Annotated in this window: 56 protein-coding genes and 1 tRNA gene (2 of these 57 cut by a window edge); 30 read left to right on the top strand and 27 right to left on the bottom strand. The window is 65.3% G+C overall.

Features of this window, described 5'->3' with window-relative positions; all coding sequences use genetic code 11:
• Together Q7514_RS11900 and Q7514_RS11905 are read right to left on the bottom strand one after the other, a co-directional pair.
• Nucleotides 1-2,894: the 5' portion of an arabinosyltransferase domain-containing protein gene (locus Q7514_RS11900; RefSeq protein ID WP_330133448.1), read on the bottom strand. 418 nt of this gene lie to the left of the window's left edge; the window shows 2,894 of its 3,312 coding nt (coding positions 1-2,894); the start codon lies at nt 2,892-2,894; its stop codon lies off the left edge, out of view.
• Between the two features lie 44 nt (nt 2,895-2,938).
• Nucleotides 2,939-6,250: an arabinosyltransferase domain-containing protein gene (locus Q7514_RS11905; RefSeq protein WP_330133449.1), complete on the bottom strand. Its 3,312-nt coding sequence runs from the start codon at nt 6,248-6,250 to the stop codon at nt 2,939-2,941.
• An 82-nt stretch (nt 6,251-6,332) separates the two neighbouring features.
• Here Q7514_RS11905 and Q7514_RS11910 point away from each other — a divergent pair, with 82 nt between their 5' ends.
• Complete coding sequence (locus tag Q7514_RS11910; protein ID WP_330133450.1) at nt 6,333-9,110, top strand: FAD-binding and (Fe-S)-binding domain-containing protein; 2,778 nt, start codon at nt 6,333-6,335, stop codon at nt 9,108-9,110.
• Here Q7514_RS11910 and Q7514_RS11915 read toward each other — a convergent pair.
• Complete coding sequence (locus Q7514_RS11915) at nt 9,074-9,583, bottom strand: helix-turn-helix transcriptional regulator (RefSeq protein WP_330133451.1); 510 nt, start codon at nt 9,581-9,583, stop codon at nt 9,074-9,076. The two genes, Q7514_RS11910 and Q7514_RS11915, sit on opposite strands and share 37 nt — an antisense overlap.
• 371 nt (nt 9,584-9,954) lie before the next feature.
• Here Q7514_RS11915 and Q7514_RS11920 point away from each other — a divergent pair, with 371 nt between their 5' ends.
• Nucleotides 9,955-10,353 (top strand): hypothetical protein, encoded by a 399-nt coding sequence (locus Q7514_RS11920; protein ID WP_330133452.1) that lies wholly within the window; start codon nt 9,955-9,957, stop codon nt 10,351-10,353.
• 78 nt (nt 10,354-10,431) lie between these two features.
• On the opposite strand, the gene Q7514_RS11925 is transcribed toward Q7514_RS11920, so the two are convergent.
• The 4 genes from Q7514_RS11925 to Q7514_RS11940 all read right to left on the bottom strand — a co-directional run bounded on the left by Q7514_RS11925 (nt 10,432) and on the right by Q7514_RS11940 (nt 12,852).
• On the bottom strand, nt 10,432-10,938 hold the full coding sequence (locus Q7514_RS11925) for a hypothetical protein (RefSeq protein ID WP_330133453.1): 507 nt from the start codon (nt 10,936-10,938) through the stop codon (nt 10,432-10,434).
• 161 nt (nt 10,939-11,099) lie between these two features.
• Nucleotides 11,100-12,260 carry a hypothetical protein gene (locus Q7514_RS11930; RefSeq protein WP_330133454.1) on the bottom strand — a complete coding sequence of 387 codons (1,161 nt, stop codon included), beginning with the start codon at nt 12,258-12,260 and terminating at the stop codon, nt 11,100-11,102.
• On the bottom strand, nt 12,257-12,532 hold the full coding sequence (locus Q7514_RS11935) for a hypothetical protein (RefSeq protein WP_330133455.1): 276 nt from the start codon (nt 12,530-12,532) through the stop codon (nt 12,257-12,259). Before Q7514_RS11935 ends, Q7514_RS11930 begins: the two co-directional genes overlap by 4 nt.
• On the bottom strand, nt 12,529-12,852 hold the full coding sequence (locus Q7514_RS11940) for an SAV_915 family protein (protein WP_330133456.1): 324 nt from the start codon (nt 12,850-12,852) through the stop codon (nt 12,529-12,531). The genes Q7514_RS11935 and Q7514_RS11940 overlap by 4 nt, the downstream gene beginning before the upstream one ends.
• Nucleotides 12,853-12,977: 125 nt before the next feature.
• Here Q7514_RS11940 and Q7514_RS11945 point away from each other — a divergent pair, with 125 nt between their 5' ends.
• Complete coding sequence (locus Q7514_RS11945) at nt 12,978-13,412, top strand: DoxX family protein (RefSeq protein WP_330133457.1); 435 nt, start codon at nt 12,978-12,980, stop codon at nt 13,410-13,412.
• Here Q7514_RS11945 and Q7514_RS11950 read toward each other — a convergent pair.
• The 3 genes from Q7514_RS11950 to Q7514_RS11960 form a co-directional block, all read right to left on the bottom strand.
• Nucleotides 13,390-15,270, bottom strand: a complete 1,881-nt coding sequence (locus Q7514_RS11950) for a galactan 5-O-arabinofuranosyltransferase (protein WP_330133565.1) — start codon at nt 15,268-15,270, stop codon at nt 13,390-13,392. The two genes, Q7514_RS11945 and Q7514_RS11950, sit on opposite strands and share 23 nt — an antisense overlap.
• Before the next feature lie 143 nt (nt 15,271-15,413).
• A complete protein-coding gene (locus tag Q7514_RS11955) occupies nt 15,414-16,175 on the bottom strand; it encodes a decaprenylphospho-beta-D-erythro-pentofuranosid-2-ulose 2-reductase (protein WP_330133458.1) in 762 nt (253 codons plus the stop codon).
• A complete protein-coding gene (locus Q7514_RS11960; RefSeq protein ID WP_330133459.1) occupies nt 16,175-17,599 on the bottom strand; it encodes an FAD-binding protein in 1,425 nt (474 codons plus the stop codon). Before Q7514_RS11960 ends, Q7514_RS11955 begins: the two co-directional genes overlap by 1 nt.
• A 79-nt stretch (nt 17,600-17,678) precedes the next feature.
• Here Q7514_RS11960 and Q7514_RS11965 point away from each other — a divergent pair, with 79 nt between their 5' ends.
• The 4 genes from Q7514_RS11965 (at nt 17,679) to Q7514_RS11980 (ending at nt 22,365) form a co-directional block, all read left to right on the top strand.
• Nucleotides 17,679-18,206: a GtrA family protein gene (locus Q7514_RS11965; RefSeq protein WP_330133566.1), complete on the top strand. Its 528-nt coding sequence runs from the start codon at nt 17,679-17,681 to the stop codon at nt 18,204-18,206.
• A 549-nt stretch (nt 18,207-18,755) separates the two neighbouring features.
• A complete protein-coding gene (locus Q7514_RS11970) occupies nt 18,756-20,471 on the top strand; it encodes a hypothetical protein (protein WP_330133460.1) in 1,716 nt (571 codons plus the stop codon).
• A 53-nt stretch (nt 20,472-20,524) separates the two neighbouring features.
• A complete protein-coding gene (locus tag Q7514_RS11975) occupies nt 20,525-21,697 on the top strand; it encodes a sensor histidine kinase (protein WP_330133461.1) in 1,173 nt (390 codons plus the stop codon).
• Entirely contained in the window at nt 21,691-22,365 is a 675-nt protein-coding gene (locus tag Q7514_RS11980) for a response regulator transcription factor (RefSeq protein ID WP_330133567.1), read from the top strand. The genes Q7514_RS11975 and Q7514_RS11980 overlap by 7 nt, the downstream gene beginning before the upstream one ends.
• An 8-nt stretch (nt 22,366-22,373) precedes the next feature.
• Here the strand turns inward: Q7514_RS11980 and rfbC are convergent, their stop codons facing one another.
• Entirely contained in the window at nt 22,374-22,955 is a 582-nt protein-coding gene (rfbC, locus tag Q7514_RS11985; RefSeq protein ID WP_330133462.1) for a dTDP-4-dehydrorhamnose 3,5-epimerase, read from the bottom strand.
• Nucleotides 22,956-22,959: 4 nt separating this feature from the next.
• On the bottom strand, nt 22,960-23,835 hold the full coding sequence (rfbA, locus tag Q7514_RS11990) for a glucose-1-phosphate thymidylyltransferase RfbA (RefSeq protein WP_330133463.1): 876 nt from the start codon (nt 23,833-23,835) through the stop codon (nt 22,960-22,962).
• A gap of 33 nt (nt 23,836-23,868) precedes the next feature.
• On the opposite strand from rfbA, the gene rfbB reads away from it, so the two are divergent.
• The 3 genes from rfbB (at nt 23,869) to Q7514_RS12005 (ending at nt 28,437) form a co-directional block, all read left to right on the top strand.
• On the top strand, nt 23,869-24,876 hold the full coding sequence (rfbB, locus tag Q7514_RS11995) for a dTDP-glucose 4,6-dehydratase (RefSeq protein WP_330133464.1): 1,008 nt from the start codon (nt 23,869-23,871) through the stop codon (nt 24,874-24,876).
• A 147-nt stretch (nt 24,877-25,023) separates the two neighbouring features.
• Complete coding sequence (locus Q7514_RS12000; protein WP_330133465.1) at nt 25,024-26,928, top strand: glycosyltransferase; 1,905 nt, start codon at nt 25,024-25,026, stop codon at nt 26,926-26,928.
• 3 nt (nt 26,929-26,931) lie between these two features.
• Complete coding sequence (locus tag Q7514_RS12005; protein ID WP_330133466.1) at nt 26,932-28,437, top strand: glycosyltransferase family 39 protein; 1,506 nt, start codon at nt 26,932-26,934, stop codon at nt 28,435-28,437.
• On the opposite strand, the gene wzm is transcribed toward Q7514_RS12005, so the two are convergent.
• Nucleotides 28,425-29,273 carry a galactan export ABC transporter permease subunit Wzm/RfbD gene (gene wzm / locus Q7514_RS12010; RefSeq protein ID WP_132472584.1) on the bottom strand — a complete coding sequence of 283 codons (849 nt, stop codon included), beginning with the start codon at nt 29,271-29,273 and terminating at the stop codon, nt 28,425-28,427. The genes Q7514_RS12005 and wzm overlap by 13 nt on opposite strands.
• 58 nt (nt 29,274-29,331) lie before the next feature.
• On the bottom strand, nt 29,332-30,438 hold the full coding sequence (locus Q7514_RS12015; protein ID WP_330133467.1) for an aminotransferase-like domain-containing protein: 1,107 nt from the start codon (nt 30,436-30,438) through the stop codon (nt 29,332-29,334).
• A gap of 66 nt (nt 30,439-30,504) precedes the next feature.
• Here Q7514_RS12015 and Q7514_RS12020 point away from each other — a divergent pair, with 66 nt between their 5' ends.
• Nucleotides 30,505-30,951, top strand: a complete 447-nt coding sequence (locus Q7514_RS12020) for a MarR family winged helix-turn-helix transcriptional regulator (protein WP_330133468.1) — start codon at nt 30,505-30,507, stop codon at nt 30,949-30,951.
• Between the two features lie 38 nt (nt 30,952-30,989).
• Here the strand turns inward: Q7514_RS12020 and Q7514_RS12025 are convergent, their stop codons facing one another.
• The 5 genes from Q7514_RS12025 to Q7514_RS12045 form a co-directional block, all read right to left on the bottom strand.
• Complete coding sequence (locus tag Q7514_RS12025; RefSeq protein WP_330133469.1) at nt 30,990-31,688, bottom strand: universal stress protein; 699 nt, start codon at nt 31,686-31,688, stop codon at nt 30,990-30,992.
• A 49-nt stretch (nt 31,689-31,737) separates the two neighbouring features.
• Entirely contained in the window at nt 31,738-33,030 is a 1,293-nt protein-coding gene (gene nhaA, locus Q7514_RS12030) for a Na+/H+ antiporter NhaA (RefSeq protein WP_330133470.1), read from the bottom strand.
• Between the two features lie 172 nt (nt 33,031-33,202).
• Nucleotides 33,203-33,904: a DUF6796 family protein gene (locus Q7514_RS12035; RefSeq protein ID WP_330133471.1), complete on the bottom strand. Its 702-nt coding sequence runs from the start codon at nt 33,902-33,904 to the stop codon at nt 33,203-33,205.
• A gap of 97 nt (nt 33,905-34,001) precedes the next feature.
• Nucleotides 34,002-35,786, bottom strand: a complete 1,785-nt coding sequence (locus Q7514_RS12040) for an AMP-dependent synthetase/ligase (RefSeq protein ID WP_330133472.1) — start codon at nt 35,784-35,786, stop codon at nt 34,002-34,004.
• 147 nt (nt 35,787-35,933) lie between these two features.
• Nucleotides 35,934-37,091: a hypothetical protein gene (locus Q7514_RS12045; RefSeq protein WP_330133473.1), complete on the bottom strand. Its 1,158-nt coding sequence runs from the start codon at nt 37,089-37,091 to the stop codon at nt 35,934-35,936.
• Between the two features lie 106 nt (nt 37,092-37,197).
• Here Q7514_RS12045 and Q7514_RS12050 point away from each other — a divergent pair, with 106 nt between their 5' ends.
• Nucleotides 37,198-38,637, top strand: a complete 1,440-nt coding sequence (locus Q7514_RS12050) for a hypothetical protein (RefSeq protein ID WP_330133474.1) — start codon at nt 37,198-37,200, stop codon at nt 38,635-38,637.
• Nucleotides 38,638-38,674: 37 nt separating this feature from the next.
• Here Q7514_RS12050 and glfT1 read toward each other — a convergent pair whose 3' ends face one another.
• The 3 genes from glfT1 to Q7514_RS12065 are packed head-to-tail and all read right to left on the bottom strand — an operon-like array spanning nt 38,675 to nt 41,029.
• On the bottom strand, nt 38,675-39,565 hold the full coding sequence (gene glfT1, locus Q7514_RS12055; protein ID WP_330133475.1) for a galactofuranosyltransferase GlfT1: 891 nt from the start codon (nt 39,563-39,565) through the stop codon (nt 38,675-38,677).
• A complete protein-coding gene (wzt, locus tag Q7514_RS12060; protein ID WP_330133568.1) occupies nt 39,558-40,391 on the bottom strand; it encodes a galactan export ABC transporter ATP-binding subunit Wzt/RfbE in 834 nt (277 codons plus the stop codon). Before wzt ends, glfT1 begins: the two co-directional genes overlap by 8 nt.
• Before the next feature lie 59 nt (nt 40,392-40,450).
• On the bottom strand, nt 40,451-41,029 hold the full coding sequence (locus Q7514_RS12065) for a bacterial proteasome activator family protein (protein ID WP_330133476.1): 579 nt from the start codon (nt 41,027-41,029) through the stop codon (nt 40,451-40,453).
• A gap of 152 nt (nt 41,030-41,181) precedes the next feature.
• Between Q7514_RS12065 and Q7514_RS12070 the strand changes: the two genes are divergently transcribed.
• Nucleotides 41,182-42,381: a cysteine desulfurase-like protein gene (locus Q7514_RS12070; protein WP_330133477.1), complete on the top strand. Its 1,200-nt coding sequence runs from the start codon at nt 41,182-41,184 to the stop codon at nt 42,379-42,381.
• A gap of 33 nt (nt 42,382-42,414) precedes the next feature.
• Here Q7514_RS12070 and Q7514_RS12075 read toward each other — a convergent pair whose 3' ends face one another.
• Nucleotides 42,415-43,401, bottom strand: coding sequence for an NAD(P)H-quinone oxidoreductase (locus Q7514_RS12075; RefSeq protein WP_330133478.1), 987 nt, complete (start codon nt 43,399-43,401; stop codon nt 42,415-42,417).
• A gap of 111 nt (nt 43,402-43,512) precedes the next feature.
• Between Q7514_RS12075 and Q7514_RS12080 the strand changes: the two genes are divergently transcribed.
• Both Q7514_RS12080 and Q7514_RS12085 read left to right on the top strand, forming a co-directional pair.
• Nucleotides 43,513-43,983 (top strand): MarR family winged helix-turn-helix transcriptional regulator, encoded by a 471-nt coding sequence (locus Q7514_RS12080; protein WP_330133479.1) that lies wholly within the window; start codon nt 43,513-43,515, stop codon nt 43,981-43,983.
• A gap of 27 nt (nt 43,984-44,010) precedes the next feature.
• Nucleotides 44,011-44,098 (top strand) — tRNA-Ser (locus tag Q7514_RS12085).
• 15 nt (nt 44,099-44,113) lie between these two features.
• Here the strand turns inward: Q7514_RS12085 and Q7514_RS12090 are convergent.
• On the bottom strand, nt 44,114-45,298 hold the full coding sequence (locus tag Q7514_RS12090) for a tyrosine-type recombinase/integrase (protein WP_330133480.1): 1,185 nt from the start codon (nt 45,296-45,298) through the stop codon (nt 44,114-44,116).
• The gene (locus tag Q7514_RS12095) at nt 45,285-45,779 is read right to left on the bottom strand and encodes a helix-turn-helix domain-containing protein (protein ID WP_330133481.1); all 495 of its coding nucleotides are present in this window, start codon (nt 45,777-45,779) and stop codon (nt 45,285-45,287) included. The genes Q7514_RS12090 and Q7514_RS12095 overlap by 14 nt, the downstream gene beginning before the upstream one ends.
• A 127-nt stretch (nt 45,780-45,906) precedes the next feature.
• On the opposite strand from Q7514_RS12095, the gene Q7514_RS12100 reads away from it, so the two are divergent.
• The 13 genes from Q7514_RS12100 (at nt 45,907) to Q7514_RS12160 (ending at nt 52,543) form a co-directional block, all read left to right on the top strand.
• Nucleotides 45,907-46,128 carry a helix-turn-helix domain-containing protein gene (locus Q7514_RS12100; protein ID WP_330133482.1) on the top strand — a complete coding sequence of 74 codons (222 nt, stop codon included), beginning with the start codon at nt 45,907-45,909 and terminating at the stop codon, nt 46,126-46,128.
• 95 nt (nt 46,129-46,223) lie between these two features.
• Complete coding sequence (locus Q7514_RS12105; protein ID WP_330133483.1) at nt 46,224-46,835, top strand: hypothetical protein; 612 nt, start codon at nt 46,224-46,226, stop codon at nt 46,833-46,835.
• Between the two features lie 4 nt (nt 46,836-46,839).
• The gene (locus Q7514_RS12110; protein ID WP_330133484.1) at nt 46,840-47,091 is read left to right on the top strand and encodes a hypothetical protein; all 252 of its coding nucleotides are present in this window, start codon (nt 46,840-46,842) and stop codon (nt 47,089-47,091) included.
• The gene (locus tag Q7514_RS12115) at nt 47,088-47,240 is read left to right on the top strand and encodes a hypothetical protein (RefSeq protein ID WP_330133485.1); all 153 of its coding nucleotides are present in this window, start codon (nt 47,088-47,090) and stop codon (nt 47,238-47,240) included. The genes Q7514_RS12110 and Q7514_RS12115 overlap by 4 nt, the downstream gene beginning before the upstream one ends.
• A 112-nt stretch (nt 47,241-47,352) precedes the next feature.
• Nucleotides 47,353-47,673, top strand: coding sequence for a hypothetical protein (locus tag Q7514_RS12120; protein WP_330133486.1), 321 nt, complete (start codon nt 47,353-47,355; stop codon nt 47,671-47,673).
• Entirely contained in the window at nt 47,670-49,625 is a 1,956-nt protein-coding gene (locus tag Q7514_RS12125; protein ID WP_330133487.1) for an AAA family ATPase, read from the top strand. The genes Q7514_RS12120 and Q7514_RS12125 overlap by 4 nt, the downstream gene beginning before the upstream one ends.
• Complete coding sequence (locus tag Q7514_RS12130; protein WP_330133488.1) at nt 49,622-49,924, top strand: WhiB family transcriptional regulator; 303 nt, start codon at nt 49,622-49,624, stop codon at nt 49,922-49,924. Before Q7514_RS12125 ends, Q7514_RS12130 begins: the two co-directional genes overlap by 4 nt.
• The gene (locus Q7514_RS12135) at nt 49,921-50,343 is read left to right on the top strand and encodes a hypothetical protein (protein WP_330133489.1); all 423 of its coding nucleotides are present in this window, start codon (nt 49,921-49,923) and stop codon (nt 50,341-50,343) included. Before Q7514_RS12130 ends, Q7514_RS12135 begins: the two co-directional genes overlap by 4 nt.
• Before the next feature lie 160 nt (nt 50,344-50,503).
• Nucleotides 50,504-50,632 carry a hypothetical protein gene (locus Q7514_RS12140; protein ID WP_330133490.1) on the top strand — a complete coding sequence of 43 codons (129 nt, stop codon included), beginning with the start codon at nt 50,504-50,506 and terminating at the stop codon, nt 50,630-50,632.
• A 171-nt stretch (nt 50,633-50,803) separates the two neighbouring features.
• A complete protein-coding gene (locus Q7514_RS12145) occupies nt 50,804-51,034 on the top strand; it encodes a hypothetical protein (protein ID WP_330133491.1) in 231 nt (76 codons plus the stop codon).
• The gene (locus Q7514_RS12150; protein ID WP_330133492.1) at nt 51,031-51,444 is read left to right on the top strand and encodes a helix-turn-helix domain-containing protein; all 414 of its coding nucleotides are present in this window, start codon (nt 51,031-51,033) and stop codon (nt 51,442-51,444) included. Before Q7514_RS12145 ends, Q7514_RS12150 begins: the two co-directional genes overlap by 4 nt.
• On the top strand, nt 51,441-52,328 hold the full coding sequence (locus Q7514_RS12155) for a major capsid protein (RefSeq protein ID WP_330133493.1): 888 nt from the start codon (nt 51,441-51,443) through the stop codon (nt 52,326-52,328). The genes Q7514_RS12150 and Q7514_RS12155 overlap by 4 nt, the downstream gene beginning before the upstream one ends.
• Nucleotides 52,328-52,543: a hypothetical protein gene (locus Q7514_RS12160; RefSeq protein ID WP_330133494.1), complete on the top strand. Its 216-nt coding sequence runs from the start codon at nt 52,328-52,330 to the stop codon at nt 52,541-52,543. Before Q7514_RS12155 ends, Q7514_RS12160 begins: the two co-directional genes overlap by 1 nt.
• Nucleotides 52,544-52,734: 191 nt before the next feature.
• Here Q7514_RS12160 and Q7514_RS12165 read toward each other — a convergent pair whose 3' ends face one another.
• Nucleotides 52,735-53,118 (bottom strand): hypothetical protein, encoded by a 384-nt coding sequence (locus Q7514_RS12165; protein ID WP_330133495.1) that lies wholly within the window; start codon nt 53,116-53,118, stop codon nt 52,735-52,737.
• Nucleotides 53,119-53,356: 238 nt separating this feature from the next.
• Here Q7514_RS12165 and Q7514_RS12170 point away from each other — a divergent pair, with 238 nt between their 5' ends.
• Together Q7514_RS12170 and Q7514_RS12175 are read left to right on the top strand one after the other, a co-directional pair.
• Complete coding sequence (locus Q7514_RS12170) at nt 53,357-53,812, top strand: Panacea domain-containing protein (protein WP_330133496.1); 456 nt, start codon at nt 53,357-53,359, stop codon at nt 53,810-53,812.
• Between the two features lie 796 nt (nt 53,813-54,608).
• A complete protein-coding gene (locus Q7514_RS12175) occupies nt 54,609-55,442 on the top strand; it encodes an SDR family NAD(P)-dependent oxidoreductase (RefSeq protein WP_330133497.1) in 834 nt (277 codons plus the stop codon).
• A 78-nt stretch (nt 55,443-55,520) separates the two neighbouring features.
• On the opposite strand, the gene Q7514_RS12180 is transcribed toward Q7514_RS12175, so the two are convergent.
• Nucleotides 55,521-56,602, bottom strand: partial view of an HNH endonuclease signature motif containing protein gene (locus Q7514_RS12180; RefSeq protein WP_330133498.1) — the 3' portion only. 151 nt of this gene lie beyond the right edge of the window; only the last 1,082 of its 1,233 coding nucleotides appear in the window; its start codon lies beyond the right edge, outside the window; it ends in the stop codon at nt 55,521-55,523.

Genomic DNA, 56,602 nt, shown 5'->3' on the forward strand with positions numbered 1-56,602 from the left:
GCGAGCCACTGATCGCCGGTGAGGTTGGGGTCGTTCGCGACGATGCGGACGACGTCGGTGTCCTCGGGGAGGTCCGCGATGGGGATTCGCAGGTTGCGCCACGACGGTGCGGGGCCGATGTCGCGGGGAAGGTAGGTTCCCTGGGCTTCGAAGGTGCCGTCGGGATTGCGGGTGCCGTACTCGAGGAGCAGCGACTGTCCGTAGGTCAGCGCGCCTGTGTCGTCGTACGACCAGATGCGGCCGGCCGCAGAAATCACGATGAGCGGGGCACTGTCGCTGCGTTCGGGCAGCTGGTACCAGCTGGACGTGAGCCCCGCGGGTTCCTGGATGCCGTCCTGGTAGCTGCCGAGGACGGGGGTCACGGCGGGATCGAGACCGAACGGCAACTTCACGGTGCTGCCGTTGATCGTCTCGGCACCCGAACCACCGGTGGTGCCGCCGCCCGCGCCGGTCTCGAATGTCGCACCGATGCTCTGGGTGTCGGTGTTGCCCTGCCCGGGCTTGACCTCGATGAAGTCGGCGGTCAGGTCGCTCGGAACGCCGTTGGGGGAGAAGCCGACCGGCCCGCCGCCGGCGAGTGCATCACCGTCGGCAGGTGGATTGGCAGGATCGAGGATCGGTTCGAGACGTCCGGAGTTGGGATCGCTCTCCACGAGCACGTCGTTGGCGAGACCACACGACGAGCCGGTCAGAGCGTCGACGTTCGAGCGTGCCAGCGAATACGCAGGATACTGCGACACGGCGCCCTTGACCAGCGACAACACCTCGAACAACACCATCGCTGCCGCGACGACGGTCAGGGGCGCGGCCGCGAACGCGCGGATCCGACGCCCCTTCTGCGTCGTGGGTTTCTCAGGGGGCGGCGCATACCCCTCGCGCAGGTATTGCCAGGCCACGAGTGCGAGAGCAAGACCGAACAGGACGAGGAACAGGCTGCTGGACTGGTAGCCCGAGAGCGACACGGTCTTGTCGAACCACGGCACCCCGTAGCTCGACACGTACCACCAGCCGTTGATACCCGCGAAGGAGACGGCGAGGACGAACAACAGTCCCGCGAGGAAGATCGTGCGGTTACGCCGCGACCGCAGCGCCTGCGCCGACACGATCACGGCCGTCAGCGCCGCGAGCGACCCGGCGATGCCCGCGTACGCCCCGAAGTGATGGGTCCACTTCGTGGGGTTGAACATCATGAAGAAGATCGTTCCGAACACGATGCCGATCAGGCGCCACGACGGACTCGCCGCGACACCGGGGACGCGGCGACGGCGCAGCAACACGAGCAGTGTCGTGAACAGGCACAGGATCATGACGAGGAACGCGAAGCGGCGCGGCAGCGAACCATCGACCGTCTGCACCATCAGGTAGTAGTAGCGGAGGAAGTCGTTCCACCACTCCTCGTTGGGGCCGATGATGGTGCGCACGCGGGTGGCTTCGAGCACCGCGGAGAGTGTCTGGTCGGAGAACACGACGACGAGGACCAGCAGTCCGGCGGCGCCGATCGGGGCGAGTAGCGGCAATGTGCCGACCTCGCGGTGCTTGCGGACGACGATGCGTGTCATGGGCCGGATACCGGCGACCAACGCAGCGATACACATCAGACCGGTCGGGGCGGCGGCGAGCGTGAACGCGCCGATGATCACCGCGGTGGCGGCAGGGAGCAATCGTCCGGTGGCGATGGCGCGCTCGATGGAGCACCACGTGAGCAGGGCACCCACGGCGACGATCGGCTCGGGACGCAGACCGTTGTTGTAGGGCAGCCAGAACGCGAGGAACACGAGGCCGCCGGTCCACAGCGCGATCTGATTGTGCCGCACCGCCCGCCCGAGACGCGGCACGACCTCGCGGCTGATCACCATCCAGCACAGGATTCCGGCGATCAGCGCAGGTAGGCGCATCCAGGGGCTCGCCGTCGAGATCTTCGCGAAAGCGGCCAGTACGTCGTAATACCAGCCGAACGGCGCCTCGGGGACACCGAACCAACGGAAATAGTTGGCCATGTACCCGGCGTGATCCGAGACCCTGGCCATGGTGAGCAGGTAGCCGTCGTCGGAGGTATTGGCGCCGAAGAAGTGCCATCCGATGAGCGTTCCCACCACGACGAAGTCGATACCGCTGAACTTCCACCAGTGGGACGGGAAGAACCGTCGGTGCCCACGGCCGTCGGTGCCGTCGAGCTTCGCGAGCGCGCCGAGCGCGAGTGCCGTCGACAGCACCGCGAGGATCATTGCGAGGGACTTCACCAGCGTCGGCGACGACGAGAACCGCGAATCCACGTCGATGTGCACTTCGAGGCCGGGGACGTCGGTGCTCAGGTCGCTGAACACGCCGACGACGAGGGGGCGAAGATCGCCGGTCAGTTCGCCGGCGCGCGCATTGCCGTTGTCGTCGGTGAGGCCGACGAACTCCGCGGTGGTGCGCTCGACGTCGGAGAAAATGCGGATCTCGGAGCAGGCGCCGGATGCGACGTCGGCGCGCGGCGCGGACGCAACCACGACGTTGCGATCGAGGACGTCGACGTTCTCCGGACCGACCCGGATGAACATCGCATTGAGTGCGGCGTCCTGCCCGTTGACCGGCGCGGTCGCGAGGAGCATCCCGCCGCTGTCGGGGAGTTGGGCGATCGCGGCGCATGGCACGGTCGCGGTCAGCCGCAACGGCACCTGCGACATGAGCGGTGCCTCGACGTCCGTCATCGAGCCGTTCTGTGGCCACGACACCGTGGCCTCGGTGACCTTCACAGGCAGGAACGGTGTCGCGAGGGCGAGCACCATCCCGATGATTCCGGCGACGACCGCGATGAGTCGCGCGGTGCGGTACTGCGCGCGCAGGTCCTCACCGACCGGCCGTGTGGCGGTCACCGTCGGGGAGGGGTCGTTCGTCGTGGCGTCGGGCACGGAAGTCGATGGTATCGGGCCGTGACCTGTGCGGTCATTCACCCTCATTCGAGTAGATCGGGTACCCCGTCGCGGATCGCTCCGGGACTCCACAGACCGGAGCGGGTGATCTCGTCGACATCGATGGCTGCGGTGCCGGCGTCCGGGTCGATCCGTCGATACCGCTCCAGCGACCCCCAGTCGCGATCCCAATCGTGGTCCAGGTAGGTGGGCACGGTCTCCGCGGTGAGCAGCAGCGGGATCCATCCGAGGGGTCCACCGCCGATGGAGTCCTGCCATCCGTTGGTGGCATCGGCGCCCACCCGGTCGGGGAGGATGCGGTACTCGGGGACTTCGGCGACACCGTAGTGGTGCCCGAACGGGCGCTGGCACGGGAACGCGAGCCCGACCGACCAATCGAGGAGCCCGGGCGCGTCGGAGCCGACGACGTTCTGCAGGGTGTCGAGCTGCGGCATCCGCGGCGGTGTCACCGCGACCCACTGGTCCGGCGACAGGTCGCCGTCGTCGACGACGAGCCGCACCGCGTCGGCCTCCGCGGGGATCGCGTCGCTCGGCACGCGGAGGTTGCGCCACGAAGGGGCCGGTCCGATGTCGATCGGCGCGACCCGCCCGATCGCCTCGACGTCCTCACCTGCGGTGACGCCGAACTCGAGGAGTACCTCCTGGCCGGGGCTGATGACACCGTCCGGGTCGACGTACTGGACTCGGCCCGCAGCGGTGATCACGAGCAGCGGTGTGTCGTCGGTGCGTTCGGGCAGCGCGTACCACCCGGATTCGAGTGCGGCGGCATGCTGCCTGCCGGTGCTGTAGCTGCCGAGCACCGGGGTGCGCGCGGGGTCTAGACCGAAGGGCAACCGGACGGTGCTCTCGTTGATCCCGGCGTCGCCACGTCGCCCACCGCCGGTGCCGGCCGTGGTCGAGGTGGTGGTGCCGCCCTCGTCGGCCTCGAGAGTGTTCGCGCCACCCGTGGTGGAGGTCTCCGCGTCTGCGGTCAGATCCAGCGCGACGCCGTCGGGAGTGAACCCGTCGGTGCGTCCGGCGCCGAGCGCGTCGGCGACAGAATCGCCGAGCGGAGCGAGCATCGTGGCGTTCGGGTCGGTTTCGACGAGAACATGATCAGCGAGTCCGCACCCGTCGCCCGTCACGGAGGCGACGTTGGACCTTGCGATCGAATAGGCCGGGTACTGCGACACTGCGCCCTTGACGAGGGAGAGCACCTCGAAGAGCACGACGCCTGCTGCGACGACGGTCAGCGGCGCCGAGGCGAGCACACGAGCCCGACCGTTTCGCGCAGGCTTCTGCTTCGCTGACTCCCGCCCCGCGAACGGCTCGCGCAGGTGGAACCATGCCGCCACCGCCAGAGCCAGCACCGTCAGGACGAGCAGCGCCGTCGAGAACCCGTACCCGGAGATGGACGGCGGCTTGTCCCACCACGGGACGCCGTAGCTGGAGACATACCACCAACCGTTCGAGCCGGTGAACGACATCGTGAGCACGAACAGCACACCCGCGGTGAACAGGGCACGATTGCGGGCCGACCGGATCCCGGCGGCGCCCACTCCCACTGCGGCGAGCGCTGCGACGGCTGCGGCGAGACCCGCATACACACCGAAGTGGTGGGTCCACTTCGTGGGCGTGACCATCATCAGCAGCAACGACGCGAAGACGATGCCGAGAATGCGCCTCGACGGGCCGATCGCGGTACCGGGGATGCGGCCCTTCCTGAGGATGAGCATCACGCACACCACGAGGCACAGCAGCATGACGAATACGCCGAAGCGGCGAGCCAGTGACCCGTCCGGTGCCACGGTGAGCAGCGCGTCCCAGCGCAGCCGTTCGTCGAACCACGGCACGTTCGGCCCCACCGCGGACCGCACCCGGGTGGCCTCGAGCACCGACGCGAGCGTCTGATCGGCGAACACGGCGATCATGACGACCGTGCCCGACGCGACGATCGGGGCGAGTTGCGGAAGCACCCCGACGAGCGGCCGTCGCGCGACGACCAGCTTCGTGAGCGGGCGGACGCCGGCGATCAGCGCGGCCACGCAGATCAGCCCGGTCGGGCCGGCAGCGAGTGAGAACGCGGCGATGAGCACCCCGATCGCGGCGGGCAGCATGCGGCCGGTCGCGATGGCGCGTTCGATCGAACACCACGTGAGCAGCGCCCCGACGGCGATGATCGGTTCGGGGCGCAGACCGTTGTTGTAAGGCAACCAGAATGCGAGGAACACCAGACCGGCGGTCCACAACGCGACGGTGCTGTGCCGAACGGCCACACCGAGGCGCGGAATCACCTCGCGGCTGATGATCATCCAGCACACGATCGCTGCGATGAGCGTGGGCAATCGCATCCACATGCTGGCGGTCGACACCTCGGACATCACGACGAGCACGTCGTAGAACCAGCCGAACGGCGCCTCCGGTACCCCGAACCAGCGGAAGTAGTTGGCCATGTACCCGGCGTCGGTCGACACGCGGGCCATGTTGAGGATGTAGCCGTCGTCGGAGGTATTCGCCCCGATCACGTGCCACAGAAGCAGGACCCCGACCACGATGGCGTCGGCGAACGTGAACTTCCACCAGCGCGACGGCAGGAATCTGCGTGCCCTGCGGCGATCGACCCCGTCGATGCGGTGCAGCGCAACCAGCGACACCAACGTCGCCAGGGCACACCCGATCATCGCGACGAGCTTGATCACCGTGGGTGTGGAAGTGAACCGCGAATCCAGCTCCGCCTGTACGGACAGTCGCTCGGAAGCGCCCTCGCCGGAGACAAGAGGCGCGGCGGGACCGTCGAGATCGGAGAAGACACCCACCATCTGCGGACGGACATCGCCCTCGATGGTGACGTCGACGGCAGGATCGGCGCCGACGATTCCGGCCGCGGTCCGCTCGGAGTTGGACGCCACGGTCACGGCAGTGCACTGCTCGTCGAGGGGGGCCGAGACCAGTACGGAATTCCTCAGTACCGCCTCGACGGTGCCGGGTGTGCCGTCCCCACCGGAGACGACCCGGATCACGAGCGCGTTGCCGGTGGCATCCGGCGCGCCGGGCGGCACCGTCGACACGAGCGTGCCGCCGTCCTCGCCGAGAATCTCGGCGGCCGCACACGGAACGCTCACCCGCAACGTGAGCGGTGTGTACGTCACGAGCGGCGCTTCGACACTGGCGAGGCTGTCGTTCTGCGGCCACTGAACGGTCGCGGCCTCCTGCTTCACGGGGAGAAACGGGATGGCCGAGGCCAGGACGAATCCGAGCAGACCCGTGACGACTGCGATGAGTCGCGCGGTACGGACGCTCGCGCTCGAGCTCGAGGAGGAACCGGGCGTAGCGGGCGAATGGGAATCGTCTGGCACAGGGGTCGATGCTAGGCGAGTGGTGCACTGTTCTGCTCGACCTGATCCGGCGACCCGCGCATCACCATTAGCATCGGTCGGTATGGAGATCTCGTCGGCGATCGGCAGTCGCCTCCGCCAAGCCGGGATCTCCGATGTCCGGGACGACAGCACCACTCGCGCGATGTATTCGTCCGATGCCTCGCTCTATCGGGTGCCGCCGCAGGTCGTGGTCTGCCCGAGAAGCGTCGACGAGGTAGCCGCGACCCTCCACGTGTGCCGCCGCGAAGGTGTGCCCCTCACCTCTCGCGGCGCGGGCACTTCGCTCGCCGGCAACGCCGTCGGAACCGGGGTGGTGATCGACTTCTCCCGGCACCTGGGACGTGTACTCGAGATCGACCCGGAGCGGCGTACCGCGCGCGTGCAACCCGGTGTCGTCCAGGCGGCCGTGCAGCGCGCCGCGGCGCCCCACGGGCTTCGGTTCGGTCCCGACCCGTCGACCCACAACCGCTGCACGATCGGCGGGATGATCGGCAACAACGCGTGCGGTGCGCGTGCTCTCGGTTACGGTCGCACTTCCGACAACGTGGTCGGCCTCGAAGTCCTCACCGGGACCGGGCATCCGCTCTCGCTCCCCGGGAACGCCCCGATGCTCGACCCGCTCCGCAGTCTCGTCGACGCGAACCTCGCGACCATCCGCACCGAATTCGGCCGTTTCGGGCGGCAGGTCTCCGGTTACGGACTCGAACACCTCCTTCCCGAAAACCGCTTCGACGTGCGCAAACTGTTCGTCGGGAGTGAGGGCACCCTCGGCGTGCTCACCGAGGCGACTGTGCAGCTCGTGGCCGATTCGCCGGTACGCACCATGGTGGTCCTCGGCTACCCCGACATCGTCGACGCCGGCAACGCGGCCCACACACTGCTCCGTTTCCGCCCCACGGCATGTGAGGGCCTCGATTCCCGCATCGTCGATGTCGTCCGCACCCGCCGGGGTCCGGGGGCGGTCCCACCGCTTCCGAGTGGTGCGGCGTGGCTGTTCGTCGAGCTCGTCGGCGACGACTACGGCGAGGTGCACGACCGCGCAGTGTCGATGGTCGACGTCTCCGGCGCGATCGACGCCCTGCACGTCGACGATCAGGCACGTGCCGCGGCGCTGTGGCGGATCCGCGAAGACGGTTCCGGCCTGTCCGCACGCAGCCCCCGGGGTCTGCCCGCGCACGCCGGCTGGGAGGACGCCGCGGTCCCCCCGGAGCGCACCGGCGACTACCTGCGCGATTTCGAGCAGCTCACCGACAGTTACGGCATCACCGGCTACCCCTACGGGCACTTCGCCGACGGCTGCATCCACATTCGGCTCGACGTCCCGCTCGAGATGCCCGGACTGTTTCGGGAATTCCTTTTTGCTGCAGGAAGATTGGTGGCGTCGTACGGCGGATCGATGTCGGGGGAGCACGGCGACGGACGGGCCCGCAGCGAACTGCTTCCACTGATGTACTCCGCTGATGCACTACGGCTGTTCGGGGCCGTCAAATCGGTGTTCGACCCCGAGAACCTGCTCAACCCGGGCGTGCTCGTCGATCCGCGTCCCGTCGACGCCGACCTACGGGTCACTGCGGCACCCGCCGTCCGCACCGGACTCGCGTTCCGCTACCGCGAGGACGGCGGCAACTTCACCCAGGCCGTGCACCGGTGCACAGGCGTCGGGAAGTGTCGCGCCGACACCACCGCCGTCGGTGGGGTCATGTGCCCGTCGTATCTCGCCACCCGCGAGGAGAAGGACTCCACGCGCGGCCGGGCCAGGGCCCTGCAGGAGATGCTCAACGGGTCGCTCGTCACCGACGGATGGTCCTCGCCGGAGGTGCACGAGACCCTCGATCTGTGCTTGTCGTGCAAGGGCTGCGCCTCGGATTGCCCCACCGGTGTCGATATGGCCACGTGGAAGTCGGAGGTACTGCACCAGACCTACCGCGGCAAGCGCCGTCCGATCAGCCACTACACCCTCGGTCGGCTCCCTCAGTGGGCGGCACTCGCGTCACGAATTCCGAAGGCCGTCAACGCGATCACCAAGGTTCCCGGCGTCGCGTCGGCGGGTCTGCGACTGGGGGGAATGGACAAGCGTCGGCACGTGCCCGCCTTCGCGCCCCGCACCTTCCGTCGATGGCTCGCCGACACCGCCGCGCAACGTGCCCGCACGGGCGATCCTGTGCTGCTCTTCGTCGACACCTTCACCGACTATTTCACGCCCGAGGTGGGGGTCGCGGCGGTGGAAGTGCTCGAGGCGGCGGGATATCGCGTCCACGTCACCGAGAAGCAACAGTGTTGCGGCCTCACCTGGATCACCACAGGTCAGCTCGACGAAGCGCGAAAAATACTGGGCCGCACCGTCACCGAACTCTTCCGTGCCGGGACGCCGATCGTCGGTATCGAGCCGTCGTGTACCGGGGTATTGCGGTCCGACGCCGTCGAACTCCTCGGGTCCGAGCCGGCGCGCGTCGTTGCCGAATCCACCCGCACGCTCGCCGAACTGCTCGGCGACTGGGAGCCGCCGTCACTGTCGGGCACCACTGTCGTCGCCCAGCCGCACTGCCACCACCACGCGATCATGGGGTGGGATGCCGATGCCTCGCTCCTGAAACGTGCCGGCGCGGAGGTGACCCGGCTCGGCGGTTGTTGCGGTCTCGCCGGCAACTTCGGGGTCGAGCGCGGCCACTACGACGTGTCGGTCGCGGTCGCGAACAACCAGCTGGTCCCGGCTGTCGAATCCGCCGCCGCCGACACCGTGGTGCTCGCCGACGGCTACTCGTGCCGCACCCAGCTCGGCGACCTCACCGATCGCCGAGGCACTCACCTCGCCGAACTGCTCGCGTCGCGGTTGTCGTAAGCAGCAGGAGCATCCTCGAGGACGACGTCGGCGCCGGTCGCGGCGAGTGCTGTGGCCGTGAGGCCGAACATCCGCAGGAACGAGTCGCTGAAGTGGGACGGTGACGCAAACCCTGCGGACATGGCAGCACTCGTGAAATCTGTTCCTTCCGAAAAAGATCGGGCGACGTGGAGCATTCTTACCCACAGACGATACCGGCGGAAACTCGTGCCCGTCTCCCTGCCGAACAACCGCAGGAAATGTGATGTGGAGAGATGCTCGGCGCGAGCCAGATCGGTGGCGTTGCGCCGGCCGGACACATCCGTGTGGATGCGCCGGACAGTGCGGACGATGCGTGGATCCACGTCGCGGTGGCGCGGTCCTGTGGCCAGGGTGGCGATCGCGTCGCCGTCCGGAACCGGTCCTCTGCAGAGCCGGACAAGAGCGGCTTCATCACGGTGGTCGGTCCAGAACAGTTCTTGTTGTAAGGCCATGCGGGATGCATGGTCGCGCCCCAGCGTCACAGTGACATCGGAGTAACAGAAGAGGATTCGGCTCCCGGGCGGAGAGATCACCTGGTGAACGAGGCGGGGGGGTACCAGTGCGCTTCGTGTGACCAGATCTGGTGCGCCCTCCACGCGCAGCGTGAACGGACCATCGACCCCGACGATGACGCAATGTACCGAAGTGGAGTGCGGCGCAAGCTCCAACGAGGGACCGAGATAAGTGGCGCGCCCAGGACTGATCCACAGCAGTGGTTCCGGGGGAGAGGAATCCGGACGAGCGCACGTTTCTGGAAGCGCGACGTGGGCCATGTGGGTGAGTCTAGAGACCAGAGACGTAGAGACACACGAAGGAGCAGCAAATGTTCGGAACTCGACTCGGTTCGGTCCTGATGGCGGGTGTCGGGATCGCGCACCTCATCCCCGCAGCTGCGATGATGTCGCGAGGGCGTGTCGAAGATGTATACGGAATCACCGTGAGAGACTCCGACACCGAACTTCTTCTCCGGCATCGCGCAACATTCTTCGGTCTCCTCGGCGTCGGGTTGATCGTCGGTGCTGTCGATTCGCGATACCGGCTCGCGACACTGACATCGGGCGCGCTGTCGCTGGGGTCATTCGTCGTTCTCGCGAACACCATCGGCACCTCGAACAATGCGCTGACCCGTGTCACACGAGTGGACATCGGACTCCTCAGCGCACTGGTGGCAGCTGCACTCACGTCCACGCGGAGGCAGCAAGTACCCGAAGCCACCGAGTGAAGGATCCGTTGTGGACAAGGATCACAGGTTGTAGTTCACCGGTGACCGGGTCGGGGATCGGCGGTAGGTCGGGGGTGTTCACCATCCGCGGCGTCTTCCCTTACTGCGTTTGTCGTTGACAGGGCGTGGTCCGAGTTCGTATGGGATTTTGAGGATGCGGCGGGTTTTGGCGTCGATGTCGCAGTTTCCGGAGGCGACGGAGTGGAGGATGCCGTTGTAGACGAGGTCCCACAGGTCGGGGTTGCCTTGGATTTCGCTGATTTTGAAGGAGTGGATTTCGTTGCCGTGGGCGTCTTTCAGTCGTAGGACACGCGCGTAGCCGTCGGCGGAGAAGCGGATGCGGGTGAGGTGGTAGGTGTCGACCCAGCTGCTGCGCCATTGCACCCAGGTGGCACCGGCGGCGGCCCAAGAGTTTCCGTAGGCACGGAACATCACCCAAGCGAAGGTCACCACAATCGCCCAGTACCACCACCATCGCACCCATTCGAATCCGTACTGTATCGAGACAACAACGATGAGAAGGCCTGCCATTGCCGCTGCGGCAGAGTACTGCTCGCGCAGCGTGGGTTGGCTCCATTCGAGCATCGGCCCGAACTGCTCGGGCGGTGGTGTTGGGCGGTTTCGGGGCGCTCGGTCCATCGGTGTGTGTTCGGTTCCCCGATGGATACGCGGTGCGCGGGGCGGTCGAGGTTCGCCGGTGGCAGGGTCAGGAGTTGGCGGTAGGTCGGGTGGGTGCATCGTTTTCCTCAGAACAGGTTGCCGACCCAGCGCGTCGCTGAGCCGGCGGCATCGGAGATGTCATCCCAGTGTTCGATCACTTCGCCGACGCCGAACGCGACGCCAACTCCTGCTCCGACAGCAAGCAATGTGACGGGACCGCCTGCTGCACTCGCGAGTATCAACTCGGTCGCTACGGTTCCTGCAACGAATCCCCCGACATCTTTTGCGACCGCTTTCACCGCGTCGCCTGTGGTTTCGGCGCTGTACACGTCAGTTGCGGTTTGGCCTATGGTCAATCCGAGGCCGACCACAGGAATCTTGGATCCGAGCGATTTCAGTGCCGATCCGTCAGGCATGAAGTCGCCGACGTTCCTCCCGACAAACTGGACGAACTTGTTGTCACCGAGCCCGGCGAGCAGCCGGGAGTTCTCCGCGGCGAATCGCGCCGCGTCGTCGGCTCCATCTTGGAAGGCCCGAACAGCTCTGGCTGCGGTGGCTTCCGGGTATGGGTCACCCAGCCGGGCTGCTTCCGCGGCGAGTTCGTGTAGCCGGGCCAGGTTCGCCCCTCGGCTTTCGGCGACCGGGCCCCATTTCGCCAGCTCGGCAAATGCGGTCCCGACGTATCCGGTGACTGTGAACGCGGCCAGCCACCCCCACTGGGCCTGTGCGTCCTTCAGGATTGCCGTCGGCCCGCGCAGTGCTTCCGCGAACGTGCTGTGCGCTGTGACTTCGATCCTGCGACCTTCCGCGACGAGCCCCGCCGCAGTCTCGTAGGCCACAACCTGCTTTGCTCGAAGAATCTGGGGCGCAACGTCGTACGAGTTCGGATCGATCTCGATCGGCTCGCCGATCCCGGTACCGAACTCCACGGGAATGCCGGCTTCCGACGCTGTCGTCTCGGCCTGCGACATTCGTGCTCTGGCGGTGACGAGCTCATCGGCGAATACACGCAGGGCGGCGGCAACCACGTCGATCTGGTCTGCGGCCTCGGTGGTTCCGGCGATGATGCGGTCGAGCGTCAACCGGAACTCGTCGCCTGCCGTGCCCTTGAACTCGTACTCGGACTCCGTGCGGCCGTCGCGTGCCGACTTCAGCTGATCCTTCACACCGGTTGAGAGAGTGGCGAGCGAATCCGCGCACGCGTAGCACGAGGCGGGGTCGCCGAAGACGTGGGTGTCGAGGCTCATTGTTCACCGGCCTTCGCGATCTCCTGCGCGTTGTGATCATCGGTTTCCTGGTAGGCGCGCAGACTGTCCTGGGTGAGGTCCGCTGCGTTGGCCAGCGACCGGACCGCCATGTCCAACGCGGATGCGATCGATCCGAGAGTGTCTACGAGCAGCACGGTGGATGGACCAGCGTCGGGTATGTCGGCCGCGTCGGATCCGAGGTCGTTGATCCCGATCGCTCCGGTTGCCAGACGGCTCGCGACGGCGTTGAGGTCTCCGATTTCGATGCTCACCGGGCTCCTGCTCGTCCGATCGGATCCTGCAGCCAGCCTCTGGACCGACGGTATTCGTCCTCGGCCGCAGGTGGTGGCGGAGGTGGTGGCTGTGCGGCGTCGAGCAGGACCACGTCATATCCGGTGGTGCGGTGGATTTCCTGAAGTCCGGCGCTGTCGACACCCATCCACGGCTGCCGCGGTCCGCAGCAGCGCACCAGTTCCTGGAGGGACGTGTAGGCAGGTAATACCAGTCGGCCGTCGGGCAGGGTGCGCATCTCCAGCCGAATCTGCTCGGACCGGTCGCGGCGCCTGGTCGGCACGTACAGAATCTCACTCATCGAATCCCCCCGATTCTGTCGCACCCCCGTACGACCCGCCGCGACCTTACCTCAGCGGCGATGAGTTTCCGCGCGGCGCCGGGTCGGTATCGGTGACATCAGCGCATCGAATCCAGGAGATCATCATGACCACCCATTCCGACACCAACCGCGACACTCACAGCCCCGCAGAAACGCCCGGTCGGGGCGCCCGCATCGCCGGCCTGATCGTCAGCGGCCTCGTAGTCCTGTTCCTGCTCTTCGATTCGGTCATTCACCTCATGAACACGTCGCAGGTGCAGGAGGCCATGGCCGACCTCGGCTTCGATCCGAGCCTGAACCGGGTGTTCGGGGTCGTGCTGCTCATCTGCCTGGTGCTCTACGTCGTGCCGACCACAGCGATCCTCGGCGCGGTGTTGCTCACCGGATACCTCGGCGGAGCAGTGGCGACCAACCTGCTCACCGAGCAGCCGATCGCCAGCACCACACTGTTCCCGATCTACACCGGAATCTTCGTGTGGGGCGGATTGTGGCTGCGCGACAACGGGGTTCGGAACATCATGCCCCTTCGGCGCGCGTGACCACGGCGAACGGCCCTACGTCGGTGATCGTGAAACGCGGGTCGTCGAACAGGGTCTCGGGGAAGGTGACCGTGTATCGGCGAACGTTCGGATCGTTCGGGTAGACATCTTCTGCCAAGCGAAGCGTGTAGCCCTCGGCGCCCTGTCGGAAGACGACGGCATCGGGGGCACGCCACTGCAGCGAATCCCACGCGGAGAGCAGTTCATCGGCGGACTCGAGCTCCGACCACTCCTCGATTGCCGCTGCACGGCCGGCGAAGTCCGCGAGCGGATTCGCGTAGTGCGACGTCAGCGCCTGGAAACCGAAGTAGGGGTAGTACGCGAGGAGTGCGGTGTCCGCGGTGAGGACCACGTGGTCGTCGCGTTCACCACCGAGCTGTGAGCGCAGCGTCTCGTCGATCTCCGCGTAGTACGACGCGGCGCCCGGCGGACGTTGGTCGGCGCGTTCACCGTTGCCGTCGGTGTCGGTGTAGGCGACGGTGATGTCGTTGGCGAGCAGTTGCGGAATGTTCTGGGTGAACGCCAGCGCGCCGAGTGCGCCCACCGCGACGAGTACGCGCCGCACGTTCGGGTTGTCACTGGAGGCGAGACTGATCCACCGCGAGAAGTCGACGAACGCGAACGCACCCGCCGTGCCCAGCAGTACCAGCAGGATCACCTCGAGCCGGAACGCGAGCAACGTGTTGCCCATCGCGGTGAACGCCATCGATGCCAGGAACCACAGATACACCGACACGACGCCGAGCCCGAGCGCCTGCGCGCGTCGCGACGACGTCGCCCGCCCGATCAACCACACACTGCCCAGGAGGCACAGCAACCCGATCAGCGACATGTGGAACATCGGCAGCGGCAGGCTCGCACCTGTGTCGGGCAGATAGTGGGTCGCGGAGCCGGACCCGGCGGTCGAACCGCCTCCGAGCACGTCGAGCAGGAACGGCGCCCACACGATCAGCGCGACGACCCCCGCGATCACCGCGATGGAGACGAACCGCACGAGCACCGGCACCGTACCGCGCCACGATCCTTGGGCTCGCTTTGCGAGCAGTGCCGCGACCACCGCCATCACCGTCACCGCGAACGCGGCCAGGCCCAGGTACAGCGTGTAGAACGTCGCGGCGATCCCGAGGAACAGGCCGGTGCCCACTACCGCGCCCCACCCCTGCCGTGCGCGTTTCTGGTAGTCATCGCCACCGAAAGCGCGCACGGGGTCGAGGGCGCCCCAGGCCAGCACCAGAGCCGGTGCGATCAGCAGAGCGATCACCGCGCCGTACGGCTCCGGCGACCCGTAGGCGAGCACGATCACAGTCGATGCTGTCGCCACCAATACCGCGAGATCCGACCGGACGAGTTCCGACCACAGCACCAGCGCCACCACCGCCGCGACCGCCAGTGAGGCGATGGCATAGGGCTTGAAGGCCTCCCAGCCGTCCATCCCGAGCAGGTTCGCGACACGGCCACCGATCCAGAACCAGCCCGCCGGATAGAACGGGGGCATGTCGGCGTAGTTCATGTCGCGCAGGGCCGCGCTGTCGGTCAGTCGCGTGAGGAACTGCGTGCGGAACTCCTGGTCGACGGAGATTCCGTGCAGATACAGCTTCGTCGCGGCCAGCGGCATGCCGAGGGTCGCCGTGACCAGGCCTGACAGCGCCGCCCACGACAGCACGCGCGCGCCCGTCACCCACTTGCGACGACGCAGCAGGTAGATCGAGCATCCGAGTGCAGCCAGTGCGACGAACTGCAGGACCGTCGTGACGGCCTGCGTGACGTTCGACGAATTGAACGCCGGCCACTGCACTCGTGCGAACGCGAACAGTCCCACCCCTGACACGACGATCGCGACGACCACGGCCGCAACCATGCGACCGGCGGTCGTCGCGACCTTCCGAAACGGAGCGACGGGGATGACGGTGGAACTCGCGGCGACTGTCACGGGACCCGAGCCTAGTGAAGCTGTGGGCTCTGGCGGTGAAGCCGGGCCCCGTGACGGTGTGGCCGGTGCCGTCAGATCGGCAGCTTGCGGAAGATGGCGCGCGGAATGTGCCGAAGCACGATCATCACGAACCGGAACGGGCCCGGTGCCCACACGATTTCCTTGCCCTTGTTCGACGCGGCCACCGCGAGTGCGGCGACGTCTTCCTTGTTCACGGTCAGCGGCGCTTCGTCGACGTGCGCGCTGAACTTGGTGCGAACCTGGCCGGGCCGGACGACGGTCACGCGCGGACCGAACGGGCGCAGCGCCTCGCCGAGGCCCAGGTAGAAGCCGTCGAGACCGGCCTTCGACGAGCCGTACATGAAGTTGGCGCGCTTGACGCGCTCACCGGCCACCGACGACATCGCGATGATCCGGCCGAAGCCCTGCGCCTTCATCTTCTCGCCGATGAGGACGCCGACGGACACCGACGCCGTGTAGTTCACGTTCGCGACGCGGACCGCCTTGACCTGGTTCTGCCACAGCTCTTCGGAGTCACCGTCGAGGCCGAACGCGACGATGGCAACATCCACGTCGCCACCCTGCCAGGCTTCGTCGATGACCTTCGGGTGGGTTGCAGTGTCGAGTGCGTCGAAGTCGATGACGTCGACCTTCGTTGCACCCGCAGCAGTCATCTGGGCGGCGGATGCGTCGCGCAGCGGGTCGCCCGGCAGCGTCGCGAGGATGACGCGGGCGGGCGCCTTGCGCAGGTACTCCTCGACGATCGTCAGGCCGATCTCGGAGGTGCCACCGAGAAGCAGCAGGGTCTGGGGATTGCCGACAGCATTGATCATCAGTGGAGTTCCAACCTTCTGGACATATCGGAGGCGAAGACGTTGGTGGGGTCGACCGTGCGGCGCACCTTGAGCCACTCGCCGATGCGTGGGTACATCGCGTGGAAAGTCTCCGCGTCGGTCCGCGAATCCTTCGCTGTGTAGAGGCGACCGCCGAATTCGAGGACGCGCTTGTCGAGTTCACGGACGAACTCGTTCAGTCCGGCCTTGATCGGGAAGTCGACGCAGATGTTCCAGCCCTTCATGGGGAAGCTCAGCGGCGCTTTGTTGCCGTCACCGAACAGCTTGAAGACGTTGAGGAACGAGTAATGCCCCGATGCCTGGATGTCGATGATGATCTTCTTGAACTCGTCGACGGCCTCCGGCGGTACCACGAACTGGTACTGCAGGAAGCCTCCCGGGCCGTAGCCGCGGTTCCACTCACCGAACATGTCGAGCGGGTGGTAGAACTGCGTCAGATTCTGGACTTTGCCCTGGTAGTTGCCCGCCTTGCGGTACCAGAGTTCACCGATGGTGGAGAACGTGTACTTGTTCGCCAGCCCGTTCGGGAAGATATCCGGCAACGTCAGCAGCTGCGGTGCGTCGAACTTCAGGGGGTTCTTCTGCAGCTTCTTCGGAAGCTGATCGACCGTCGCGAGTGAACCCCGTGAGATCGCAGCACGACCGAGCTTCGGAAGCGGCGCGACCGCGTCGAACCACGCGCTCGAGTAGTCGTACTTGTCCTCGGAGCCGTCGCTGTGCGCCGCGATCGTCTCATCGAGGGTGGACGTGACGACACCGTCGGCGATGAAGTACGCAGTCTCGGTAGGTGTCATCTCGATGGTCGCGCGCAGGATGATGCCCGTCAGGCCCATGCCGCCGACGGTCGCCCAGAACAGCTTGGAGTTGCGCCCGGTGGGTGTGCACGTGCGGATCTGACCGTCTGCGGTGAGCAGATCGATCGAACGCACGTGGTTGCCGAAGCTACCGGCGCTGTGGTGGTTCTTGCCATGGATGTCGGAGCCGATGGCACCGCCGATCGTGACCTGGCGTGTGCCCGGAAGCACCGGCACCCACAGGCCGAACGGCAGCGCGGCGCGCATCAGCTGATCGAGGTCGACGCCGCCGTCCACCACGACACGACGCGACTCGCGGTCGATGCTGTGGATCTTGTTCAGTGCCGTCATGTCGACGACGAGCCCACCTGCGTTCTGTGCGGGGTCGCCGTACGAGCGGCCGAGACCGCGCGCGATGACACCGCGACGCAGGTGTGTCGGCTTCGTCTCGTTCTGCTCCGCGACCTGCGCGACAGCCTTCGCGATGAGCTCGACGTCGGGTGTGGAGAGCACCTCCGCGGTGGTCGGCGCGGTGCGCCCCCATCCGGTCAGGGTGCGTGTCTGGGTGGGGAGAGGCTCGCTCGCCTGCTCTTCAGCTGTCGTAGACATCGGGGTAGAGGCTACCCGCGTTCGCTCACTACCCGGCAAGATGCCGTAGGTCACTCGTCGTGTTTCGGTGAGAATCCCGATGTCGTGCGGTGCGGATCGTGGCGCGACGGGCGCTACCCTCGACTCCGTGCCCGAACCCCACGACCACGTTCAGCCGCTGCCGGAACACCATGCTCCGCTCGCTCCCGAACTGCCGCTGACCGACTCGACCGCAGACGAAGCGCTCGATCTCAAGACGCAGTTGGTGCGGTTCGTGCTCACCGGCGGGCTGTCGGCAATCGTCGACTACGGCCTGTATGTGCTGCTCATGGCGCTCGGCGTCACTCGTGATCTTGCGAAGGCGCTGTCCTTCATCGCGGGCACCACAACCGCTTACCTCATCAATCGCCGCTGGACCTTCCGGGCACCCCCGAGCCGAGTGCGGTTCGCCGCTGTCGTGATCTTGTACGCGGTGACGTTTGCAGCCCAAGTCGGTATCAACCGGGTGCTCAACGAGTCATTGGGCGACAACTGGTGGGTGACCCCGTTTGCCTTCGTGGTCGCCCAGGGCGTTGCGACGGTCATCAACTTCGTCGTGCAAAGGGTCGTGATCTTCCGGATCCGCTGAACCGAAATCCTGGGGGAGGCAGTTTCGTCGTCTGCGGGGAGACTCGGTAGCGACGGCGCATCTGTTGCGTCAAGTACATCTTCGCTGGTCGCTTCCCTGTACCTGTCCTGAAGTATGTCTGTGGTCATACTCCTTCGGTGAAATTTCGGCCTTGCGACGTATTCGATCGCGGACCATTCGATAATAAATTGATGAATTCGCGAGAATAATTTCTCGGATTCATTTCCTGGGATCGTGGACTTCCTTCTCGAATTTCTCTTGGTAATTTTCCGAAACGTCGATACTGTGCCTTCGAAGGCTGCAGACTTCGTTTCCGAGAGCCATTCATTCCAGGAACAGGAGATCGAGGAAGTGCACGCAGAATCGCGTCTATCTCTCGTTGTATCCGCCGCCGTACTTGTGATATCGATGGTTGCTGCGTGCGGTACCGCGGACTCATCCGAGGTATCGGCGGTACCGGATCCGCCTGCCGCCGAGAATATATCGGTGCGCCAACTGCCGTTGCCGCCCACGGCGCCGGCATCCGAACCCGGTGCGTGCAGTGCGACGGTGAATCCCAACGGGACCGGATGTATCTCGGCCGAAGATGGGATCCTGGGCAGCCCCGGTTACATGTGGGACGGTAACCACACGCTGCTGGGCATCAAATTCGGTGGAGCCTCGGCAGCGCCGGATCCCGCTGCGGCGTATGACGGTGATCAAGTGATCATTGTCAAGACAGATGGAACGACCTTTGCCAACGGCGATGGCTGGAAATGCATCACGTGTGGTGTGCCGGAAGAGAACAAGCTCGCGATCAACAGCAATATCGTCGACTACCCGCAAGCGTTTCGTGACGGTAAGCGAGCGTTGGTAGGTACGAACATTCTTGATTGTGGTGACAACGACATCATCTCTGATGCCTGCACCCCCGAACAGACCCGCATCTATCCGATTGCCGCAGACGGAACCGGCGGAATCATGCGCGAACTACGAATACATCCCGACGGCATTCACCTGGGATACAGCAATCTGTTCCGCCTGGACGGAAAGTTCGAGCAGCTCGGAACGATGGGGCGGTTGACGTTCGACGAGACTCCTGCCGAGGGTGCGCCGCGCTACGAACTGAGTGACATATCGTTCATGCTCAGCCCGGACCCGCAGAAATCGGGGCGCTTCATCAGTGTCGATCCCGAGAATCCCGATCACCTCCTCTTCGACGATGGTGTCGCGGTGGTCGGGGAGTTCCGAGGGTGGACCAACGACGGCAAATCCATCCTGGGTATCGGTAGCCAGGATTCGTTCAACTACGACGTGTTCACCACGGATCTGCAGACGGGCGAGTCCACCCGCAGAACCACCGACCCCGCGTACACCGATCCGGTCAAGACCTCACCCGATGACGAGTGGACCGTACTCATGGACGGCCGGGTGGACGACCGGATGTACTTCGCGAGCGCCCTGCCTGTTCCCCCGTTGATCGAACTGGCCAACTCGAGTGCCCTCGGTTATCTGTACAACAATGGTGACCGCCGATTCTTCCAGCCCTACCTGGTCGACCAGTACGGCGAACGCGGTGAATACCAAGGACAACAGATCAACGGCGGGGGCGACGAGGCACCGGGCAACGGCGGCATCAGCGACCCGTTGTGGGCAGGCCGCGCAGATCCACAATGGTCGCCGGACGGCACGAACATCGTCTACTACCAGGCACTCGTCTCCGCTCCGGCCTGCGGCCCGGACAATCCGCAGGTCAGGATTTGTCCCACCTCGAACGAGCAGGGCGGACGCGACTCGCGGTTGATGATCGCCGAACTGACCGACCGCCGGCCGGATCCTCGACCCGCTCCGGAGCCGATCAGTGACGACATCCCCTGGGGCACACCGTGGGAGGAGGGAGATCCGATCCCGGTCCGCGGTCATGTACCGCCCGGCACGTACATCCTTGAGGGCCACCATTCCGGTGAGGCTCGAGTGGTCCTTACCGAGAACGACAGCAAGACCGATGTGAACACGGTGGACGTCACCTATACGGACTACTCCAACGACGGTGACAACTTCATCAACGGGACAGAGAGCAGCGAACGCACGCCGTATACCTGGCATGCGGATCTCACGATCACCGACCGGGACGGAAACGTGGTCGGCACCCGGAAGACCTCTGAGCCGGAGGGGTTCGTCGTGATTCCCGAGCCCGGCCAGCTCGCGGGGATCGCTACCATCACCGGTACCCTGACCACCACGGTCGGTGATCGGATCTACCGGTCGCCGACGACGGGGAACTGAGGCGTTGCGGCTACACGGGACGTGCGCCGATCCCAGCGGACAAGAAGGAAACGTTGTTCACCCCACCCGCTCGGCCACGAACGTGGCGTCGCTTGGGCCTCGACGCCCTCGTTGCCGTCGTTGCGGCGGTCAGCAGCCTTCCGTTCCTCTATCTGGACCATTCGGACGGTCCCGTCGCGGAAATGTTCTTGGTCGTGGCACTGAGCGTGCCGCTGGTTGCTCGCCGGGATTGGCCCGTCACCGTGTTCCTCGTCATCGTCGGCGCTGTCGTCATTGCGGCGGTCTACCAGCCGGATTTGTTCGTGACTCCTGTTGCACTGGTTTCCCTGTATACCGTCGCCGCCGAGCGCTCTCGTAGAACAGCCCTCACCGCGGCGGTGGTCCTGGCATGCGCGCTCACGGCGCTCGACTGGAACAGCGGCGACGGCACGCCGTGGGAACGTGCTGTGTTCTTCGGTTGTCTGGTGCTCGCAGCACTCGGGTTGGGGCTCTACAGTTCGGCGAGGCGAGCGTATGTCGCGACGCTGGTCGAGAACGCGGCACGATTGGAGCGCGAACGAGATCAGCAAGCCGAACTGGCCGCCGCAGCTGAACGGGCCCGAATAGCACGGGAGATGCACGACATCGTTGCCCACCACCTCACCGTGATCGTCAGCCTCAGCCAGGGTGCCGCTGCGAGTATGACGATCGCGCCCAGCGCCGCAGAGGAAGCGTTGCGAGAGATCACGAACAGCGGGCGGCTGGCGCTGCGTGACACCCGCAACCTTCTCGGTGTCCTACGGGAGGCGTCACCGACCGCTCCGAGTCGACAGTGTGCACCGAACGCGCCGGTGCCCACGCTGAGTGACATCGACGGCTTGATCGGCCGCGTGCGCGCGGCGGGTGTGTCACTCACCTATGAGACTCAGGGCGAGAAGGCCGACACGACCCCTGGAATCGAGCTGACGGTGTACCGGGTAGTCCAGGAAGCATTGACGAACAGCCTTCGGCACGCGGGACATGATACTGCGGTCGATGTACTGATACAGCACGCCGACAGGGACATCCGGGTCATGGTCGCCAGTACCGCCAACAGAGGTCGAACCACTGTTGTTCCGGCCACCGAGGGTCGGGGATTGACCGGAATGAAGGAACGTGTGCACGCCGTCGGCGGAACAATCGAAGCCGGGCGAACCCCGACCGGATGGCTGGTCACCGCGGTGGTCCCTGTCGGTGCGGAATCATGATCAGGGTAGTGATCTGTGACGACCAGGATCTGCTCCGGGTCGGCTACAGGATGATTCTGGAAGCCACCGGCGAGATCGAGGTGGTCGGCGAATCGTCCGACGGTGAATCGGCAATCGCTTTGTGCCGAAAGGTGAAGCCCGATGTAGTGCTGATGGACGTGCGCATGCCCGGAACCGACGGGATCACGGCGACGAAGCAGATCACTGCCCGTGCGCGCGATACTCGGGTCATCATCCTGACCACCTTCGACGTCGACGAGTACGTGTATGCCGGCCTGCGTGCCGGAGCCAGTGGTTTCGTCCTGAAGGACGCGCTCGCAGATGAACTCGTCACGGCTATCCGAACGGTCGCCGAAGGCGCTGCGGTATTGGCTCCCTCAGCCACTCGCAGGCTGATCGACCACTGCATTCCGTTGCTGCCCGACCCGGACCGAGAATCCCGCCGCGACGAGGTCGCCCGCGAGCTCACCGACCGCGAGCGAACGGTGTTCGGGCTCATGGCCACCGGGAAGTCGAATCGCGAAATCGCTGCCGAGCTCTTCCTCTCGGAAGGTACTGTCAAAATCCACGTCGGCAGGATTCTGGCGAAACTGTCCCTACGAGACCGTGTCCAAGCGGTCGTTCTGGCTTACGAAACCGGTTTCATCACGCCGGGCGATGATAGATAGGCAGACGCTCACATGTGGGGCAACCGTCCCGCCGCACGTGCTTCGGCGAGCGTCGGTGCGGCCCGGTCCTTGGCCGACAGCTCGTACTCGAGCCGGCTTCCGTTGCGTCCGACTGTAGGCCACTCGATCCCGATCTCCGGATCCAGCGGATACACCTCATGCTCACGCTCCGGGTTGTAGCCCGTCGAGCACAGGTACATCACCGTCGAATGGTCTTCCAACGCCAGGAACCCGTGCCCCAACCCCTCGGAGAGGAACATCGCACGACGATCGACGGTATCGAGCAACACCGAATCCCACTGCCCGAACGTCGGCGACCCCACCCGCAGATCGACGACGACGTCCAGCACCGACCCCGACGCACACGTCACGTACTTCGCTTGTCCCGGTGGCACATCCGCGTAATGGATTCCGCGCAGCACACCCGCGGCAGACACCGAGCAATTGGCCTGCGCCAGATCGAGTTCCCGACCGGTCGCGTCCGCGAAGGTGTCCTGCTTGAACCATTCGAGGAACACCCCTCGGTCGTCTCCGAACTGCTTCGGCGTGATCTCCCAGGCGCCGGCGATCTTCAGTTCCCGGTACTGCATGTCCTCAGGAGTCCTTTCCCCGTGCGGCCAGGTCCAGCAGATAGGCGCCGTACCCCGATTTCACCAGTGGATACGCCAAAGCCGCCAATCGGTCGTCGGTGATGAACCCGCGTCGCCATGCAACTTCCTCGGGCACACCGATCTTCAAACCCTGACGTTGCTCTATCGTGCGCACGAAGTTCGACGCATCGAGCAGGGAATCGAATGTGCCGGTATCGAGCCATGCGGTGCCTCGTGGCAGCACCTCGACCTGGAGCTTGCCTGCCTCCAGATAGGTGCGGTTGACGTCGGTGATCTCGTATTCGCCACGAGCGGAGGGCTTCAGCGATCGCGCGATATCGACGACATCGTTGTCGTAGAAATACAATCCCGGCACCGCGTAGTGCGACTTCGGATCCGCCGGCTTCTCCTCCAAGGACAGCGCACGACCGTCGGAATCGAACTCGATCACACCGTATGCCGACGGATCGGAGACCCGGTAGGCGAATACGGCACCGCCGTCGACATCGGCGAAGCGGGTGAGCTGCGTGCCGAGCCGGGGTCCGTAGAAGATGTTGTCGCCCAATACCAGAGCAACCGTGTCGGTGCCGATGTGATCGGCTCCCAGGACGAACGCCTGTGCCAGCCCGTCGGGCTGCTCTTGGATCGTGTAGGTGATGTCGATGCCGAACTGCGACCCGTCGCCGAGTAGATGCCGGAACTGACCGGCGTCGTGCGGGGTGGTGATCAGGAGGATGTCGCGGATACCGGCGAGCATCAATGTCGAGAGCGGGTAGTAGATCATCGGCTTGTCGTAGACGGGGGTGAGCTGCTTGCTGATCCCCAGGGTGATGGGGTGCAGCCGCGAACCGGTCCCGCCGGCCAGGATGATTCCGCGCATGCAGGTCAGTGTCCCATGGGTAGGGTTGGAGCAATGAAGCTGCTCGTCACCGGCGGTGCCGGATTCATCGGCGCGAACTTCGTCCACCAGACAGTGGCGGAACGTCCCGACGTCGAGATCACCGTCCTCGACAAGCTCACCTACGCGGGCAACCTCGAGTCCCTCGCGCCGGTGATAGACGCGATCACCTTCGTTCACGGCGACGTCGCCGACACGGTCCTCGTCGACCGGCTCGTCGCCGACAGTGATCTGGTGGTGCATTTCGCCGCCGAATCCCACAACGACAACTCCCTGGCCGACCCGTCGCCGTTCGTGCAGACCAACCTCGTGGGCACCTTCGCGCTGCTCGAGGCGGTCCGTAAGCACGACGTGCGGTATCACCACATCTCCACCGACGAGGTGTACGGCGATCTCGCGCTCGACGACCCGGCGAAGTTCACCGAGACCACGGCCTACAACCCGTCGAGCCCGTACTCGTCGACGAAGGCCGGCTCCGACCTGCTCGTCCGCGCCTGGGTGCGTTCGTTCGGAGTACGCGCGACCTTGTCGAACTGCTCGAACAACTACGGCCCGTACCAGCACGTGGAGAAGTTCATCCCGCGGCAGATCACGAACGTGCTCACCGGGGTGCGGCCCAAGCTGTACGGCACCGGAACCAATGTGCGCGACTGGATCCACGTCGACGACCACAACCGTGCGGTGTGGACGATCATCGACAAGGGTGAGATCGGTGAGACCTATCTCATAGGTGCCGATGGTGAAACGGACAACCGCACGGTCATCGAGACCGTTCTCGAGCTGTCTGGCCAGGACAGAGCGGCGTTCGATTTCGTCACCGACCGTCCGGGTCACGACCTGCGCTACGCGATCGACGCGACCCGGCTGAAGACCGAGCTCGGCTGGGAGCCGGTCTACAAGGATTTCGGATCCGGCCTGCATGCGACCATCGAGTGGTACCGCGCGAACGAGGCGTGGTGGCGGCCACACAAGAACGCCACCGAGGCCGCTTACCGCCGCACGGAACGCCCTCTCGAGGCCTGAGCACGAGGTCCTGTAATGGGCAAAAGGCGCATTTTCCGTGATCCTCACCAATCGGTCGCAACTCTCACGTGATCGGCGGGCGGGGGTGTTCCCGCTGATAATGTCGCATCCGGACCAACAGGATCGACGAGATCGGGGAGTTACTCGATGGAGCAGGCACCTGCCGGCGACACGACAACTGACGGAAGCAACGTCGACGCGCTGGAGGACGCCCTCATCGAGCCGGTACGTCGCGATCGCCTGATCGTTCAGCGCGGATTGTTCGGGTCGCTCTCGCCGCGCGTGCCCGAGAAGATGTACGTGGTCACCAAGGGCGACGCCGCCGCCGACCGGCACGGGTTGCAGCTCGCCGAGGCCGCGACCGCCCACACGAACACCTATTTCGGTCGGTTCGCCGCGACCTACTGGCAGCGCTGGACAGACGTGAAGTCGGTGAACCTACAGCTCACCTACGCTTCGTCGGGCAGCGCGACCTTCACGGTGTCGGCGTCCGACGCCCGTGGTCGCGAGCGCATCGTCACCACCTCCAAGGTATCGGGTTCGGGCGACCTCGATCTCGAACTTCCCATCGAGCGGTTCGTCGACGGCGGCGCGATGTGGTTCTCCGTGGAGTCCGGCAATGGCTCGCTGCTCGTCTCCGACGCCCGGTGGACCGTTGCTGCTCCCGAGCACCTGCGACCTGCCGCCGTCGTCATCTGCACGTTCAACCGCGCCGACGACTGCACGGTCACTGTCGGCACTCTCGCCTCCGACGACGATGCGATGTCCGACATCGATGCGGTGTGCATTGTCGACCAGGGCACCGACCAGGTGCGTTCGCGTCCTGCGTTCGCGGAGGTCGAGGAGAAGCTGGGTAAGAAGCTGATCTATCTCACGCAGCCGAACCTCGGTGGCGCGGGCGGATTCTCCCGCGGCATGTACGAGATCACCGGCTCACCGAACTCGGCGCACGCCAACGTGATCGTCATGGACGACGACATCCTGTGCGAGCCGGAATCCGTACTGCGGCTCAACGCCTTCGCGAACATGACGGTGCAGCCCACGATCGTCGGTGCCCAGATGCTGTCGCTGAGCAACCCCCAGATCCTGCACGTCGGTGCCGAGCGTGAGGTTCTCGACGAGATCACCGCCGGCGAGCTCACCCCCGGCGCGAAGATGGGCATAGACCTCGTCAAGAAGAAGCAGGAACCCCGCTTCGACGCAGGCTGGAACGGCTGGTGGACGTGCCTGCTGCCCTCCGAGATCATCGCCGAGTGTGGTCTGCCGATCCCGCTGTTCTTCCAGTGGGACGACATCGAGTACGGGATTCGTGCCCGCTTCGCCGGGCACCCGACCGTCACGCTTCCGAACGCGGGTGTGTGGCACGCCGATTTCCACCTCAAGGACTACGACGATTGGGCGCGGTACTTCAGCATCCGCAACGGTCTCGTCGTCTCCGCGCTGTACGGGCGGTTCGATGGCAACGACATCTCGAAGTACCTGTTCCGCAAGATCAGCGAACTGATCGTGTCGATGCAGTACGGCCTGGCGGCGACCTTCATCAAGGCCGCCGAGGATTTCCTTGCCGGACCCGATTTCCTTTACGACGGCGGTCAGTCGGCACTCCGGGAGCTGCGCGAGCTGCGCGATCGTTACCCCGAGACGAAGCCGCTGCCCGCGTCGGAGGTGGGCAAGGAATCTGATCCCCACACCCAGATGAAGGTGTGGGACTTCGAACCCGACAAGAAGCGTGAGGGCCTCGTTCTCCTCAAGCGGGCGGTGCAGCAGTTCCGGGGCAAGGTCGACGGCCGGCAGGTCACAGTTCCCGCACACTTCGCGAACTGGTGGCACGTGTCGTTGTTCGAGAACGCCGTCGTCACCGACGCCTCGCAGAACGCGGTGCGGGTGCGTCGCCGCGACAAGGACACCGCCGTCGAACTCGCGAAGCACGCCGCGAAGGTGTGCTGGCGGCTCCGTAAGGAAGCCCCGCAGATGAAGAAGGTGTGGCACGACGCCATGCCCAAGCTGACCAGCCGCGAGAACTGGGCTCGTCTCTACGGTATCGACGAGTAGTCCATGAGGGCATGGCCGCTCCCGCTGTCGATCGGGGGAGCGGCCATGTTCATCGGTGCAGCATTCTCGTGGGTGCCGTCGTTCTGGTGGGACGAAGCTGCCACGATCTCCGCGGCGAATCGCTCTGTCGGGGCACTGTTCGACCTGCACGCTCTGCGCGACGCCGTGCACGGATTGCACAACCTGCTCCTGCACTGGTGGTTCTCGCTCGTCGGCATCAGTGAGTTCACCTCCCGGATTCCGGGTGCGGTGGCACTGGGCGTCGGCGCGGCCGCCGTCACAGCGACCGGGCAGAAGCTCTCCGGCCGACGCGTCGCTGTCGTGGCAGGGCTGCTGTTCGCGATCACTCCGCGGGTCACGTGGGCAGCCACCGAGGCGCGCTCGTACGCGTTCGCGATCGCCGGTGTCTCGGTGCTGACCCTGCTGCTGGTGACGGCACTGACGACGGGCAAGGCGCGCTGGTGGGTGCCGTATGTGCTGCTGGTGACGGTGTCGACGGTGATGTTCGTGTACACCGCGACAGTGATCCTCGCGCACGCGGTGACGGTCCTCGTGATGAAACGCGACCGGATGCGGTTCGGCGTGGCCGCGGCGGTGGGGCTCGCGCTCTCGGGGCCGTTCGTGGTGCTCGCGGCGTCCCAGGTGCGGCAGGTGTCGTGGATCCCGCCGCTCGACGGCACAGTGACACGCACGATCCTCGTCGACCAGTGGTTTCCGCAAGCACCGTGGGCGGCGGCGCTGTGCGCGGTGATCGTCGTTGCGGGTGCGGTCGTCGCGGTGCGGACGGGCGTGACGCCGGGTGAACGGATGCTGCTGCGGGTGGCGCTCCCCGGGTTCGCCGTGCCGATGACGGTGCTGCTCGTGTATTCGCTGGTGGTGCGCAATCTCTATCTCGACCGGTATCTGTCGTTCACGGTGCCGGCGATGGTGCTTCTGGTGGGCTGGGCGCTGGCCCGGCTCGCGACCCGGTGGTGGACGATGCTCGTTGTCTTCGTCGCGCTGGTTGTGGCTGTGTCACCGGCGTACATTGCCCAGCGTCAGCCGTACGGGAAGGCGGGTGGCATGGATTACAGCGCGGTCGCCGACCGGCTCGTCGAGGTGTCGGAGGTGGGGGACTGCGTCGCGTTCGAACCGACCGTGTCGTGGGCGCCGACATCCCCGCGAGCACTGATGGATGCGCGACCGGATGCGGTGGCGGGTCTCGACGACGTCGGGTTCGGTCTCAGCGCGGTCGAGCGAACCCAGCTGTGGTCCACCGATGTGTCGCCGTCCGAACTGGCTCGACGCGCCTCCACCCGGTGCACGGTGCTGTGGGTGATCGCCGACCGCGACCGCGAGACCGCCTGGAAGCTGTGGCATCCCAACAACGTGTGGTGGCGGTTCGAGCCGTACCGATTCATCGACACGGATACGTTCCGCGAATTGGCCGCAGGCGGCTTCGAGATCACCGCCCGCGAACCGGTCCACCGGTTGCAGCTGATCCGATTGGAACCCGCTCAGACCCAGTAGGCGACGCGCGCGCGGTAGTTGCGCATCGCGAGCAGGGCGAGTCCCCAGCCGAGCACGGTGATCACCAGCACGATGACCCAGTGGTAGAGCTGCTGATCGCCGCCGAGCAGCGGGGTCCGGACGATGTCGAGGAAGTGGTACAGCGGGTTGATCTCGGCGATCTTGGCGCGGCCCTCGTTGCCCGTGCCGACGAGGGTCTGCTCGGTCCAGATGATCGGCGTCATGAAGAACAACAGCTGCACGATGCTGCCGAGCAGTGGCGAGATGTCGCGGTAGCGAGTGGAGAGGATGCCGAATACCAATGAAACCCACACGGCGTTGATCGCGATCAACGCCAGGGCAGGTATTGCCGCGATCGCGGTCCAGTGCAGTGGCTGTGGAAACACGATGAGGATGCCGACGTAGATGACGATGTTGTGTGCGAACAAGATCATCTGACGCCAGACCAGGCGATACACGTGCACACTCAGCGGTGTCGGGAGCTGTTTGATCAGACCCTCGTTGGACATGAACACGTCCGCGCCCTCGAGGATCGAACCGCTGATCAGGTTCCAGATGATGAACCCGAGCGCCACGTACGGCAGGAACGTCGGGACGTCGAGATTGAACAGCGTTCCGTAGAGGATTCCCATCGCAATCGCCGAGACACCGGTCGCGATGGTGATCCAGAACGGGCCGAGCACCGAGCGACGGTAGCGCTGCTTGATGTCCTGCCACCCGAGGTGGAACCACAGTTCCCGATGCGAGAAACCATCGCGGAGATCCTCGAATGCACGCTTGAACGTGCGGGAGGACGATTCGATCGGTTCGTCATCGACAGTGAGGGCATCAGACACGGGTCCCGAGCCTACCCGCGTCGAAATCGGCCCGGTTCCGGCGTGGTCGTAGCGATGGTCACAGCCCGCAGGTGGCCAGAAGCTGCGCGAGTGTCCGGAGTCCGCGTTCGGTGGCGTCCGCGTCGGCGTGGCTGAAGTTCAGGCGCATGGTGCCGAGCTGCGGTCGGTCAGGGAAGAACTCCTCGCCCGGCATGAACGCGACACCACGATCGATTGCGGTGGCGAGAAGCGTTCGGGTATCGATCGGCTTCGTGAGGCGGAGCCAGAAGAACAGCCCGCCGGCAGGAGTCTCCCACTCGGCGAGTCCGCCGAGGTGGCGACGCAAGGCGTCGTCGAAACTGTCGCGGCGCGTCCGGTAGAACGAGGCGAGTTCGTCGAGGCGACTCGCCCAGCTCGGGTCGGTGAGAGCGTTGCGCACGAGTTGCTGGGACAGGGTGGAGCTGTGTAGGTCGACTGTCTGCTTGAGCATCACCAATCGCGGGAACAGATCCTCGGACGCCGTGAGGAACCCGAGGCGCAGTCCGGGCGCGAACGTCTTGGAGAACGAGCCCTGATACACCCAGGACCCGCCGCCCATACGTGCGGTGACGGGCGCTCGGTGGCACGGTCCGTACGCGAGTTCGCGGTACGGGTCGTCTTCGAACAGTGTCGTGCCGCTGTCGAGGCAGGCGCGGGCAAGGCTGTCGCGTTCGCCGTCGATCGCGCACCTTCCGGTGGGGTTGGCGAAGGTGGGCACGACGTACGCGAGCGGAGCGCCCGGGCTGTCGGCCCAGTTCAGGTCGGTGAAGTCGGCGCCGTACAGACGGAACACCTGGAGCGCCGCAAGGTAGGTGGGGGATTCGACGGCGACCGGAGTCCCGGGGTCGACGAACAACTTCGCGACGAGGTCGATGCCCTGTTGGCTGCCGGACAGAATCATCACGCGCTCCGTCGGCGCGTCGAGGCCGAGCGCGCGTAGTTGCTCGGACACGAGGGTGCGCAGCTCGGGGTCGCCTTCGCTCGGCCCGTATTGCAGGGAAGTGGGGGCGATGGAGTGGGTGAGGTGTGGGAGCGTCTCCGACGCGGGAAGGCCACCTGCGAACGACACCATGCCCGGCCGGTCGATGACGGAGAGAATCTCGCGGATCGGTGACGGTCGAAGCGAGGCGATGCGTTGGGAGAACATGGACAACCCGTCTGATAGGTCAACGTTATTGACGTACTCTAAGGCGTGAGTGAGAATAAGGTCAATATGTTTGACCCAAATCGTGAGAGGGAGCTGAGGGCGGCGATCGAAGACTTCTTCTTCGGATACCGCGCCTTCACCGCGCTACCCGATCGGCTACTTGCCGAACGTGGACTCGGCAGGACGCACCACCGCATTCTGCATTTCGTCCGCCGCGACGACGGGCTGTCGATCGGCGCGCTCCTCGACATCCTCGGCATCACCAAGCAGGCGCTGCACCGGCCCATCAAAGACCTCGAGTCGCAGGGCCTGATCGTCATCGCGCCCGACGCCGCCGACCGGCGGGTCCGTCGACTCACGATCACCGACGGCGGGCGGGCACTCGAAGCCGAACTGACCGATGCCCAGATGCGCCTCCTCGACGACACGTTCCGTCAGGCAGGTGAGGGGGCGGAGGCCGCGTGGCGGGCGGTCATGGATTCACTTCGCGCGAATCCGTCCGACCCTCGCTGACGGAATCGGGTGCGGGCCGAACCGATCGGGAAGGGATTCTACTGAGTCGACTCTTCGACCTCCTCGGCAGGAACGCGCAATGCCACCGGCGCGGACGGATTCTGGCCGGCAGATGCGGTCTGTGTCGGATCGACGACGAGGACCGGTACGGGACAGTGCTCGGTGAGGTATGCCGCGACACTGCCCATCATCTGTTTGGACAGACCGCGGCCGCGTTTGCCGATCACCAGCACGTCGGCGTGCTGCTCGGTCGCGAACCAGCGAAGGCTCTGCCCCGCGGGGCCGGCGATGACGGCGTAGCCGACCGGAACGTCGTCGGTGCCGGCCGCTGCGGCCTCCAGGCGTTGCTTAGCCCTGGCAAGCACCTCCGAGTCGACGTCGGCTCCGTCGTCGTACGACACCACCGCGACGAGTTCGAGCACCCCGCCGCCCGGGGCGAACAGTTTCCGCGCGGTGCGCAGTGCCTGCTCCGCGTGCTTCGAGCCGTCGAACCCCACCATCACTCGCAGGCCACCGGATTCCTCGCTATCGGTATCCCACATCGCGACCGGTTCCGACGCCACGGACCGAGGACTCCGTTCGATTCGTTCGAACGCGATGGGTACGAACAGGGGCCCGAGGATCACCGCGATGATCGTCCAGCGGGGATCGTGCCCCTTGCGGGCCATCCACAATCCTGTGGCGAGCCCGGTGAGCACCCACACACCGATGAAAACCCACAGCGCCGTCCAATTCACGGTGTCCTCCTGAAGTGTGAAGGGGCGAAGTCGGAGGGGGTCACGGTGCTCAGCGCCCCTGGTAGACGTCGGGGATTCCGTCGCCGTCGTCGTCGACCCGGTCGCGTTCGGCGACGCGGCGGTACGCACGGTTGCGGATGGTGAGGACGATCGACGCCAGAACGGCACTGAGCACCGATCCGAACAGCACCGCGACCTTGGCGTGGTCTGCCTCGAGTGATCCGGCGCCGAACGCAAGGTCGCCGATCAGAAGGGAGACCGTGAATCCGATACCTCCGAGCAGTGAAACACCGAACACGTCGATCCAGCGCACGTCGTCGTCGAGTCGGGCTCGCGTGAATTTCGCCATGACGAAGGTGGTGCCGAAGATCCCGACGACCTTGCCCACGACGAGCCCGGTGGTCACACCCACGGAGACCGGATCGGTGAGCGTGGAGGTGAGACCCGAGAGACCTCCTACTGTGACGCCTGCGGCGAAGAACGCGAAGATCGGCACCGCGATGCCGGCGGACAGGGGTCGGATCCGGTGTTCTACGCGTTCGGCGACGGCGATCTTCTTGCCTTTGACGTGCCGTGACACGGGGACGAGGAAGCCGAGCAGCACACCTGCGATGGTGGCGTGCACCCCGGACTGGTGGACGAGCCACCATGTGATGATGCCCAAGGGCACCAGAATCCACCACGCCGTCACGCCGCGTTGCATGGCGAAACCGAACGCGGCCAGCGGAATCAGGGCTGCGCCCAGGTACAGCAGGTTCAGATCGTCGGTGTAGAACACGGCGATCACCGTCACCGCGAGCAGGTCGTCGACCACCGCGAGGGTGAGCAGGAACGTTCGCAACGCCGTCGGCAGATGCGACCCGATCACCGCGAGAACGGCGACCGCGAACGCGATGTCGGTGGCGGTCGGTACCGCCCACCCGTTCAATGCCGCGGCGCCACCCTGCAGGTTGATCGCGACGAAGATCAATGCCGGGGCCGTCATCCCACCGACCGCGGCGACGATGGGCATCGCCGCACGTCGGAGATCACGTAGATCGCCCTCGACGAATTCACGTTTGAGTTCGACACCGACGATGAAGAAGAAGATCGCCAGCAATCCGTCGGCCGCCCAGGTGCCCAGCGACAGGTGCAGATGCAACGACTCCGGGCCGAACGTGGTGTCGCGCAGCGCGTGATACGAGTCCGACCACGGCGAATTCGCCCAGATCAGCGCCGCGAGCGCAGCAAGCAAGAGCAGGGCGCCGCCGACCGTCTCCTTGCGGAGGATGTCCGAGACGCGGCGTGATTCTTCCCAGGAACCGCGTGACAGCAAGGGAAGCGAAGAAAAGATTCCGGGCATCACACGCCTCCGGATACGGCGAGGGAATCGTTGCGATGGCACGACGGAATCATGAGACCTCCGGTTCGACAGCAGAAAACACTCGCCGACCAGACTTCCCGGCACACCGCTCATCACCGTACCGCACCGGCCGCTCCCGGCCGGTGCGCCGAGAGAAAATGCCGAGCGAAACTCAGGAGCGCCGCGCAACCCCTGCGACCGCGTTTGCCGCGAGCATCCCGAGGCTGATCCCCGCTCCTTCCCACCGTTCCTTGTGCTTCGTCGGCAGCAGATTCGAACCCGCAACCACCGCCGCGACGGGGACCAACGGGGTGACAAGTGCCGCCGACCAGCGCGGATATCGAGTGCGGCCCTGATATGTGAGTACGGCGGTCTCGACGGACACCGCCGCGACCGCGACTCCGAACGCGAGATAGGCGGTGCGGATGGCCTGGGAGATCTCCTCGGCCTGGTCGAGGAGCCTGGCGCGCTGTGCGGACCCGGGGTCCGCGTCGTCTGCGGCATGGAACGTCGCGCCCCACGGATAGAACGTGCCGTGGATGAACGACGCGATCGATGCTGCGCCGGCGTAGGTACCGGCGATACGCACCGCGCGAGCGTTGCCGGCCGGACGCACAGCGTCGTAGAGCTGCCAGGCGGAGGCTACGTGCAGCGGCGTCGCGAGCACACCCCACAAGGCTCCCGCTCGCAGGCTCGTCGTGGACGACCCGAGCAACACCGCGGCGGAGGTGTCGAGGTCCGGTTCTTCGCGCAGGAGCCGACGATCCTCCGGTCGGGCGCGTGTGCCGAGCAACAGCAGGTCGCCGACGGTGTAGCACGCGGACGCTGCAGCACCCGCGAGTGCGCTCGCCCGCGCCCAGTTCATCTTTGCCATAGCGTGCACTACCTCCCCACGTTGTTTCGTAGGGACACTAGCCGCGCCCGCCACGATGTGGGGGTGCGACGAAAGCCGCGCACGCTTCGGCGCGGGTCTACGGCAGGTTCTCGTAGAGCATCGCAATCTGCTCGGAGTACTTTGTGTCGATCGGCTTGCGCTTGAGCTTCATCGTAGGGGTCAGTTCGTCGCCCGACGGTTCCCAGATGGTGGGCAGCACCCTGTACTTCTTGATCTGCTCGACTCGTGACAGCTTCGAATTCGCCACCTGCACGGCTTTCTCGATCGCATCGAGGACGACGGGATCCTCGGCGAGCTCCTCGTGGGTGCCGGACAATCCGTGTTCCTGCGCGAACGCTGTGAGTGCATCGGGGTCGAGTGCGAGCAACGCGACGTTGAACGGCCTGTCGTTGCCGATGGCGACGGCCCCGCCGAGCATCGGACACGCTGCGCGGAGCACACCCTCGATGTTGGCGGGCGACATATTCTTTCCCGCGGCGTTGACGATGAGTTCCTTCTTGCGGTCTATGAGTCGCACATAGCCGTCGGAGTCGATCTCGGCGATGTCGCCGGTATGCAGCCACCCGTCGGAGTCGATCGCGTCGGCCGTCTTCTCCGGATCGTTGCGGTACCCCTTCATGATCAGAGGACCTTTGACCAGGAGTTCGCCGTCATCCGCGGTCTTGATCTCCACGCCGGGGACCGCCTGGCCGACGGTGCCGATGCGGATCGCGCCGGGACGGTTCATCGTCACCACACACGACGTCTCCGACATGCCCCAGACCTCGGAGCACGGGATACCCAGCGCCAGAACGAATTCGAGCACCTCGGGTGAGATCGCGGCGGCACCGGTGACGGCGGCGCGGACCTGGTCGAGTCCGAGCTTCTGACGGATCTTCGACAACACCAGCTTGTCGGCGAGACCGTGCTGCAATTCGAGTGTCCTGGGGACGGGTCTGCCGTCGGATTGCAGCCGAGCGCGTGTGCGACCGACGTCGATCGCCCACAACGCGAGCTTCTTCTTCACTGGGCTGGATTCTTCGGCGAGAGTCTTGTCGATCGCGGCCTTGAGCTTGTACCAGACCTGTGGCACAGCGCCGAACAGCGTCGGACGGACACTCGGCAACACCGCGATCGCCTGTTTGAGATCGTCGAGCGTCGTGATCTGCATGCCGCCGTAGATGCTCGAGTAATGCGAGCCCCACCGGTTCGCGATGTGCGCATCGGGCAGATACGACACGATCCGGTCGTCGGGACCGGTGGGCAGGAACGTCGTGGTTGCCTTCAGCTCGGCGAGAAGATTGGCATGGGTGAGTTCGACCCCCTTCGGGGGGCCAGTCGTGCCGGACGTGTAGATGAGGGTGAGCAGATCCGACGGCTGTACCGCTTTCCACGCGGCCCCGAAATCGAACTCTGCATCGGCGGCGGCTTCCAGATCGTCGAGTGACAGCGTGCCCTCGGGCTTTGCGTCGACGCACACCAGGTGCTCGATCTTCGTGGTGCCGATCGCTTCGCGCAACACCGGGGCGAACTGTTCCTCGCAGATCATCACGTGATTGCCGGCGTTGCCGAGTACGTACGAGATCTGGTCGGCGGTGAGCGAGTTGTAGATCGAGAAGGGGGTCGCGCCCAGGTGAAATGCTGCAGTGTCGAGGACATGGAACTCCGGCCGGTTGGTCAGCATCAGGCCGACGGTGTCGCCGTGCCGGACCCCGAGCCCGGCGAGTCCGGCAGCGAGCCGCTCGACACGGTCGGCGTATTGACGCCAGGTGTACCGGACGGAGTCGTTCGGTGTGCGCAGTGCGACGCTGTCGGGATACGCCGCGGCGGTGGTCTGAAAGGCATCGCAGAGGGTGGACGGTGCGCTGTCTCGTGGTGTCATGATCGCTCCCAGGAGGAATGGTGCGAAAAGTGTAAAGCGGACTGCGCACGTTCGTTGGCGGATCGGTGTGAATGACTGGGGCACTGCGGATCCGCGCTGGTCGTATAAGCGTTGCGACCTACCGTGACGGAATCGGCCCCATCATACTCAGTGCGCGTTGGTGCCGGGTCCCAGAGCCAGGCGCACCTGGGTTTCGATGGCGGAGACGACCGGTTGCGGTAGATGGACGCGCCCGCGTCCGTCGAGATCCTGGATGATCTGCTGCACCTTGCGCAGATACGACGCCTTCTCCTCCGCGTTGTCGGTGGACCGGGCGTGGTTGTAGAGCTTGGCGGCTGTGTCGAGGTCCGAACCGTCCTCGCTGGGGAGATACCCGGTTCCGGCCGCCTTGCCGTCGCGTTCGCACCGCGCCCACCTCCGACGCAGGGCGTCGACGGCCGTCCGGTAGCGGCCCGCGAAGGCCGCGTCTCCCGGGTAGGTGTCGGTGGCCAACGCCTGTGCCTCTTCCAGTGCGGTGTGGAAGTCCATCACGGCTTCGCGGGTGATGTCCGTGACACCGGGATACCTAAGGTAGAGAGCGGGATCGAGCTCGTATGCGCCGTACTCCGACAGGACCCGGTTGTGGACGACGCGAGCGGCTTCCCACAGGCGGACGTCGGCGGCCGGAGACGCGCTCGTCTCGACCGGCTCTGGGCTGCGACTCGCCTGGGGCTCAGCCGCCTCGCGCGCAGGCTCGGTGGCGGTGCGGTGGCCGGCGGGTTTCATCTGTGGGTAGGTACGAGGTCTCGCGGGTACCGCGCGTCGCAACCGTTGCATGATCTCGATCGCCACGGGATCGGTCTCCAACAACGCAACCACGTAGACGGCGCCGTCGCGAAAAGTGAGTTGCAGCGACCGGACTCCCCGGACACGAAGGTCCCGTTCGTCGGGCGCGATGCGGGTCGTGGGTGACTGCTCCTTCGAAAGCGCGACATCGGTGAGCTCGGACAGTGGGCGCACGTCGTCGGCCGTGTCCTCGGTGCCGATGAGTATCTGTTCGTCGACGACCCCGAGCCGGACTGCGGCGCGCTGCTGAGCGAGCGACCCGAACGAACGCATTGCGAGTGCACAGGTCACGGATGCGCCGACGACCACCACGATGACCGTGGAGGGCACCCCGACGAGCGCGAGAACGAGGAGAAGCGGTATCGGTGCGAGCAGGAACGTCACACCGAGGAGCTTGCGGATCAGCGCCGGACCGTCCGCGTACTCGGTGCGTGTGATCAGGGCGGGCACCGTCTCGGGCCGCGCATCCGTAGCAGTCATGCCGGGAGCATCGTTCCACGCATGGCAGAAACGCTACCGTGCCGATGCCGTCGGGTCTTGCGCTGGTTAGAGTCGATCCGTGCCCGAGACGCGTAGAGGCGGTGCTGTGAGTTCGACGGTTCGTGCGACAGCAGGCGGCATGCTCATCGGCGGTGGCGTTGCGATGGGTGCGTACTCCGGTGGCTGGTTCCTGATCCTTGCAGTGCTGTTCGTCGTACTCGGTACGGGCACGATCGTCACCGCCCTGTCCCGTTCTACCTTCCCCGTGGCCGGCGGTGATCCGGTGCCCGTCGACGTCGATCTCATCGATCGATCCGCACCGAACCTGGCTTTCTCGTCCACTCTCATTGCGGGCCGGGCGCATCCTCGGGGAGACGCACCGTTCTCATTCCGGACCCGCGCCGCCCTGTCGAACTCCCAGGTCGCGGAGATCGTTGCCGACGGACGGGGCACACTGCCGTCGGAGGCGGTCGGTGAACCCGGAGCAGCCCCCGTGATCGAGCACGGCGGTGCGCGAGCGCGCACATCCACAGTGGTCACAGCACTGGTGGCGATGTGGGCGACGATGCTGTTGCCGCCGAGCGACTTCTGGGATTTCACACCGGAAAGCACGGCGGCAGTGTCCGCGCAACCTGTCGACGAGGTCGCCGGGACCGACGCGCTGTCGCTGGGGGACCTGTACGACGACGCGCTTGCCCACCTGCGGTCCGAATCACCGGAGTCACTGAATTCGCTTCTGCAGATCCAGACCTACGACACCTACGCGATAGTGGATGTCTACCTCGGGGGAGACCGCGCGCGCACCTACACAGGTTGGGAGGGCAGGTGGACAGTCCTCGACGGCAGCACCGATCGACGCACCGCAGACACGTTCACCGCCGACGAACTGCAGGAGTTCTCGGCGCAGCCGTTCCTGGCAGAGGCCGCGGCCATGGTGCCGCCGGAACTCGCGACACCTGAACGATTGATCGTCTCCCGCTCCGACGACGACATCCTCGGGGAGACCCGACCGATCGTCGCTGAAAGCTGGTTCGACGGGTCGTCGACCCGGATTCATGCAACGGCCGACGGCACCGTTGCACCCTGGTGGCCCGCCGAGGATCTCGCCGCAGGGTTACAGCAGGTCGAGACCGCCCTCGCTGCGCGGGGGATCTCCGCCGCCGACCCGCTCGTCAAGGAGATCTCGTTCGATTCCGGTAATACTCCCGGATTCATGCTCGACTACTACCGCGGCGACACCTACTACCGAATGTGGCTCCGTGGAGGAAGTTTCAGCGAGCCTGACGAGGCCATGAGCGACAGCGACCTTCCCCGGTTCCGGCTGGCGGACGTCACCGCGGACACTTTGGAACGGGTGCGCGACGACGCGATGAGCCGATTCGGTATCGATCCCGTCGACCGAGGTGCCGCCGGCGTGGACATCGGATTCTGGGGCAGTGAGGGTGGGGAACGCAGCGACGACATCGTGATCGTCGTGGATTACAGCAGCGCGCGCGGCGGGGGTGAAGCCGTATACACGCTAGGCGGGGACTTCATCACGGAGTGAGGGGAAGGCGGTTCGTGGCAGAACGAGATCTGCGAGATCAGGGCCGGGAGAACTTCTCCTCACGACCCAACTTGCGGAGCCGCACCCACTCACGCAGACCCGACGGGTCGCGACGGGTAACCAGGAAGTACCAGCCGAACCGCACCCACTCCTGCGGCAGCAGCCGACGCAGCCCCGGCTGCGATAACAGGTAGCCGCGGTTGCGGTACGTGAAGTACCGCTTGACGTCGTTGTCGGGGAACTGGGTATGCATCCGGCCGCCGAGGATCGGCTTGAACTCGTCGGCGCCGTCGGGATGGAGATACGCGGTCTGCAGGCACGTCCCGAAGGGAAGCCCCGAGCGCACCAGCCGGCGGTGGACCTCCACTTCGTCGCCGCGCACGAACAGTCGAAGGTCGGGCACACCGACCGCGTCGATCGCGTCCGCGGTGAACAGCGCGCCGTTGAAAAGCGAGGCGATACCGGGGAGCAGGTCCTCGTCGCCGAGTTCGTGACGCCAGCGCCGCCACACCACACCGCGACGCAGCGGGAACGCCAACCGGTCGGGCTCGGCGATGTCGCACACCACCGGCGACACCTCGGCCAGGCCGTTGCGCTCAGCGCAGTCGAGCAACGTCGCGAGGACCTCGTCGCCGTCGGGGCGACCGTCGTCGTCGGCGAGCCACACCCGGTCGGCGCCCAGCGACAGCGCGTACAGGATGCCGAGCGCGAAGCCGCCTGCTCCGCCCAGATTGTGCTTCGAACCGAGATAGGTCGTGGGTATCTCGACCACGTCGACCAGCGCGCGCACCTCGTCTTCGTCCGCATTGTCCACTACGACGAGGTGATCGAGCGGTCGTGTCTGCGCAGCCAGCACCTTCAGCGATTCGGCCAGCAGTTCACGTCGGCGATGGGTGACGACGACGCCGATGATGCGTTCGTCAGGCACCGTTACCGCCCGTCGAGGATTCGGCGGTACGTTCACGCTCGAGTTCTTCGAGGACGGTGTGCACGTGGTCGCCTGCATCGTTGCCCTCGTAGGCGCGCACCACTTCCTCGATGCCGCCCTCCTGGCGGATCTGGCCGTGATCGATCCACATGGCCCGGTCGCACAGCTGCGCGAGGAACTCGTTGGAGTGGCTCGCGAAGACGAGAATGCCGGATCGCGCCACCAACTGTTGCAGCCGGACTCGCGCCTTCTTCATGAACTCGGCGTCGACCGCGCCGATGCCCTCATCGAGCAACAGGATCTCAGGATCGATGCTCGTGACCACACCCAGCGCGATGCGCACCCGCATACCCGTCGAGTAGGTGCGCAGCGGCATCGACAGGTAGTCGCCGAGCTCGGTGAACTCGGCGATCTCGTCGACCTTCGCGAGCATCTGCTTGCGGGTCATGCCGAGGAACATGCCGCGGATGAGGATGTTCTCGTAGCCGGAGATCTCGGGGTCCATGCCCACACCGAGGTCGAAGACCGGCGCGACCCGCCCCCGCACCCGAGCCGCGCCGCGCGTCGGCTCGTAGATACCCGACAACAGGCGCAGCAGCGTCGACTTGCCGGCACCGTTGTGCCCGACCAGTCCGACACGATCGCCTTCCTTGAGCGACATCGTGATGTCGCGAAGCGCTTCGACCACGACGACGTCGGAGTCGTTACGTCCGATCGCGCCGCCGGCCTTGCCCAGGAACGCCTTCTTCAGCGACCGGGTCTTGGCGTCGAAGATCGGAAAGTCGACGCATGCGTTTCGGGTTTCGATGCTGACTCGGCTCACGATGCTGCTCCAGACGCTGACACGAGTTTCGAGCCTACCGGTCCGCTTCCAGCACCCGACGCCTACAGGTACTGACCGGTACCGGTGTGGCCGTGACCCTGCTGGTCATCCGGCCCGCCCTGGATGTTCAATCCGGGAGGCAGCGCGCCCTGACGCATCTGCTCGAGCTGCGCGCGGGCTGCCATCTGCTGGGCGAACAGCGCGGTCTGGATCCCGTGGAACAATCCCTCCAACCAGCCGACGAGCTGGGCCTGAGCGATGCGGAGCTCGGCGTCGGACGGTACGGATTCTTCGCTGAACGGCAACGCGAGCCGCTCGAGTTCGTCGCGCAGTTCGGGAGCGAGGCCTTGCTCGAGCTCCCTGATCGAAGAGTGATGGATCTCTTTGAGCCGGGCACGGCTCGCATCGTCGAGGGGAGCGGCCTTCACCTCTTCGAGTAGCTGCTTGATCATCGTGCCGATGCGCATGACCTTCGCGGGCTGCTCGACCATGTCGGAGAGCGTCTCCCCGGTTCCCGCCTCGTCCTCGGACGCTTCCTTCGGCTGCCGCGCCTCGGGCTGTGCCTCGTCACTGCGAGGAACACGGACGGGTCGGCCGTCCGGACCGATCACCAGAACATCGTCATTCTCGGGATGCGTCATGAGTCAATTCTGGCCTTTCCCGGCGATCGCCGCGGCGCCGACCCGATCGATGAGCGAAATGTCCGCGATTTCCCTGCCCGAGCGTACCCATCGGTAGGTGGTTGCCGGGCGCGAGCGACCACCGATTGACTCCAAGATTTAGAGTGTCTGCCATGGCTTACGACGTTGCCCGGATTCGGGGGTTGATCCCCTCGCTCGGCGACGGTTGGATCCACCTCGATCCGCAGGCCGGTATGCAGATCCCCGACGCGGTGTCCCGCACCGTGTCGACAGCGTTTCGAAATGCTGCAGGATCTGCGGCGGGCCGGCACATCTCGAACCGTCGAAGCGCAGGGATCCTCGATGCGGCGCGCACCGCGATCGCCGACGTGGTGGGCGGCGACCCGTCCGGCGTGGTCCTCGGACCCAGCCGCGCGGTGCTGCTCGCATGGCTGGCCGAATCGCTGAGCCCACGGCTCGGGCTCGGCACCGGCATGGTGCTCTCACGTCTCGACGACGAAGCGAACGTGGCGCCGTGGCTGCGGGTGGCGAGCCGTTACGGCGCGCAGGTGCGGTGGGCCGAGGTCGAGATCGAGACGTGCGACATGCCGGCCTGGCAGTACGAGGAACTGATCACCCCGACAACGCGCCTGGTCGCGTTGTCGGCGGCTTCGTCGGTCGTGGGATCGGCGCCCGACGTCCGTGCGGTGTCCGACCTCATCCACGATGCGGGAGGTCTGATGGTCGTCGATGCCGCAGGTGCCGCACCGTACGCCCACCTCGACATGGCCGATCTCGGCGCCGACATCGTCACCGTCGACGCGGCCGCCTGGGGCGGGCCCCAGATCGGGGCGCTGGTCTTCGCCGATCCAGCGCACCTCGACCGGGTACCGGCGATGTCGCTCGACCCACACGCGCGCGGGCCGGAACGGCTCGAAGTGGGTGGCCATCAATACGCGCTGCTCGCCGGTGTCACCACATCGATCGACTTCCTGGCCTCGCTCGATGACGAAGCCACCGGCAGCCGACGGGAACGGCTCGAGATTTCCATCAGCTCGATGCAGCACTACCAGGACAAACTATTCGAGCGGCTCCTGCGCCAACTCGACAGTCTCAGCGGCGTCATGGTGCTCGGGCGTGCGTCGAGCCGAGTGCCCACGATCAGCTTCACGATCGACGGTGTGCCCGCCGACAAGGTCGCCACGCACCTGGCCGATCGCCGCATAGCGACCGTTGCAAGCACTCGCGGGACGAGCCGGTTGCTCGACTCACTGGGGGTGAGCGACGAGGGCGGCGCCGTCAGCGTCGGCCTCGCGCCCTACACCACAGCGTTCGAGATCGACCAGCTCGTCCGCGAACTCCGCAACTTCTGATCTCGGTCGGTTTCTGATCTCGGTCTGCGCGGCCTACCTGCTGTCGATCTTCAGCACGACCTTGCCCACGGTCTCGGGGGAGTCGAGCAGCTCGTGTGCTTTGGCAGCGTCCGTGATCGGAAGCTCGGCGTGCACGACGGGCTGGACCTTGCCTTCGTCGACCAGCGGCCAGAGGTGTTCACGGACAGCAGAGACAATCGCGCTCTTACCCGATTTGCCCGTGTCGGGTCGGCCGCGCAGGCCCGTGGCCGTGACGTGGCCGCGCTTGGCGAGCAGCTTGCCGAGGTTCAACTCGCCCTTGGTACCGCCCTGCATGCCGATCACCACCAGCGTGCCGTCGGGTGCGAGCACGTCGATGTTCCGCGACAGGTAGGCAGCGCCCATGTTGTCGAGCACGACGTTCGCGCCGCCGTAGGTTTTCTTCACCTCGACGACGAAATCCTGGTTGCGGTAGTCGATCGCCAGGTCGGCGCCCAGCTCGCGGCAGCGATCGAGCTTGCCGGCGGACGCCGTGACCACCACCGTCGCACCCAGAGCCTTGCCGACCTGGATGGCATGTGTACCGATGCCGCCGCCACCACCGTGTACCAGCAGGACATCTCCACGGGTCAGACCGGCGCCCATGACGACGTTCGACCACACCGTGCACGCGACCTCGGGCAGTGACGCTGCCGCAGCGAGATCCATGTCTTCGGGTACCGGAAGCAGTTGAGAGGCGGGAACCACGACCTGTTCCGCGTATCCGCCGCCGGTGAGCAGCGCGCAGACCCGGTCGCCGATCTTCCACCCGGACACTCCCTCGCCGAGGTCGGCGATCACACCGGAACACTCGAGTCCGAGGATCTCGCTGGCTCCGGGCGGTGGCGGGTACAGACCTCGACGCTGCAGCAGGTCGGCTCGGTTGACCGCGGTGGCGGCAACATCGAGAAGAACCTGTCCGGGACCGAGCTGCGGGTCCGGTTGTTCGATCCACTGGAGAACTTCGGGCCCACCGGGTTCGGTGGCGACGATTGCGTGCATGTCGACGACGTTATCGTGACGGGCTCGAGATATGGCAATGACTCGCGCACATCCTCGCCTCGGAATACCTGGCGGTAACTTCCCGGGCACGTCGGTGATTACACTTCCCGCGTGACCGGCGAACATGACACACCGAACTGGCTGACTGCGGAGGAACAGGACGCCTGGCGGCGGTATATGGACGGCAACAGCCGGCTGATGGAAATACTCAACCGAAACCTGCAGGACCAGCATGGGTTGTCCCTTGCCGAATACCGGATTCTGGTCATGCTGACCGAGGCCGCCGAGGGGTCGCTGCGTATGAGTGAACTGGCCGACGGTGTGCTGTCGTCCCGCAGTCGCCTCACTCACCAGATCCGGCGCATGGAGTCCGATGGAATGGTCGTTCGGAGTTCGTGTCCCGAGGACGGTCGTGGCGTGCTTGCCACCGTCACCGGCGAAGGCCGTCGTCGCCTCGCGGAGGCTGCTCCCACCCATGTCGACGATGTGCGCACCAACCTCATAGATCTGCTGAGCAAGAGCGAGCTGAACACCCTCGGCCGAATCTTCGCGCGCGTGGACGAAGCCCTCGCTGACAAGTAGATCGGCGATGCAGTTAAGATTTGGCACGGAAGCGTGGCAGAGCGGCCGAATGCACTCGCCTTGAAAGCGAGCGTCGTGAGAGCGACCGGGGGTTCAAATCCCTCCGCTTCCGCCAGAGCCCCTCACCTGTTCACACAGGTGAGGGGCTTTTTCGTGCCTCTGTGGACTGCTCGACCGGTTCCGGTGGGCACATATTGGGCACACCCGCCGCCGAATAGGCATGATCGAGCACGACCGCAACAGCGTCCAGATCCTCGTCGAACAGGTCGCTGTACGTGTCCAGCGTCATCGCCGCTGACGCGTGTCCGAGCATCCGTTGCAGTGCCTTCACGTTCACTCCGGCCGCGACCGCCAACGATGCCGCGGTGTGCCGCAGGTCGTGCGGGGTCACCCGTTCAATGCCGGCCCGCTTCACTGCCAGCTCGAACCATCCGCTGTGGCTGACCGGTCGGCGCATGTGCTCGCCGTCGCGGCCGGGGAACACGAGATCCTCGCGACCGCGTCCCTCGCATTGCTGCGCTACCGCGTCGAGGACGAAGGCCGGCACCGGCACGGATCGCACCTTGTCGCCCTTCGTGGTGCCGACGACGTGCTTCATTCGGACCTGTACCGCGTTCTCATGGACGGTGAGACGACGCCGCAGGAAGTCGATGTCCCGTACCCGTAGCCCGATCGCTTCACCCCACCGAAGTCCGCAGTAGGCGAGGACCAGGACGAGGGCACCGTTGTGGCCGGCCTCGTGTACGAGGGTCGCAACGTCGTCGGGCGTGAGGTACTTGTGTCGACGCTTCGACTTCCGTGGCAGGTTCTCGACTCCGCGCGCCGGGTTCTTCACGATGCGACCGTTCTTCACGGCGTCGTCGAGGATGCCCGCGAGGATGCCGTACGCCCGGATCACCACGGTGGCGCCGGATCCCTTCTTGACGATCTCATCGTCGTCATCGAGTTCGTCGCGCCCCATGTCGGCGATCCACCGTTCGACGGTGCCGAGCTTGATGTCAGCGATCCGTGTCGATGACCAGCGCGGTTCGACGTGTGTGCGCCACGATGAATCGATCGCGTTGTACGTTGAGGCTTTGGTGTCGACCTTCTTGCGCGCCAGCCATTCCGGTGCCAGCTCTCCGACCGTGATGCGTCCAAGGGACGGCGGCACGTATTCGCCGCGCATCTTCTCGACTTCTACTGTGGCCGCGAACCGCTCAGCTTCCCGCTTCGACTTGAATCCGCGCTTCTTCGACTGGGTTCGGTCGGGCGTACGGAAGCGGACCATGTACCGCTTCCCGGAGGATGTTTCGTACGACTCAATCGTCGCCATGGCGCCGAGCCCGTCCGTCCGCGTCGAATCCGAGCTGCTTACGCATGTAGGCGTGTTCCGGGACTGCATTCAGCCGGAATGCGTGCATCTGACGCCCGTTTGGGCTTTCTGCGCCTACGACGAGGGGCGCGTCAGCAACGAGCCAATCCCACACGACCTCGAACCGGTATTTGGCATCGGGGTCTGTGAGTGCGGACCTTCCGGTCGACCACTCCTCCATGTCGTAAGCGTGCGGCATCAGCAGGGTCGCGGGGGAGACGTCGAACACGATCGCCAGTGCAACAAGGTCGTCCGTGTCCACGCGCCGCCGCAACGACTCGATCTTGCGAAGGCCGAGCGTGGGGATGTGCCGACCGATCTTCGCCAGCTCCCGACTCAAGTCCGCGAACGACAGATTGCGGGTCTCGCGTAACCGCTGCACGTTGCGTGCCACATGCACACCTGTCGGGCCGAGTGAATCGATTGGGGATGGTTCAGTCATACGGAACAGCATATGCGATCTTTTCGATCCCTATGCAGATCCATTTGACACGCACTCATTCGACTGTTACCAATAGATCTCGATAGCGATTAAAAAGATCGCTCCAACGATCGAAAGGGAAGCTTCGATGAAGAAGACGATCGTCCCGGTGTCGGCACTCGCGACGCCGGAAGAAGCTGCCGAGTACCTGCGCAGCACGGCCGTAAAGCTGGCGAACGACCGCTACCGCGGAATCGGACCGAAGTTTGTGAAGCACGGCCGGCGAGTGCTCTACCGCTGGTCCGACCTCGAGGACTACGTCAACTCGAATGTCATGACCCGCACCGACGACCGACCGGGTGCCGCCTGATGGCCGCAACGAAGAACGTCGCCAGCGGGGGAGTTACAGCTCCGATTCCCGCTGACGACGCCGACCAGCCCAACCACGAAGTAAGGACTAGATCAGTGACAGATTCTACCCCCACCCCCGCAAGCTACCTCGTCGTTGTCATCATGGCCGGCGTCAAGAAGGTCGTCGGACACGCCGTCACATTCGCCCAAGCGCTCGACCGCGCCACGTCTCACGCCGTCGAGCACTTCGGCGCCACCGAGTTCACGCGCCACATCACCGACAGCGCACTGTTCGCGATCGCACCCGACGGCAAGACGATCGAATACCAGATCACCCCGCACGACCGTCCGGTGCCCGAGGACGAACTGTCCGCCGACGAGGTCGATGGGCTGACAGAAGCGACTGCTCCCGAGGGCATCCTCGTCGACCCGATCCCCACGGTCTACCAGAACCTCGAAACGCTCGGCCCTGATGCCGATTGGGGCGACGGGGACAACTTTCTTCTCGCAGAGGTCACCCGCGGCGTGTTCACCGCGCAGGTCTGGCGTCATGACTGCATCGAAGAGAGCCAGCCGCACAGCGAAATCGAGATCACGATCGACAGCACCGGTATGCAGGGCGGCGAAATGTTCCACGACCTCTGCGTCTTCCCGGCCAGGTCGACGACTACCACCAGGTCACGACGGCGATCTTCGCGGCGTACCAGTACATCGTCGGGCAGGTGAAGTGATGTCCTCCATCTTCGTCGAAGCCTTCGATGCACCAGTGTCTGCGCGCTGCATCGGCAACGTCGGTACCGAATCCGAAATCAGCGTCACATTCGGCCGGGACATCCGCGCGTACCTGAGCCCGGAGGAGGCACGCCGCCTCATCGACGAGCTCCAGGAAGCCTGTCGACAGGCTGCCCATGCAGAGGCCCGAAAGCTCCAGCGCGACGAGGACGAGATCCGCGCGGCTGCCGACATCCGGGAGGGACTGTGACCACCACCCTCGAGTTCTTCCTCATCGTCGTGATCGTCACCCAGAACGTCGCGATCATGCTCGTCGGCATCTGCAACATGCCCGACCGAAAGGTCCGGCACGACAGGTTCGGCGAGGACGCCACGAACGCAATGAGGCGATCACCGTGACCTGACGAACAGCTCCACCCGTGCCAAGAGGGTCTGCGAAACCACGAAGCACTCGGGCCGGGAGCCCCGATCGAGGACTCCCGGCCCACCGAACCCGAAAGGACGCACCCGAATGCGTCAAGACAAGCGTATCCCGAACGGGGCCGCCAATGCGCTCGCTGCGGCGCACTCCGACCTCCTCGCGCTGGCACAGCACTGGGTCTCCCATCTCTCACCCGGAGCCACATTCACCGCCGCACAAATGGCGCTGTACCTCCCGCCCTACGCAGACGACAAGCCTTGCCGCCGTGGAGCACTCGTACGCGAACTACAACGCCGCGGCTACATCGAGTTCCACGGCTACGGACCCCGTGCCGCAGACGACGACTGGGACGCACCTGCGCGGGTGTGGCGACGCACCGACGTCCGCGTCGATGATCGGGGTGCAGCGTGACTCGGGCCGCGTATGACCGACTGGTCGACCGTCTCACGGACGCCGGCAAGCTCGTTCGACCCCGAAACAACAGCCAGGCTGTCGCGCAGTGCCCCGCCCACGACGACAGCAACCCCTCGCTGTCGCTGACACGCATCGAGGGCAGCGTGCTGGTCCACTGCCACGCAGGATGCTCGACCGCTAACGTGATGGACTCACTCGGACTGCACCACCGCGACGTATTCGACGACCCGGCCGGAACGAGCTACGCCTACCGCGACGGACGCACCGTCTTCCGTACCTACGAAGACAACGGCCGCAAGAAGTTCCGCCAGTCGGGCAACACCAAGGGGCAAGATCTCTACCGGGTCGAACGACTCGACGAGGTCGCCACCGGCACACCGGTCTACGTCGTTGAAGGCGAGAAGGACGTGCACGCCGTCGAATCGGTCGGTGGTGTCGCTGTCTGCTCCGCGATGGGAGCCGGGAAGGCCGGCCAATTCGACTGGTCCCCACTGGCAGGGCACACCGTGGTAATCGTCGCCGACGACGACGAACCTGGGCGTAAGCACGCCCTGGATGTTCACAAGATCGTTGAACCGATCGCTGCGGGTGTCGTTGTGGCCACGGCGAGGGAAGGTAAGGACGCCGCCGACCACATCGCCGCCGGGTGCGGACTCGACGAACTTGAGATCGTCGATCTCGGTGGGCAGGCAGGCCGGCGACTGAAGGTCACCCGCGGTGCGGACGTGAAGATGCAGCGGGTTCGCTGGGTCATGGAGGACTGGATACCGGCCGGGTCACTCACCCTGCTGGCCGGCCGAGAGGGTCTCGGTAAGTCGACGATCGCCGCCGAGATCTGCGCGCAGGTCACCCGCGGCAAGCTCGAAGGGGAACTGCACGGCACCCCTCAGAACGTGCTGTACGTCCATTCGGAGGACTCGCGGGAGTTCACAGTCGCGCCCCGATTGAAGGCCGCAGGGGCCGACATGGACCGTGTCCTGTTCGTCGACGTCGAGACCTCGCACACCGACACCGGGACACTGATCCTGCCGCTCGACACCCTGGCGCTCGAAAAGGTCATCGCACAACACCGGGTCGCGTTCGTCGTCCTCGATGCCGCGACGTCGTCCATGTCCTCGGAGCTGTCCGGCAAGGACGACCGCGCGGTGCGGCAGTACCTCGAACCGCTCGCGCAACTCGCCTCACGTCAGGGCTGCGTCGTGTTCGGGCTGTGCCACTTCGGCAAGCGCGACGGGGCCGACACCGGAAAACTCATCCTCGGGTCGATCGCGTGGTCCCAGGTCGCCCGATCCGTGCTGTCCGTCGCCAAGGACGAGGACAGCGGCAACCTCGTCGTCACCAACACCAAGGGCAACCTTGCGCCACGTGTCCGGTCGATGGAGGCGACGCTCGAATCGACGACCGTGCAGACCGAGGACGGGCCGGCGGAAGTCGGTGCGCTGAAGTGGTTGGGGGAGACCACCCGGGATGCTCGGGAATTGCTCGGTGGTTCCGACGATGAGGACGACGACCGGACCGAGACCGAACGCTGGCTCGAGGACTACCTCACTGAGAGCGGGCCGACCGCACGTAAGGACGTCCTGGCGGCCGCGGCGAAAGAGAAGTACGCCGACCGGACCGTCAAGCGTGCAGCGAAGTCGCTCGGCATCGTGTCGACCGTTTCGGGATTCCCGCGCACTGCAACATGGTCGCTTCCCAGTCGGGCCACGCTCGACGAGAACGGACCTCATGCACGAGAGAGTGGCCCTACTGGCCCAACTGGGGCTGACCAGCGGAAACAGGTTGGCCCCACTGGGGAAAAACCGCAGTCGGGCCACGCTCCCGAGAATGGCCCGACTGGTGTCCTCACTGCCGTCGACGAGCCTTCCGAACCTGCTGTCCGCACCCCCGGACGCCGTGCCGGACAGTGGCTCGGCTCCGGTGAACCGATCGGAGATCCAGCCGCATGACTCGCCGCAAGACCTCGCACCTGCCACGCATCCCCGACTTGATCGCCGGGCTCGTCGACCCCCGACTGCATGGCGCGCGCTGCACCGGGCGCGCACCGCTGTTCGATGCCGAGCTACCCGACGAATCAGTCGAGAGCCGATCCGCCCGACTCGCATGGGCACGCGGTCAATGCGCCCGGTGTCCCGTGCAAAGCGCGTGCCGCACCGCAGCCGCAGAACTCAGCAATCCGTCCGGAGTGTGGGCAGGCACCGCCCGCGGCCTCATCGGACGACCCACCACCAACCAGGAGTCAGCATGACCAACATCCCCGCATCCGACACCCTCGCCGAAGTCGCCACACTCGTGAAGACACAACTCGACTGGATCACCGACGAGATCTGCAGCAACGTCCAAGACAACGACGATGCCGCCCGCATCGAGGTCGCACTCGACGCGCTGTCCGACCTCGCCACGAAAGTCGTCGAACTCGCAGCCCGACGCCTCGACACCGCCACCTACTCCGATGGCCGGCCGATCCGCTCCCGCATCGAACTGAACGAACAGAACTCTGTGTTCTCACACCTGTGGCCGTCCGATCCCGCCCTCGCCACAGAGCAGCGCGTCGAACTCTCCGGGCACGGCAGTCACGCCATCGTGCACATCGTGCCGCCCTCGACACTGCGAGTGGAGAACGTCCGGACCCTCGCAGTCACGCAGGCAAGCGAGGGCGACGCCTGATGCGAGTACAGCCGAACACCGTAAAGCCGCGAGTGACCCGCCGGCCACGAGAACGACGACCGATCCAGCTCACCATCGCGGGCCACAGCTACGCCCTCAGCGTCGTCGAGGCTCGACGTCTCGCTGACGCGCTCATTGATACGACCGAGGAGACCACCCGATGAGGATCAACTACGCACCCACCGTCCGGGCCCGCAGCAAGCGAGCACCCCGCCGCTGCCTCGAAGCCAAGTGCCCGCAGCTCACCAAGCACCGCAGCCAGCGCTGCCCCGACCACCGCACCCACTGACAGACCCCCACCCCGAAAATTCTGGAGGGGGGAGGGGTCCCTGACTTCCCTTCGGCCTAGTCAGGCTTTTTTTACGGACCGGATTTTTCTACGGGCAAAAACCATCCACACGCTGCACCGATGACGCCGAAAACCGGCTCTCGGAACCCTCTCCACACGAAGGATCGCACCATGACCCACGACACCACTGAACCCGAACCGGCCGACGACTCCGTGACCGCGTTCGCAGACGAGTTGGCCGGCCTCGACGTGGCCGCGACGCTCGCCGACCCGGACGACCGTGACGAGTACCGACGTTCGGTGCCGTACGGCCGTGATGGGCGCCCGGCCCGCGACCTCGACCGGCTCGCCACCCCACCCGGCTCCGATGCCTGGTTCGACCCCGACCAGGACCCGCAGTGAACGACATCCCCGAACTGTTCGACCTCGGCGACCGGGTGCTGCTCGGACCCCGCCCGGCCGCCGAGGTCGCGGAAGTGATCCGCGTCGCCGGCCAACTCCTGACCCGCGCGCAGATGCCGCCGCTGCCGCGCCGTTTGGTCGCGCTCGCCGAGCACCTCGAACGTTTCTCCGATCCTGCCGTGCACGGTAGTGCGGCACTGCCGCAACAGGATTCGTCGATACCGTCCGAGCATGCGCCGATCCTCCTCGACCCGATCAGCACCTCGGATGCGGCCCGGATCCTCGGATGCACCGAGAACGCCATCCGGCAACGACTCCGCCGCCACACACTCCCCGGGCGCCGCGTCGCTGGCCGCTGGTGGATCGAACGCGCTGACCTGACCACCTCACCGAAGGAGCACGAATCATGAGCTACCCCCTGATCCCGAAACTGACCGGCCGACAGCTCACCGTCGACGCCGCACTGAACGCCCCGACCCTGATCACTCAGCGCATCGCTGCGCTGACCTCAGACCAGTTGGTCATCGACAAGTTCCTGTCCGCGACCGGGCAGAAGGTCGAAGGCGGTGCACTGCTCTACACCCAGGCGAGCGCCGAGAACTTCTACACGACCCGTGACGTCGAAGAGCGTTCACCGGGCGCCGAATACCCCGTCGTGCAGGGTGAGCGTCCCGCCCCGAAACTCGCGGAGGCTGAGGATTGGGGCGGCAAGTTCTGGGTCACCGACGAGGCCCGGGAACGAAACAATGTCTCCGAGTTCGACGACAACGTCACGCAGTTGGCGAACACCATCGTCCGGAAAATTAATCAGCGGGTGATCGACGCTGTCGAGGCCGCGATCACCGGTAACGGCGTGGTCCCCGGTCACGACTGGGGCGCTGTGATCACCACGGGCGTGCCCGAGGAGCTGACCCCGAACAACGAGCGTCCGGCCTCCGACTGGGCGTCCGCGCAGCTGGCCGCCGACATGGACGAGCTCGGCGTCACGTACGACCTGCTGGTGCTGCACCCTCAGGAACACCGTGCGCTCAAGGTCGCCTACGGGGAGGACCTGGCCGCGGTGCTCGCTTCCAATGGGCTGTCGGTGTTCACCAGTCCTCGACTGGCTCCCGGCACCGGGTATGCCGTCGAGAAGGGCAAGGGCGGGATTATGGCGTACGAGAAGCCGCTGAACACGACGACGTGGCGCGACGAGGCCCGCCGCATCACCTGGGTCCAGAGCTTCGCTGTCCCCGCGGTCGCGATCACGAATCCTCCGGCGATCAAGAAACTGACCGGGTTGGGCGGCGTGTGATGACCACACGGAAGCCCACGGCGGAGCAGGAGCAGAAGTACCGGCGCATCGTCGCGAACGCTGTCGACAGTGGCAGGATCTCAGCTTCCCGACGTGGGAGTTGGCTCAATCGGATGCGTCAGCACCCGGTCGCCACGATCAACACGATCACCGCGCTCGCTCCGACCCGGCCCGCTGCACCGGCTGAACCGTCCCTGCCGGCCTGGTTCAGCTGACCACATAGACGTCGGCGTCAAACTCACCCACCCGGACGTGTCAGCCCGGGACCGGGAATGCATGGCCGGAGAGGTGCGCCTGTTCGTCCTCGTCAGAGGTCCGGACCTCCTCGCATCGATGACCCGACCAGCGCCGAACACGGAACACCCCGGACCTCACCACGAGGCCGGGGCGTTCTGCTCTCAATCTGCTACCGATACCAGAACCCGATGGCCGGCGGTTCCTCCGTCCGAACGAAGAAGCTGGAGATTTCCCCGCTTGGAAAGTCGCTGCCCACCCCACCGTCAACCATCACTGCACCAGCATCCGGATTCTCCGCGTCCGTGATCTCGACTGTGATCGCCACCCCGGATCCATTCGGGTTGCGCACGGTTACCGCCGGATCCTCCATATCGAGATTCCAGACCGCAGAGCGTGCCCGTTCCTCCAGCCACTCCCTCACCGATTCTGAGTCCAGGAAGGACTCCACAAGCTTCTGCGATCCTGGACGCCCGCGCGAGATCAGCCAGACTCCATCCTTCTGGTTGACGGTGTAGCCGATCCGCGTCGCAAATTCGTTGAGGTCGTCGTTCATGCGGAGGAGTCTAGGCAGTGCCCCCGCCCGCCAGTGCCGAGCGACTGTCGGCAGCCCCGAGAATTCTTGAGGGGGGAGGGGTATGTGGACTGGCAAGGGATGCCACCATCATCGCTGCTGGTAACGGCCCCAAGTGCAAGGCCGATGTACACGATGTCGTAGATTGCCGCTACGGTCAGGCTCTACGGGTAGAGAATGGTGTTGACAGATGCTTACAAGTGGGAGCGGGGTGGGAACAGTGGCAGATACTTACAGTGCAAGCACGATTGCGAAGTGGTTCGTGGCGTGGGCGGACGACGAAGACGCCCTCACCAATATGAAGCTCCAGAAGCTGCTGTACTACGCCCAGGGGCACCACTTGGCCCGATACGGGCGCCCGTTATTCGATGACGAGATTCAGGCTTGGTCACACGGCCCCGTCGTTCCGTCCGTCTATCGGCAGTTTAAGCGCTTCGGTGCGGCACCGCTTGAGCTGCGCGACGAAGACGCGTTCTCTTGGGATGACGTGGACTCGGAGACGGCGGACTACCTCGGCCAAGTGTGGAATTCCTATGGCGGGTTTACTGCAGCTCGCCTCCGAAACATGTCTCACGATGAAGGCCCCTGGATTGCAGCCTGGGGGCAAGGGGATAGCCGAGATTCAGAGATCGGCCTCGCTTCGATGACGTCGTTCTTCGAGTCCATCACCGTTTAGAGTGGCCAGTGGGGAAGAATCGTGGTAATCGGCCTGCAGCACCGAAGGGTGGCGTTGCATCGAAACCGACTGAACCGGTCAATCATGACAACGAATCCCCCAAGTTTTGCCTCCGACACCTGGTAACTGACTTCGATGTGGCCGCCTTAGATCAAGATCGCGTCAAAGCCTTCGCCGGCACGCTTCAGAAGCTGTGTGGGCTGACGTGGAGCGATCTTGGCAGAGCACCTCGGCATGGGGTGGGGTACGAGCACATTCACCGCCGATCAATTCATCCATCGGTCCCTCAACGGTTCGAGGACTCGGACAAATTCATGACGTTCCGGTATTGCGGAAAATTGCCTATGGCCGGAGTGCGGGTGAAAGATGTCTTTCACATCTTATGGATTGAGCCCGAATTCAACCAGCTCTACAACCACGAATAGGACTGGGTCGCTCAGCGATTGGGGATGTGCAGAGTCCGCAATGTCACTGCTTGGAGCGGAGGGGCTGCCGTCCAACCTCACGTGACGGCACGAGGTTCACGCGGTGGGCACATTTTGGGCACACCTGCTGTCGATTCGGTGCGATTGGGTGTGATCCCGGTAGTAGTGAATTTGCAGGTAGAGGCGTTTTGCGCTCGCTGACCAGAGAGTCTGGGAGAGTTCAAATCCCTCCGCTTCCGCCAGAGCCCCTCACCTGTTCGAACAGGTGAGGGGCTTTTCTGTGCGCTCGAAAAGACTGTTGTGCCGGACCTTCAGAAATGTCATTCTTGTACATAAGAACTGCATTTCCGGATTGGACGCAAGGGGACCCGATGGCTTCGACCGATGGCGAATTCGCGAGGCGTTACGGATCGTGGGGACTGGTGGTCGGGGCGTCGGAAGGTGTCGGAGAGGCATTCGCTCACGCCCTCGCCGAACGCGGAGTCGATGTCGTCCTGCTCTCGCGACGTAAGCGGAACCTCGACGTTCTCGCCGAGACTATCCGCGAGCGCCACGGAGTGAAGACCAAGGTGCTCGCGGTCGACCTCTCCGAATCCGACGCGGTCGCGCACATCGTCGAGGGGACGGCCGGGCTCGAGATCGGAATCGTGCTGTACGGCGCCGGAGCTGATTCCTCACCCGCCCCGTTCCTCTCACGTTCCGTCGAGTCCGCACTCGCGATGGTTCAGCGCAATTGCGTCACCTCTATGGCGTTGGCGCATCACTTCGGAGCGGCCATGGTCGAGCGAGGCAGGGGTGGCATCATCCTCGTGACGTCCGGATCAGGTCTGCGTGGCTGTTCGAACATGGCGGCCTACTCCGCATCGAAGGCTTTCGACCTCGTGATGGGTGAGAGCCTATGGGCCGAATTCAATCCTGAAGGTGTGGACGTGTTGTCGCTGGTGCTCAGCCGAACGGATACCCCGGCATTGCGTCGGCTGATGCTCGAAATGGGGCAGATCGAGAGCCTCGACACGCCGGTTCCAGGCGCGACGAGCCCCGAGGACACCGTGGCGCGCGCTCTCGAGAATCTCGACAAAGGGCCGACGTGTCTTGTGGGGGAGCAGCTGCAGCAGTCGGAGCAGTATTTCTCGACGCTGACGCGGAACGAAGCCGTTCGTGTGATGGCCGAGGCCACGCGCTCACTCAACACCGCCGCCAAGTAGGCGGACGCACACAGCCACCGGCCCCAGGGCGCGGGTGCGCACTGGTGACGGTGGCTGTCTTTGTGTTCTGTTGTGTAGCTAGACGACCAGATCCGGCCTGTTCCCCGGAATCGGCTTCCGGAACAGATCCACACTCGCAGGTGGAACGAACTGCGGCCGACGCGCTTCGGTCATCTCGACTTCCCACTCGGTGTGGTGCATCAACCGGTGGTGATGTCCGCAGAGCATCACCAGGTTGTCGAGGTCGGTATCACCGCCGTCGACCCAGTGGTGAATGTGGTGGGCATCCGCCCAGGCCGGCGGGGTACTGCACCCTGGGAAGGCGCATCCGCCGTCGCGGACAGTCAACGCTCGCCGTTGCGCCGTCGTCGCGGAACGGTGCGTCCGCCCGTGCGCCAGCGGGACGCCGTGTTCGTCGAGCAGGAGCCGGGTGACCTGGCAGTCGCACGCGAGCATCCGTGCGGTGTCGATCGACAGTGGTCCGGCCCAGGGTTCGGTCGCGTATCCCTGTTCCGGGGAGTGCGCGAAGAGTTCTCTCACGGCGGTGTTCTTCGTCAGATCCGTGATCGACGCGGTGACCGTCACGTGCGGTTTCACACCGCCTTCGACGGGCACGAGACCGGCGGCTTCGATGCACTGCAGAAGTTGCTCGAAGGCGTCGGCGGTGCGCCGCGAGGCCGGCCGGTCGTCTTTGATGCCGTTCGTTTCGGGTCTCGGTGCCGACAGCGGTGAGAGCAGATGCCGCAGGCGTGCGCCGGTGACGGCGTCGAATTCTCCTTTGATCGCCACTCGCCCGTGCAGAGTGGTGGAGACGAACAGTTCGTTGCGGGTGGTGTCTTCACCGGGTGGTGGTCCGTCGTCGGTGCCGTAGAGGTGCTCGAGTCGGCGGATCAGGGCTCGGACGGTGGTTTTGGTGGCGACCTTCTCGCTGGCGTGGTCGATGAGGATGGTGCGGGCTTTCTCGAAGTCGCAGGGGTTCATGGTGCGGGGGTAGTGCTGGCAGAAGTAGGCGATCTGGCGGGCTTTGTCCGCAGCCACCAGCCCGGAGCTGTATGCCTCACGTACTTCCGGTTCCAGTCGCAGTAGACGAGCCAGGGATTCGATGCGGTGGCATTCGCCGAGTTCGAGGTTCGTTGCGGCGGCGAGCCAGTGTGCGGGGC

The sequence above is a fragment of the Rhodococcus artemisiae genome (assembly GCF_036327795.1).
GTDB lineage: Bacteria > Actinomycetota > Actinomycetes > Mycobacteriales > Mycobacteriaceae > Rhodococcus > Rhodococcus artemisiae.

What these genes read in the sequence shown, in the direction of transcription:
- Q7514_RS11910 (WP_330133450.1), top strand. Translation starts at nt 6,333, where the DNA reads ATGGAGATCTCGTCGGCGATCGGCAGTCGCCTCCGCCAAGCCGGGATC.
- Q7514_RS11915 (WP_330133451.1), bottom strand. Translation starts at nt 9,583, where the DNA reads ATGGCCTTACAACAAGAACTGTTCTGGACCGACCACCGTGATGAAGCC.
- Q7514_RS11920 (WP_330133452.1), top strand. Translation starts at nt 9,955, where the DNA reads ATGTTCGGAACTCGACTCGGTTCGGTCCTGATGGCGGGTGTCGGGATC.
- Q7514_RS11925 (WP_330133453.1), bottom strand. Translation starts at nt 10,938, where the DNA reads ATGCTCGAATGGAGCCAACCCACGCTGCGCGAGCAGTACTCTGCCGCA.
- Q7514_RS11930 (WP_330133454.1), bottom strand. Translation starts at nt 12,260, where the DNA reads ATGAGCCTCGACACCCACGTCTTCGGCGACCCCGCCTCGTGCTACGCG.
- Q7514_RS11940 (WP_330133456.1), bottom strand. Translation starts at nt 12,852, where the DNA reads ATGAGTGAGATTCTGTACGTGCCGACCAGGCGCCGCGACCGGTCCGAG.
- Q7514_RS11945 (WP_330133457.1), top strand. Translation starts at nt 12,978, where the DNA reads ATGACCACCCATTCCGACACCAACCGCGACACTCACAGCCCCGCAGAA.
- Q7514_RS11950 (WP_330133565.1), bottom strand. Translation starts at nt 15,270, where the DNA reads ATGGTTGCGGCCGTGGTCGTCGCGATCGTCGTGTCAGGGGTGGGACTG.
- Q7514_RS11955 (WP_330133458.1), bottom strand. Translation starts at nt 16,175, where the DNA reads ATGATCAATGCTGTCGGCAATCCCCAGACCCTGCTGCTTCTCGGTGGC.
- Q7514_RS11960 (WP_330133459.1), bottom strand. Translation starts at nt 17,599, where the DNA reads ATGTCTACGACAGCTGAAGAGCAGGCGAGCGAGCCTCTCCCCACCCAG.
- Q7514_RS11965 (WP_330133566.1), top strand. Translation starts at nt 17,679, where the DNA reads ATGTCGTGCGGTGCGGATCGTGGCGCGACGGGCGCTACCCTCGACTCC.
- rfbC (WP_330133462.1), bottom strand. Translation starts at nt 22,955, where the DNA reads ATGCAGTACCGGGAACTGAAGATCGCCGGCGCCTGGGAGATCACGCCG.
- rfbA (WP_330133463.1), bottom strand. Translation starts at nt 23,835, where the DNA reads ATGCGCGGAATCATCCTGGCCGGCGGGACCGGTTCGCGGCTGCACCCC.
- rfbB (WP_330133464.1), top strand. Translation starts at nt 23,869, where the DNA reads ATGAAGCTGCTCGTCACCGGCGGTGCCGGATTCATCGGCGCGAACTTC.
- Q7514_RS12000 (WP_330133465.1), top strand. Translation starts at nt 25,024, where the DNA reads ATGGAGCAGGCACCTGCCGGCGACACGACAACTGACGGAAGCAACGTC.
- Q7514_RS12005 (WP_330133466.1), top strand. Translation starts at nt 26,932, where the DNA reads ATGAGGGCATGGCCGCTCCCGCTGTCGATCGGGGGAGCGGCCATGTTC.
- Q7514_RS12015 (WP_330133467.1), bottom strand. Translation starts at nt 30,438, where the DNA reads ATGTTCTCCCAACGCATCGCCTCGCTTCGACCGTCACCGATCCGCGAG.
- Q7514_RS12020 (WP_330133468.1), top strand. Translation starts at nt 30,505, where the DNA reads ATGTTTGACCCAAATCGTGAGAGGGAGCTGAGGGCGGCGATCGAAGAC.
- nhaA (WP_330133470.1), bottom strand. Translation starts at nt 33,030, where the DNA reads ATGCCCGGAATCTTTTCTTCGCTTCCCTTGCTGTCACGCGGTTCCTGG.
- Q7514_RS12035 (WP_330133471.1), bottom strand. Translation starts at nt 33,904, where the DNA reads ATGGCAAAGATGAACTGGGCGCGGGCGAGCGCACTCGCGGGTGCTGCA.
- Q7514_RS12040 (WP_330133472.1), bottom strand. Translation starts at nt 35,786, where the DNA reads ATGACACCACGAGACAGCGCACCGTCCACCCTCTGCGATGCCTTTCAG.
- Q7514_RS12045 (WP_330133473.1), bottom strand. Translation starts at nt 37,091, where the DNA reads ATGACTGCTACGGATGCGCGGCCCGAGACGGTGCCCGCCCTGATCACA.
- Q7514_RS12065 (WP_330133476.1), bottom strand. Translation starts at nt 41,029, where the DNA reads ATGACGCATCCCGAGAATGACGATGTTCTGGTGATCGGTCCGGACGGC.
- Q7514_RS12070 (WP_330133477.1), top strand. Translation starts at nt 41,182, where the DNA reads ATGGCTTACGACGTTGCCCGGATTCGGGGGTTGATCCCCTCGCTCGGC.
- Q7514_RS12075 (WP_330133478.1), bottom strand. Translation starts at nt 43,401, where the DNA reads ATGCACGCAATCGTCGCCACCGAACCCGGTGGGCCCGAAGTTCTCCAG.
- Q7514_RS12090 (WP_330133480.1), bottom strand. Translation starts at nt 45,298, where the DNA reads ATGGCGACGATTGAGTCGTACGAAACATCCTCCGGGAAGCGGTACATG.
- Q7514_RS12095 (WP_330133481.1), bottom strand. Translation starts at nt 45,779, where the DNA reads ATGACTGAACCATCCCCAATCGATTCACTCGGCCCGACAGGTGTGCAT.
- Q7514_RS12100 (WP_330133482.1), top strand. Translation starts at nt 45,907, where the DNA reads ATGAAGAAGACGATCGTCCCGGTGTCGGCACTCGCGACGCCGGAAGAA.
- Q7514_RS12110 (WP_330133484.1), top strand. Translation starts at nt 46,840, where the DNA reads ATGTCCTCCATCTTCGTCGAAGCCTTCGATGCACCAGTGTCTGCGCGC.
- Q7514_RS12120 (WP_330133486.1), top strand. Translation starts at nt 47,353, where the DNA reads ATGCGTCAAGACAAGCGTATCCCGAACGGGGCCGCCAATGCGCTCGCT.
- Q7514_RS12130 (WP_330133488.1), top strand. Translation starts at nt 49,622, where the DNA reads ATGACTCGCCGCAAGACCTCGCACCTGCCACGCATCCCCGACTTGATC.
- Q7514_RS12135 (WP_330133489.1), top strand. Translation starts at nt 49,921, where the DNA reads ATGACCAACATCCCCGCATCCGACACCCTCGCCGAAGTCGCCACACTC.
- Q7514_RS12140 (WP_330133490.1), top strand. Translation starts at nt 50,504, where the DNA reads ATGAGGATCAACTACGCACCCACCGTCCGGGCCCGCAGCAAGCGAGCA.
- Q7514_RS12145 (WP_330133491.1), top strand. Translation starts at nt 50,804, where the DNA reads ATGACCCACGACACCACTGAACCCGAACCGGCCGACGACTCCGTGACC.
- Q7514_RS12155 (WP_330133493.1), top strand. Translation starts at nt 51,441, where the DNA reads ATGAGCTACCCCCTGATCCCGAAACTGACCGGCCGACAGCTCACCGTC.
- Q7514_RS12160 (WP_330133494.1), top strand. Translation starts at nt 52,328, where the DNA reads ATGACCACACGGAAGCCCACGGCGGAGCAGGAGCAGAAGTACCGGCGC.
- Q7514_RS12165 (WP_330133495.1), bottom strand. Translation starts at nt 53,118, where the DNA reads ATGAACGACGACCTCAACGAATTTGCGACGCGGATCGGCTACACCGTC.
- Q7514_RS12175 (WP_330133497.1), top strand. Translation starts at nt 54,609, where the DNA reads ATGGCTTCGACCGATGGCGAATTCGCGAGGCGTTACGGATCGTGGGGA.